This is a genomic window from Actinoplanes subtropicus (assembly GCF_000721705.1).
In the GTDB taxonomy this organism is placed as follows: Bacteria; Actinomycetota; Actinomycetes; order Mycobacteriales; family Micromonosporaceae; genus Actinoplanes; species Actinoplanes subtropicus.
The window spans coordinates 1-42,165 of the sequence record NZ_JOJL01000052.1 but is presented as its reverse complement, the minus strand read 5'-3'; the positions used below and the strand labels follow the sequence as shown (position 1 = coordinate 42,165).

The window sequence follows — 42,165 nt, the reverse complement described above, 5'->3', positions numbered from 1 at the left end:
GTTGGACTGCCGGCGGCTGCCGTCCTCGTTGAACGCCTCGTTGACCACGTCCCAGTAGGCGAGCTTGCCCTTGTAGTGGGCCATCACGCCGTTGATGTGCTCGATCATGGCGGACCGCAGGCCGCTGCCGCTGAGGTTGCGCCAGAAGCCCGGCTGCTGGGCGTGCCAGGCCAGGGTGTGGCCGCGTACCCGCATGCCGTGCTGGGTGGCCCAGTTGTAGATCGCGTCGCCCGCGCCGAAGGTGAACTGGCCCGGGTTCGGCTCGGTCGCGTCCGGCTTCATCTCGTTGACGGCCGTCATCATGGTGAACTCGCGGTTCGCGATGGTGAGGAAGCCGGAGTCGTTGAGGCGGTCCCCGCCCATGGCGGCGCCGAAGTACCGGCCCGATTGGGCGGCCGCCGCGCCCAGCGTCGTGGCCGCCTGGGCCAGGCGAGGCAACGCCGTCACCCCGCCGGCCACCGCCAAGCTCAGCAAACCGGCCAGGACCAACCGGTAGTGGCGGGGTCTGGTCCTCTGTCTCATGACCTCTCCTTCGGCGCACAGCGGTGCGGGGCTGATTTGTGTCAGCAGTGTGACTCTCAGGGCACGTACGTGTCAATTGATTCACTTCGATGTCGGCGGCCGTGTTGACCGATCGGCCGCGCGCCCCGTTCAATGCCTTTGCCAGCGGTCCAGCGCAGCGTCGGAGTGTGCCGTGGAAACCCCGTACGAGATCGAGGAGATCTTTCCCGACGTCGCCGCCGGATCCGCGCGGCCGGCCCGGCGTCCGGCGGGCAACACGGCGCAAGGCCTGGCGACGACGCTGGTGGCCGACTACACCGTGCGGACGCGTGCCTGGCTGCCGGCCGCGTCGCTGGTGGCGCTGCTCGGCGACTGCGGTGTCAGCAACGGCGCGGCCCGTACGGCGGCCAGCAGGCTGACCCGTCGAGGCGTGCTGGAGAGCCGCCGGGACGGACGGAACAGCTACTGCCGGTTGACCGGGGCGGCCGCGGACGAGTTGTCGGCCGGCGGCGCGTGGATCGCCCGGTTCGGCGCTACGGTCCCGGCCTGGGACGGGCGCTGGACGCTGATCGCCTTCTCCTTCCCGGAGGCGGACAACACCTATCGGCGCGCGTTCCGGGGCCGCCTCCGATGGCTCGGCTTCGCGCCGCTGTACGACGGGGTCTGGATCTCGCCGGACACCCTGAACCCCACCGTCCGCGAGGGGCTGGCGGCCGTCACCCTCGGGACGATGAGCGTGTTCCGGTCCGACCACGTCGACCTCGCGACGGCGACCAACCGCAACCCGATCGAGGCCTGGGACGTCGCCGCCATCGCCCGGACCTACGAGACGTTCATCCGGCGCTGGCGGCCGGTGCTGACCCGGGTACGCGGCGGGCGGATCGCCGGGGCGGCCGCGGTCAAGGCCCGTACCGAGATCATGGACACCTACCGGCTCATCCCGTCGCTCGATCCCCAGCTGCCGATCGAACTGATGCCGGCGGACTGGCCCCGGGCCAAGGCGCGGGAGATCTTCGTCGAGATCTACGACGGCCTGGCCGACCGGGCTCAGGAGCACGTCCGGGTCGTGGTGAGCCGGTTCGCCGGCCGGCCCGGCGCCGGCCTCCGGGCGCACACCGTGGCCGAGATGGCCGCGGCCGTCGCCGACGCCCCGCGCGGTCAGCTCAGTTCCACCACGCCCGCCTGAATCGGACCGCTTTCCGCGTAGTAGGGACCGGTCACCACGAAGACCAGGCCGGTGTGGGGCAGCGGGATCGTGAACCGGCTGTAGCCTCCGGGGATCGGCGAGGACAAGCGCGTCCACTTGCCGGGGTCGCCGAGGTGGCGGTTGACGAAGAAGTCCTGGTCGCTGTTCGCGGTGACCACGATCGTCCCCATCGGGCCGCCGGAGTCCGACCACGACACGGTCGGGGCCGCCGACGGGACGTAGCCGTCCCGATCGTGGAGCACGATGTCCGGAGCCGGCCCGAACGACTCCGGATCCGCCGCCAGCTTGTAGTGCACGGCGTAGAAGTTGTCGCCGGAGTTCCCGCCCGCTTCGTGAGTCATGATCCACAAGCGGCGATGCACCCGCGCGACGGTGGTCATGCCAGGGCGCTGGTTGTAGTCGGTGCCCACGGCGTCGTCCACCACCGGTCCCCAGGTACGCAGGTCCCGGCTGGTCTGATGGGCCAGCTTCTGCCCGTGGTCCGGGTCGCGCTGGTCGGAGTAGTAGCAGATGAGCCGGTCGTCGTGCAGCAGCAGGAACGGCTCCCACACCGGCGTGTTGCCGTTCTCCGGGACCGGCGCGCCGCCCTCCGCGACCGTGCTCAGGAAGGCCCAGGTGACCCCGCCGTCGACGCTGGCGTAGAGCTCGATCCTGGTGCTCGAGAAGTCGCCCAGCGCATTGCCGGCGCACAGGACCGCGCCCTTCGGCAGGCCCGCGAAGGCGCGCGGCAGCTCGTACAGGAACGGCTGCAGCCACACCCCGGTGGCTTCACCGGCGGCGGGCACGTTGCCCTGCCGGTACCACGTGCGGCCGTCGTCGTCGCTCCGGAAGATCGGGAAACCCGGCGCCCCGAACTGCTGGAAGGTCGCCAGCCAGGAGCGTGACCGGCCGCGGCGCAGGGCGCGTGCGTACGACGCCCCGCGACCCGGGTCCGCCACCACCACCGGCCCGAACGGTACCTCGCCACGCCGTTCGCCGGGGCCGGCCGGGGCCGCGAACGCCGGTCCGGCCACGCCCAGGGGCAGGCCGGCGAGCGCCGCCGCCCCGGTGCCGAGAAATGCTCGCCGCGTCAGGGATTGATAACGATCTTGCACGAGGGCCTCCCGGCGATCGCGGCGGCGAGCCGGCGCCTCCCAGGACGTCGCCGCGGGGAACGATTCGGTGACGCCCGACAGCATCCTCGCCGAGCGCCGGGGAGCGCAAGCATCGATGTCCGTCTCTTGACGGGAGCCGGGCGCGGTCCTACGTTCGGGAGTCGAATCGGTTCGCGTGGGCCTGTGTCCCGCCGCCGAGAAGACGAGCGGGGAGGTTCCGTTGCGAACGAAGCTTGCTGCCCGAATCCTGGCCGCCGCGCTGGCCCCCGCCCTGGTCCCGGCCGTGCCGGCCGGCGCCTGGCAGCCCGCCGCCGCGATCGCGGCCCCGTCCTCCGCGTCCGCGCTCCCGATCTACCGGGACACGCGCTATTCGTTCGAGGAGCGAGCGGCCGACCTGGTCTCCCGGATGACACTGCGGGAGAAGGTCGCCCAGTTGCACACCAACAGCGCGCCGGCCATCCCGCGGCTGGGCGTGCAGCAGTACACCTATTGGAGCGAAGGACAGCACGGGATCAATCTGCTCGGCGGGAACTCCGAACACGGCGGCGTCACCGGCGGCGTGCACGCGACGAGCTTCCCGACGAACCTGGCCAGCAGCATGTCGTGGGACCCCCGGCTGGTGTACCGGGAGACCCAGGCGATCTCCGACGAGGCCCCGCGGGTTCCTCGACAAGTCGCTGTGGGGCGTCGGGCAGAACAACATCGGCCCGGACCGGAACGCGTACGGCATGCTGACGTACTGGGCCCCGACCGTGAACATGGACCGCGACCCGCGCTGGGGCCGTACCGACGAGGCCTTCGGCGAGGACCCCTATCTCGTCTCCCGGATGGCCGGCGCGTTCGTCGACGGCTACCAGGGACAGACACCGACGGGGCGGGCGACCTCGCGGTACCTGAAGGTCGCCGCGACGGCCAAGCACTACGCCCTCAACGACGTCGAGGACACCCGGCATTCGGGCAGCTCGGACACCACCGACACGAACATCCGGGACTACTACACGGCACAGTTCGCCGGCCTGATCGCGGACGCGAACGTGTCGGGGCTGATGACTTCGTACAACGCCATCAACGGCACGCCGGCGCCGGCCGACACCTACACCGCCAACCTGCTGGCGCAACGCACCTACGGGTTCACCGGCTACACCACCTCCGACTGCGGCGCGGTCGGCGACATCTACCTGCCGAGCAGCCACAACTGGGCACCGCCGGGCTGGACCACCACGTCCACCGGCGGCCAGACCACGTGGGCGAACGCCACGACCGGTCAGCGGGTCTCCGGTCCGGCCGGCGCCCAGGCGTATGCGCTGCGGGCCGGCACCCAGCTCAACTGCACCGGCGGCGAGTACACCCTGGAGAACATCCAGGAGGCCATCGAGGCCGGCGTGCTCAGCGAAGGCGTCCTCGACAACGCCCTGGTGCACGTGTTCACCGTCCGGATGCGGACCGGCGAGTTCGACCCGCCGGCCCAGGTGCCGTACACCCGGATCACCAAGGACGTCATCGAGAGCCCGCAGCACCAACAGCTGGCGACGGAAGTGGCCGACAACTCCCTGGTGCTGCTGAAGAACGACACCGTGCCCGGCAGCGGCCGCAAGCTGCTCCCGGCCGACCCGGCCACCCTGCACAATGTGGTGATCGTCGGTGACCTGGCCGGCACGACCACGCTGGGCGGGTACTCCGGTGAGCCGACCCACCGGGTCACCGCGGTGCAGGGCATCACCGACGCGGTGCACGCGGTCGATCCGGACGCCGGCATCGTCTACGACGCCTGTGGCACTTCCACCACGGCCACGACGCCGGCCGCCTGCGCCGCCCGCACCACCGATGCGATCAAGTCGGCCGGCCTGGTCGTGGTCATGGCCGGCACCGACCAGAACGTGGCGCGCGAGGACAAGGACCGTGCCGGCCTGGCCCTGCCCGGCAACTACCGCTCCCTCATCGACCAGGTCACGGCGATCGGCAACCCGCGCACGGCGCTGGCCCTGCAGGCCGACGGCCCGGTCGCGATCCAGGACCTCCGCTCGGCCTTCCCGGCCATCGTGTTCAGCGGCTACAACGGCCAGAGCCAGGGCACGGCCCTCGCGGACGTGCTGTTCGGCCGGCAGAACCCGAGCGGGCACCTGACCTTCACCTGGTACGCCGACGACAGCCAGCTGCCGGCCATGACGAACTACGGTCTGACGCCGTCGCAGACCGGTGGCCTGGGCCGCACCTACCAGTACTTCACCGGGGTCCCCACGTACCCGTTCGGCTTCGGCCTGAGCTACACCGACTTCGCCTACCGCGGTCTCCGCATCGACCGGCGGCGGGCCACCGGCGACGACACCGTGCGCGTCTCCTTCACCGTCACCAACACCGGCCGGACCGCCGGGGCGACCGTGGCCCAGCTGTACGTCTCCACGCCGGGCGGTACCGGTAGTGGTCAGGAGTCGCCACGCGAGCGGCTGGCCGGCTTCGCCAAGACCCGGCAGCTGGCGCCGCACGAGTCGCAACGCGTCACGCTGGCCGTTCCGCTGCGGCAGCTTTCCGTCTGGAACCCGGGCGGCCGCCGGCAGGAGGTCCTCCGCGGCCGGTACGACTTCGCGGTGGGTCCGGACTCGGCGACCGCGGCGCTGCGGGGCGCCGTGCGGGTGACCGCCGACGCCACCCCGCGCCTGCGGACGGTGAGCGTGCAGCCCACGCGCGTGGTGTTCGCCCCGGGCGACCGGCTCGACCTGACCGGCGACAACCCGTGGATCGCCGACGACACGCCGCAGGCCGGGGAGCATGTGCGGGCCACCCGCATCGTCGAGGCCACGAAGAGCGACCAGACCTTCGCGGATCTGACGCACGCGCGCCTCACCTACCGCAGCAGCAACCCGAAGGTCGCCCGGGTCAGCCGGGACGGCCTCGTCACCGCGGTCGCCACCGGCGTGGCGACGGTCAGCGTGACGGTCGACGGCGTCACCGGCTCGGTGCCCGTCGCGGTGACCGAACCGTTCACCATGAACTCCGCGTCGATCGCCGAGCCGGGCCATGCGTCCACCGTCACGGCCGAACTGCCCCACCCGGCCGGCGCGCCGCCGCTGCACGACGTCACCGTCGCCCTGAACGCACCGGACGGATGGACCGTGCGGCCCACCTCACCGACGACCTTCGCCCGGGTGCCCGGCGGGCAGACGGTCCACGTCGGCTGGCAGGTGAGCGCACCGGCGGACGCCGGGCCCGGGACCTATCCGCTGACCGCACAGGTCACCTTCGGCGATGTGAACGGGCGGGGCAGCTCGCAGGACAGCCGGTCGGTGGCCCTGCCGTACCCGTCGTTCACCGCGGCGTTCAACAACGTGGCGGTCAGCGACGACGGAACGACCGCCGGGGACATCGACGGCAACGGCGCCACGTATTCCGCGCAAGCCCTGGCCGCCGGCACGCCGAGCGTGACCCCGGGTGCCACGGTGACGCACGACGGCCTCAGTTTCACCTGGCCGCGGTCGGCGCCCGGCACGCCGGACAACGTCAAGGCGGTCGGCCAGGTGATTCCCGTGGCCGGCTCCGGCAGCAAGCTCGGCCTGCTCGGCACCGGGGTGTACGGGACCGCCTCCGGCAACGCCACCATCGTCTACACCGACGGCACCACCCAGTCGTTCACGCTCAGCTTCGCCGACTGGTGGGCGAATTCGCCGGCCCCTGGCGGTGACATCGTGACCACGATGCCCTACCTGAACATCGGCGGCGGCCGGCAGAACCAGACGGTGAGCCTGTACTACACCTCGGTGGCGCTGCGGGCCGGGAAGACGGTCCGCTACCTGCAACTGCCCAACGTCAACGACGGCGTGCTCCCCGGCAACGTGATGCACGTCTTCGCCGTCGCCACCGGGTGACGTCGCTACCATGCGCGGGTGAACGAGGGCGGCACCAGCAGCGCGACCCAACGGATCCGGAGCGCGTACGCCACGCGGTCACCGGTTCTGGACCTGTCCCGATGCGGGCTGGGCGAACTGCCGGACGCCGTGCGTCGGCTCACCCACCTCGAATCGCTCGACCTGCGGGACAACGTCATCGAGGACCTGCCCGCCTGGCTTGCCGAACTCGACCGACTGGCCGAGCTCGACGTCACGCACAACCAGATCGACGAGGTCCCCGAGGTGATCGGGGACCTCGCCGGGCTGCGGGCGCTCGACCTCAGCGAGAACAGCCTGGAGTCCGGATCCCTGGATTTTCTCGGCCGGCTGACCCGGCTCACCAGGCTGACCCTCGTCGACACGCGGGCGGAGCGGCTCCCGGAGAGCGTCGGCAACCTGACCCGCCTCGACGAGCTGAACCTGTACCACAGTTGGTTCAGCGACGACCCGCGGAGCCTGCCGGACACCCTCGGGCAGCTCACCGGCCTCACCCGGCTGGAGCTCTCCGGCAACGGGCTGACCGCCGTGCCGGGGTGGATCCGCGGCCTGACCGGCCTGCGGCGGCTCGGCCTGTGGGGCAACGAGATCACCGAAATCCCGGAGTGGCTCGGCGAGCTGACCGCCCTCACCGAGCTCAGTCTTCCCGGCGAACCGGACGAACGGCTGCTGGCCGTCCTCCGCAGGCTGCCCCATCTCGAGAACGTCACCTCGGACTTCGGAGACGTGGATCTGAGTTGAGTACGGCTGGCGGAGAACCGGACGTGACCCTAAGGTGGCTCAGCGATGGAGGCGACCGAGCGAGACGAGGCCGTCCACGGCGGGGTTGCCCTGGTCGTGGCGGCGCAGGGCGGCGACCGCGAGGCCCTCGATGAGCTGGTGGCGGCTCATCTGCCGCTCGTTTACACCATCGTGGGGCGCGCGCTGGGCCGCCACGCGGACGTGGACGACGTGGTGCAGGAGACCATGTTGCGGGCGGTCCGTGATCTGCCGGCGCTGCGCGCTCCGGCGAGTTTCCGTGCCTGGCTGACGTCCATCGCCGTACGGCGGGTGGTCGAGTACCGGCAGCGGCGGCGGATCCGTTCGGAGCGGACCGTCGTGCTGGACGAGGAACTCGAGGTGCCGGACGCCGTGCCCGCCGTCGAGGACATGTCGCTGCTGCGGCTCGACGTGTCCGAGCAACGCCGGGAGGTCGCCGAGGCGACGGAATGGCTGGATCCCGGCGATCGGCTGGTGCTGTCGCTGTGGTGGCAGGAAACGGCCGGGCGGATGCGGCGGGCCGAGGTCGCGACGGCCCTCGGCCTGAGCGTCGCGCACACGGCCGTGCGGATCCAGCGGATGCGTGAACAACTCGAGCTGGCCCGCGCCGTGGTGGCGGCGCTCGCCGACCGGTCGCGGTGCGCGGGGCTGGCGGAGGCGGCCCGGAAGTGGGACGGCAAACCGGGATCCGTCTGGCGTAAGCGGTTCATCCGGCACACCCGGGCCTGCCCGGTGTGCGGCCGCACCGCTCCGGCCCGGATCCCGGCCGACCGGCTGCTCGCCGGGTCCGCCCTGCTCGTCGTTCCGCCGGGGCTCGCCAAGACCGTGGCGGCCGGGACGGCGACCTCGGCCGGGGCGCCGGCTGCGTCGTGGGGCGGCAAGCTGATTCTCGCCAAGCTGCTCGGCGGGCATCCGGTCGCCGCCGTCGTCGCGGTCACCGCGGTCGCGGCGGTGGCCGTGCCCGCCGTCCTCTACCAGCACAATGATCCGGCGCCGATCGCCGCGCCCGCCCCGCCGGCGGCCACCCGCGCACCGGCGGGCACCGGGTCGCCGAGCCGGGCGGCGAACCCGGCACCCTCCCGTACGGCACCGCCGGCCGCGGTGCTGGCGCCGGACCGGCGGCTGTCCCTGGAATCGGTACTCGGCGGCTACCTCACCGCCGCCGCGGGCGCCGGCCGCGGCGCCGGCGACGAGGCCAGGCTGACCGACGTCGGCGCGGCCGGCGATGCCGGGACCCGGCGGCGCGCCACCTTCGTCGCCGTCGCCGGGCTGGCGGACGCCCGCTGCTACTCGTTCCGCACCCTGGACGGCCGCTACCTGAGGCACTGGGAGCTGCACACCTACACCCACCGGCTGGAAGACACCGAGCTTTTCCGGCAGGACGCCACTTTCTGCCCGCAACCGGGCGCGGCGGCCGGGGCGGTGATGCTGGAATCGCACAACTACGCCAACCAGTTCCTGACCTGGACCGGCGGCCACCTCCTGCTGCGTTACAACGTCGGCACCGCGAGCTTCCGTGCCGACAGCTCCTTCCGGATCCGCGGTCCCTGGGCGGACTGAACCGGTTCTCCGATTTTTGTTATCCGGGTCCCGGCGCCCGGGCCTATCTCTGGTGAGCACCGTCCCCACCACATCCCCGAGAGGTAAGGCATGACAACGTCGGTACGTCCGCCCGGACACCGTCCCCCCGCTCGCCGGCGCACCGCGATGATCGCGGCCGGTGTCGCCGGCCTGGTCATCGCCGGTCTGGGCGTCGCCTACACCCAGACCGCCGATGCGGCCTCCACGCTCGGCGCCGCCGCGGCGCAGTCCGGCCGCTACTTCGGCACCGCGGTCGCGGCCGGCCGGCTCGGCGACTCGGCCTACACGAGCATCCTGAACCGCGAATTCTCCGCGGTCACGCCGGAGAACGAGATGAAATGGGACGCCACCGAGCCGTCCCAGGGCCGCTTCACGTTCACCAACGGCGACCGGATCCTCAACCAGGGCATCGCCATGGGTGCCAAGATCCGCGGGCATGCGCTGCTCTGGCACTCCCAGCAGCCCGGCTGGGTCGCCGGCCTGTCCGGCGCCGCCCTGCGCGCCGCGGCGATCAACCACGTCACCCAGGTCGCCACCCACTACAAGGGCAAGATTTACGCCTGGGACGTGGTGAACGAGGCGTTCGCCGACGGCGGCAGCGGCGCCCGCCGCGACTCCAACCTGCAGCGCACCGGCAACGACTGGATCGAGGCGGCGTTCCGGGCCGCCCGGGCCGCGGACCCGGGCGCCAAGCTCTGCTACAACGACTACAACACCGACGGGGTCAACCCGAAGAGCACCGCCGTCTACAACATGGTCAAGGATTTCAAGGCTCGTGGGGTGCCGATCGACTGCGTCGGTTTCCAGTCGCATCTGGGCACCGGTGTTCCCGGCGACTACCAGGCCAACCTGCAGCGCTTCGCGGATCTGGGCGTGGAGGTCCAGATCACCGAGCTGGACGTCGCGCAGGGCGGTAACCAGGCCGGCATCTACGCCACCGTCACCAAGGCGTGCCTGGCGGTGTCCCGTTGCGGCGGTATCACGGTGTGGGGCATCCGCGACAGCGACTCCTGGCGCAGCGGCGAGAACCCGCTGCTGTTCGACGCCGGCGGGAACAAGAAAGCGGCGTACAACTCGGTGCTGTCCGCATTGAGCGCCGGCGGCGCGACCAGGCCGACCACTCCGGCGACGACGCCGGCCACTCCCACCACGACCGCCGCGGGCTGCACCGCGACGCTGACGGCCGGCACGGTCTGGGGCGACCGGTACAACTCCGAGGTCACCGTCGGCGGAGCCGGCACCTGGACCGTCGTGGTCGCCACGACCGCACCCCAGAAGGTCACCACCGTCTGGAACGGCGACGCGACCCGGAGCGGCGACACCCTGACCATGAAGTCCAACGGCCGGGGCAACGTCTTCGGCTTCACCACCATGGACAACGGCAACAGCACGGCCCGGCCCAGGATCATCTCCTGCACCGCCGGTACCGCCCCGGCGCCGGCGACCGCGCCGGCCACCGCGCCGGCCTCGGCGTCGAGCTCGTGCGCGCTGCCGGCGAAATACCGCTGGACGTCGACCGGTCCCCTCGCAACGCCGAAGCCGGGCTGGGTGTCGCTCAAGGACTTCACCGCCGTCCCGTACAACGGCAAGCACCTGGTCTATGCGACCGACCATGACAACGGGTCGGCGTACGGCTCGATGAACTTCGGTCTTTTCACGAACTGGTCGGACATGGCGTCGGCGAGTCAGAACGGGATGTCGTCCGGCACGGTGGCGCCGACGCTGTTCTACTTCGCGCCGAAGAAGGTCTGGGTGCTGACCTACCAGTGGGGTCCCGCCGCGTTCTCCTACCGGACGTCCAGCGACCCGACCAACGCCAACGGCTGGTCGGCGGCGAAGCCGCTGTTCTCGGGCAGCATCTCCGGTTCCGGTACCGGCCCGATCGACCAGACGGTGATCGGGGACGGCACGACCATGTATCTGTTCTTCGCCGGGGACAACGGCAAGATCTACCGGGCGAGCATGCCGATCGGGAACTTCCCCGGCAGTTTCGGCTCCTCGTACACCACCGTCATGAGTGACACGCAGAGCAACCTGTTCGAGGCTCCGCAGGTGTACACGGTCAAGGGCCAGAACCAGTACCTGATGATCGTGGAGGCGATGGGCGCGCGCGGCCGCTACTTCCGGTCGTTCACCGCCAACAGCCTGGGCGGCTCGTGGACCCCGCAGGCGGCCACCGAGAGCAACCCGTTCGCCGGCGCGGCCAACAGCGGCGCCACCTGGACCAACGACATCAGCCACGGCGATCTGGTCCGGGCCACCGCCGACCAGACCATGACGGTCGACCCCTGCAATCTGCAACTGCTCTACCAGGGGCGCGCCACCAACTCCGGCGGCAGCTACGACAAGCTGCCCTACCGGCCCGGCGTGCTGACCCTGCAGCGCTAGGCCGGCCCCCTCCCACCCCGTGCCGGGCGAGTCACGCGCGCCCGGCACGGGGACCTCCCACGCTCGCTTCGGCGCCGTGCACCAGCCGGCCGCCGACGGTGGGTGGGGTCGAGACCGGCAGGGCATCGGCCGCGCACGCGCCAGGCTGGCGCGACGGTAGCGCCGGCCGGCCGTGGCGCGGGGTCAGCGGGCCGGTGCCTCGTCGTCGGGCACGGCCTCCCGCCGGCCGGTCTCGGCCGAGCGGATCACCGCCTCGGCCAGCAGCAGGGCGCGCAACCCGGCGGTGGCCGGGACCGGGGGAGCGCCGCCCTCGCGCAGCGCCGGGAGGAGGTCGTCGAGATGGCGGTCGAAGGTGGCGTGGAAGTCGCGGTCGGTGTCGTTGAAGTAGCCCGCCTGCCACACCTGGGCGGTCTCGTCGCCGGCCCGGTTGAACGTGTACCGCCGCACGGTGTCCTCGACCAGGACCCGGCCCCGGGTGCCGTTGACCTCCAGCAGGTGGGTGCCGGGATAGGTGTACGACGAGTCGTAGCTGCCCAGGAGGGTGCCGACCGCACCCGAGGCGAAGTGCAGCGCGACGGCCAGGGTGGCCCGATCGCCGGTCACCTGGGCGGCCACCGAGTCGATCGGGCCGCAGAGGTGTTCCAGCATGTCGAAGCCGTGGCACTGGGTCTCGATCAGATTCGCGTACGGGTGGGCGCTCGTGCCCGGTTCGCCACCGAACCGCCAGGTCGCGAACACCGGCTCGCCGAGGTCGCCCCGCGCGATCGCGGCCGCCGCCAGCTGGACCGGCCGGGCGTACCGGTGATTGAAATTGATCGCGAGAAACAGGTCGCGGTGGCGCGCCTCGGCGATCAGTTGCCGTCCCTCGCTCACCGCGAAGGTCAGCGGCTTCTCGACCAGCAGCGGGACGCCGGCTCGGATCAGCCGCAGCGTGGGCTCGAAATGTCCCTCGTTGGGCAGGCAGACCGCGACGAGATCGGGCGACTCCGCGGCGAGCATCTCGTCCAGGTCGACGTAGGGTGTCGCGCCCAGCGGGGTGGCCCGGGCGGCGGTGCGGCCGGGGTCGCGGCCCACCACGGCGACGAGCCGGGTGTCCGGCCGGCCGGCGAAGGTCTGCGCGTGCTGAAGTCCCCACCAGGGGCCGGTGCCGACGACGGCGACCCGGGTGACGGTGTCGATCCCCCGCTCGGCGGGCGGTACGACGGCGGGAGCGAAGCGGGCGGCCGGGATCATGAGCCGCACCCTAGCACTCGCTTGACTTGAAATAGATACGACTCTATGTTGGGTATCGAACCGATTCGGTAACCCGGTGAGACTTGCTTACCGGTGGGTTGGCCTGCGGAAACGTCGTCCGCTCCACGACGGTCCCACAGATGAGTCCGACCTCTGCCGACGAGATCAATCACACCGCCGACACCGCTGAGCGGTCGCGGCCCACTCGTCCTCCTCCCCGAGGCGCCTGCCGTCGCCGCACGAGAAGACGAGGAGAGACTGGTGCCCCTATCGACCCACCGACGATGCCGTGCCCGGTTGCCGCGACTGTTGTTGTCGATCACGCTCGTGCTGGCCGGTGCCGGCGCGGTCGCGCTGAGCCGGCCGGCGGCCGCGCAGGCCGCCACCGCCCTGCCCTGCGACGTCTACGCCGCCGGCGGCACGCCGTGCGTCACGGCGCACAGCACGACGCGCGCGCTCTTCGCGTCCTACAACGGTCCGCTCTACCAGGTGCAGCGCGCCTCGGACCACGCTTTCCTGGACGTCGGCCTGCTCGCCCAGGGCGGCGTCGCGAACGCGGCGGCGCAGGACACCTTCTGCGCCGGCGTCGCCTGCACGATCACGAAGATCTACGACCAGACGGCGAACCACAACGACCTGCCGATCTCGTGGGGCGGGTTCTGGAAGGGCCCCGGCCCGAACGGCGCCGACGTGGGCGCGGACGCGAAGGCGCTGCCGCTGACGATCGGCGGACAGAAGGCGTACGGGGTGAAGGTCACCCAGGGCGTGGGGTACCGGGTGGACCATGCCAAGGGCGCGCCGACCGGATCGCAGCCCGAGGGCATCTACATGGTCACCTCCTCCAACTACGTCAACCAGTGGTGCTGCTTCGACTACGGCAGCGGGGAGAACTCGCACACCGACACCGGCAACGCGACGATGAACGCGATCGAGTGGGGCACCGCCTGCTGGTTCAACAACTGCGTCGGCAGCGGCCCGTGGGTGGAGGCCGACCTGGAGAACGGCATGTACCACACCAACACGGGCTCCAACAAGGACCCGAACAACCCGGGCGTGCACTTCCCGTTCGTGTCGGCGTGGGAGAAGAACAACGGGACGACCAACTTCACCCTCAAGTACGGCAACGCCACCAGCGGCGGGCTCACCACGCCGTTCTCCGGGCCGCTGCCCAACGGGTACTCGCCGATGAAGACCGACAGCTCGATCCTGCTCGGCACCGGCGGCGACAACAGCAACTCCGGGGTCGGCGAGTTCTTCGAGGGCGCGGTCACCGCGGGCTACCCGTCGGACGCCACCGAGAACGCGGTCCAGGCCACCATCACGGCGGCCGGCTACTCCCTCACCGGCGGCTCGAGCGGCGGCCAGCAGATCGTCGGCGCTCAGTCGGGCCGATGCGTGGACCTGCCGAACGGGTCGGAGACGAACGGCGCCCAGGTGCAGCTGTACGACTGCAACGGCCAGTCCAACCAGCGCTGGACGTACACCTCGGACAAGCGGCTGGCCGACGCCGGGAACAAGTGCCTGGACGCGTCCGGTCAGGGCCGGACCAACGGCACCCCGGTGATCATCTGGGACTGCAACGGCCAGGCGAACCAGCAGTGGAACGTGAACTCCAACGGCTCGATCACCGGCGTGCAGTCGGGGCTGTGCGTGGACGCGAGCGGCCAGGCGACCGGGAACGGCACCAAGATCCAGCTCTGGGCCTGCAACGGGCAGGCGAACCAGCAGTGGAGCCTGCGCAGCTGAGCACCCCGACACGTACCGGAAAGGTCTTCTCATGTCTTCGTCTCGTCTCACCCGCCGCGGCCTGCTGACCGCGGTGGGGGTCGCCGGCGCCGCCGCCGCGGGCCTGTCCCGCTTCGGCGTCGCCTGGGCCACCGCCGGCCCGAGCAGCTATACGGCGACGTGGTCCTCGGTGGACCAGCATCCGCCGGCGCCGGAATGGTTCCAGGACGCCAAGTTCGGCATCTACTACCACTGGGGCGTGTTCAGCGTTCCGGCGTTCGGCAACGAGTGGTACCCGCGGAACATGTACATCGCCGGCTCCGCCGAGAACAACCACCACAAGCAGGTGTACGGGGATCCGTCGGCCTGGCCGTACCACAATTTCATCAACGGAGCCCGCGACAAGTCCGGGAACTTCGTGCAGTTCGCGCCCAAGCTCGTCAGCGCCGGCGGCAACTGGGATCCGAACGCGTGGGCGCAACTGTTCGCCGACGCCGGGGCCAAATTCGCCGGGCCGGTCGCCGAGCACCACGACGGCTACTCGATGTGGAACAGCACCGCCAACGAGTGGAACTCGGTGCGCACCGGGCCGAAGCTCGACCTGCTGCGGTTGCACGCGGACGCGATCCGCGCCAAGGGCCTGCGGCTGATCACCTCGCTGCACCACGCGTACCACTTCAACGGCTACTACGACCATGTGCCCGGCCAGTCCGACCCCAGCCTGAAGAAGCTCTACGCCCAGCTGGGCGGCCCCGCGGAGAACCAGCTCTGGTACGACAAGCTCCGCGAGGTCATCGACGGGTACCAGCCGGACATCGTGTGGCAGGACTTCGACCTCGGCCTGGTCGACGAGTCCCGGCGGCTGCAGTTCCTGGCCTACTACTACAACCAGGCCGTGGCATGGAACAAAGACGTGGTCGCCACCTACAAGGACGGCCTGGACAACAAGGGCGAGGTGTTCGACTACGAGCGCGGCGGCCCGGCCGGGATCCAGACGCCGTACTGGCTGACCGACGACAGCATCTCCAGCTCCAGCTGGTGCTACACGGTCGGCATCGGCTACTACTCGACCACCGCCATGCTGCACTCGCTGATCGACCGGGTCAGCAAGGGCGGCAACATGCTGCTCAACATCGCCCCGATGGCCGACGGCACCATCCCGGCGGGCCAGCAGAGCATCCTGCGGGGGATGGGGGACTGGCTGGGCCGGTTCGGCGAGGCGATCTACGCCACCCGGATCTGGAGCAGCTTCGGCGAGGGCCCGACGCAGATGGGCGGCGGCACGTTCTCCGGACCGAAGGAAGGCACCAACCGGGACATCCGCTTCACCCGCAGCAAGGACAACACCGTGCTGTACGCGACGGTCCTCGGCTGGCCCGGCAGCACGTTCACGATCACCACGCTGAACGCCAACCAGATCAACCTGAGCAGCCTCACCTCGGCGCGGCTGCTCGGCGCCACCGCCGGCGGCTACGTCGACCTGCCCAACCGCACCCAGGACGGCTCCGGCCTGCACCTCACCATGCCGTCGGGCAATCCGCCGTTCAACGCGCTGGCGTACGTGGTGAAGCTGACCTTCGCCGGCCAGATCCCGCCCCTGGGCGGCGGCACCGTGACCGGCTGGGTCCGGATCGCGAACGCCACCAGCGGCCTCGTCCTGGACAGCGGCGGCACCGTCGCCTCCGGCTCGCCGTTGAAGCAATGGAGCTACGACGGCAGCACCAACCTGCAGTGGCAGCTCGTCGACCTGGGCAACGGCTACTACCGCATCGTCAACCGCACCAACGGCATGGTCGCCGACAGCATGGGCGCCACCGCGAACGGGGCCACCGCGAAGCAGGCCGCCTGGAACGGCGGCAACAACCAGCAGTGGTCGCTCACCAGCGCCGGCAACGGCCGGTACCAGATCGTCAACCGGGGCACGGGCACCGCCCTCGACGGCATGGGCTACCGGAACAACGGCGACAGCGCCTGCCTCTGGGCGCCGAACGGCAATACGAACAACCAGTGGACGATCACCGCAGCCTGACCCTCAGTCAGCAATGATGGGATGACGGAAAGTCAAACGACCGGGGTTGGCGGGGCGCATAGACGTGATCTTATGGTTGGAGTGATAAATACATCCCATGTCCTCGCGACGTCAGACGCACTCGGGATTAGGTGGAGGGGGATGAACGAGGAACCGCCGGTGGCCGAGGCGGTGGGCATCACCAAGAGGTACGGCCCGACCGTCGCGCTGGACCGGGCCGGGCTCACGGTGACCGCGGGCGAGACACACGGGCTGGTGGGCCGCAACGGGGCGGGCAAGTCGACGCTCGTGTCGATCCTGACCGGGCTGCAGGCCCCGGACGCCGGCGTGGTGACCTTCGCCGACCGGCCCGCGCCACGACTGGCCGACCGCGACGCCTGGCGCCGGCGGGTGGCGTGCGTCTACCAGAAGTCGACGATCATCCCGGCGCTCACCGTCGCCGAGAACCTCTTCCTCAACCGGTACGACAAGCGGCGCTCCGGGTTGGTCAACTGGTCCGCGCTCCGCCGCCGCGCCGCCGCGCTGCTGGAGGAGTGGTCGATCGAGGTCGACCCGCGGACCCTCGCCGGCGACCTCTCCGTGGCCCAGCGGCAGTTCGTGGAGATCGCCCGGGCGCTGTCCTTCGGGGCCCGCTTCATCATCCTCGACGAGCCGACCGCCCAGCTCGACGGGGCGGCGATCAACCGGCTCTTCGAGCGCATCCGGGTCCTGCAGCGGCAGGGCGTGACCTTCCTGTTCATCAGCCACCACCTGCAGGAGATCTACCAGATCTGCGACCTGGTGACGGTCTTCCGGGACGCCCGGCACATCATCACCGCGCCCGTCGCCGACCTGCCCCGCCCCGAACTCGTCGCCGCCATGACGGGGGAGGCGGCGACGACCAGCCCCCGGGAACGCACCGGGGGTGCCGCCGGCGGCGTGCGCCCGGCGTTGGTCGTCGAGGACCTGACCGGTGCCGACGGCACGTACCGCGAGGTGGCGTTCCGGATCGCGGCCGGCGAGATCGTCGGCCTGGCCGGCGCGGCGAGCAGCGGGCGCACCGAGGTCGCGGAGACGATCGCCGGGCTCCGGGCGGCCGCCGCCGGCCGGATCGAGATCGCCGGGCGCCGCCCGCGCCCGGGCAGCGTGCCCGGCGCGCTGTCGGCCGGCGTCGGCTTCGTCCCCCAGGACCGGCACAGCCAGGGTTTCGTCCCGGACATGTCGATCGCCGACAACGGCACGCTGTCGGTGCCCGGACGGATCGGCCGGCGGGGATTCATCCGGCCGCACCGCCGGGACGCCCTCGCCGCCGCCATGATCGAGAACCTGGCGATCAAGACGCCGAGCCCGCGGCTGCCGGTGTCCGGGCTGTCCGGTGGCAACCAGCAGAAGGTCGTCATGGCGCGAGCCCTGGCCGACGACCCCCGGCTGCTGGTGCTGATCAACCCGACGTCCGGTATCGACGTGCGCTCCAAGGAATTCCTCCTCGGCAAGGTGGAGGAGACCGCGCGGTCCGGGGCCGGCGTGCTGATCGCCTCGGACGAGCTGGACGACCTGCGGGTCTGCGACCGGGTCCTGGTGATGTTCCAGGGCCGGGTGACCACCGAGATGGCCGCCGGCTGGCACGACCACGAGCTCGTGGTCGCGATGGAAGGGATGGATCTCGATGCCTGACACGGCCGTGGCGAACTCCCCCGCACCGGACGCCGCGGCCACCGCGGCATCAGCCTCAACGGCGGCAAGGGCACCATGTTCGGCGCGTTCACCGGCATCCTGCTGCTGTTCATGATCCAGAACGTGCTCACCCTGGCGGGCGTCCCGGCTCAGTGGATCGGGGCGTTGAACAGCCTGATCATCCTGGCCGCCTTGATCGTCTCCCGGATCACCGGCGGCAAGGTCCAGGACTGATGACACGCATCGTCGCCCTGGGCGTTGGCGCCCAGATGCACCCGGACTCCCTCCGGAAATATGCCTACCCCGGCGGGCCCGTGTGGGCCGCTCGTGGCTGAGCCCCCGGGTGTCGCTGCTACCCTGCGGGCGAGGCCGGGTGGGGAGGTGTCCGCATGTCGTTGACCGACAAGGCCATCGCCCGCATCCGTGAGCTGATCCAGTCGGGCGAGCTGCCGCCCGGGGCGAAGCTGCCACCCGAGCCGGAACTCGCCGCGCAGCTCGCCGTCTCCCGCAACCTGCTGCGCGAGGCGGTCAAGGTCCTCGCGGCGGCCCGGGTCCTCGAGATACGCCGCGGCGACGGTACCTACGTGACCAGCCTGCAGCCCGACCTGCTGCTCGGCGGCCTGGGCAGTGCCGTGGAGATGCTGCTGGGCGACGCCGGCACGCTGCTCGACCTCATGGAGGTGCGCCGCCTGTTCGAGCCGGTCGCCACGGCACTCGCCGCCACCCGGATCCGCCAGGCCGGCCTCGCGGAGGTCAAGCGGCACCTCGACGCGATGCGCGAGGCCCGCGACGACGTCAACCTGCTCAACCACCACGATGCCGCGTTCCACCGCGCCGTCATCGCGGCCACCGGCAACGAGACCCTCATGACGCTGCTGGAGGGAATCTCCAGCCAGACCGTGCGCGCCCGGATCTGGCGGGGACTCGTCGACGGTGCCGCCGCCGGCCGCACGCTGGCCGAGCACGAGGCGATCTACCTGGCGCTGGTGGCGCGGGACGGCCCGCTCGCCCAGTCCACGGCCCTGGTGCACGTCAGCAACACCGAGGGCTGGCTGCGCGAACACCTGAACGTTCAGCGGTAGCCGGCGGCGACGATGTTCGCCTGCACCGCGTTCTCGGTGGCGTCCGACGGGTAGCCGGCCACCATGGCGCCCTCGTAGAAGGTGCCCGCGCTGAGATTCGCCCCGCCGCTGGGTTTGCAGCAGTCGCCGCCGCTGCCCAGGACGATGGCGCCCTGCTTCTTCATCGGGCTGTACCCGTTCGGCAGCGCACCGTCCCACATGGTCGCCAAGCTGCCGGACTGCGCGTTGCTGCCCTTGAGCGCGAACCGGGACGTGCCGTTGTTCTTCAGCATCGCGGTGACGAACTTGCCCGGGAGGGCGCGCTGGTTCGGGTTCCACGACTGGCTGCCGCCGGAATAGAGGCCCCACTCCAGGTCGGCCTGCACCCACGGGCCGGAGCCGGAGCAGCCGCCGAACCAGCACTCGGTGCCGAAGTTGATCGCGTCCATCGCGCCCGCGGCGTCGGCGGTGCGCGTCGTCTCGCTGTTGCCGTAGTCGAAGCAGCAGCCGCTGTTGACGTGGGTGCCGCTGGTCACCATATAAAGGCCTTCCGGGGCGGTGCCGGTGGGCACGCCGGTGAGATGCCCGTCCCGCCAGTAGCTGTTGCCGGGATTGAGGTAGAGCGAGTACGCCTTGCCGCCACCGATCGTCAGCGACTCGGAGGTGGCCCGCGCCGGGCTGCTCTGCGGTGAGCCGGGCACCGCCGCCGAACCCTGGTACCACATGTCGTTGCCCCGGCCGGACTGGTCGTAGACGACGGTGACGACACAGGTGGTGCCGGCGCAGAACGAGTCCTGCGTCGCGGCGTTCGCGGTCCCGCCGGGGGCGAGCAGGCCGATGTCCCTGGTGGTGTTGTCGGACGAGCGCCGGACCTGGTAGAGATTCCCGGCGTACGCGTGGTAGAGAGCTCGCACGGTGCTGTGTGCGGCGACGCACGGCGTGCCGCCGGCCGCATAGAGGTCGCACGGCAGGCTGCCGGCCGGCGGCACGGTGGTCGGGGGCGGGCTGCTCGGCGGGGTGGCCGTGGTCCACTGCTGGTTGGCCCCGCCGTTGCAGGACCACAAGATGATCTTTGTGCCGTTGGCCGTGGCGGCGCCGGTGGCGTCGAGGCACAGCCCGGACTGTGTGCCGGTGATGGTGCCGTTGGCGTTGACGTTCCACTGCTGGTTGGTCTGGCCGTTGCAGTCCCAGATGATCACCATGGTGCCGTTGGTGGTGCCCCGCCCGCTGGCGTCCAGGCACTTGGTGCCGAACACCGTCAGCTGGCCGCCGTTGGTGGTCCAGCGCTGGCCGTCGCCGCCGGTGCAGTCGGACAGCTGGGTCTGGGTGCCGTTGGCCGAGCCGGGTGCGTCCAGGCAACGACCGGACTGGCCGCCGACGATCTGTCCGTCCTGCGCGGCCGCCGCGGCCGGTGGGCCCGCCGCGGCCGCCGCGCCGGCCCCGGCAACGACGGCGGCGGCGACGGCGACCCAGAACCGGCGGGCCGGGGAATCGGCCGTTGCCCAGGCGCTACGGGCATGTCGAAGCATGGTGAGACCTCCCTATCGGGTCCATTTCTGGTTGGTGCCGCCGTTGCAGGTCCACAGCTGGACCCGGGTGCCGTTCGCGGTGGCCTGTCCGTTGACGTCGAGGCACAGCCGGGACTGGACGCCGACGATCGTGCCGTCGTTGGACAGCATCCATTTCTGCTGGTTGCCGCCGTTGCAGTCCCAGATCTCGACCGCGGTGCCGGCCGTCGTTCCCTGGTCGCGGGCCTGCAGGCACTTGCCGAGGACCCGCAGCTCGCCGGCCGCGGTGGGGGAGTAGCTCTGCCCGGCGCCGCCGGTGCAGTCCCAGATCTGGGTGGTGGAGCCGTTCGCCGAGGCGCCGCCGGCGATGTCCAGGCAGCGGCCGGACTGGTTGCCGGTCAGCCGCGGATAGGTGGGCAGGGCGATCGCGCCGGTCGCCGTGTCCACTCCCCAGGAGGGGTACCAGCTCAGGGCCGCGGTGCCGCTGGCGGTCAGCGTGATGGGCAGCCAGACGGGCAACGAGGAGTACAGGTCTCCGGCGTTCCAGCGGTCGCCGACGTACACGTAGTTCGTTCCGGCGGCGCCGCTGACCGGCAGCAGGAACGAGGTCTGCGAATCGTACGTACGGGTGCCGGCCGGCGCCACGTTCGTGAACGCGCTCCACGGCCCGGCCGGCGAGGTGGCCGTGGCGTACACGTTGTCGTTGGTCCCCCACCCGGTCAGGTGCGAGGTGAGCAGGAAGTAGCGGCCGCCCACCTTCGCCATCGCCGGCGCCTCGAGCGACGGGAAGGTGGCGACGGTGCTCTGCGCGGAGGTGTAGTCGGCAGTCAGGCGCTCGATGCGCATGCCGGCGGCGGGGTCCTCGTGGATCAGGTACGCGGTGCCGTCGTCGTCCTTGAACAGGCCCAGATCGCGGCTCGGGTGGCCGAGCGGCCGGCTCGCGCCCAGGTACGTGTACGGCCCGCAGGGCGTGTCGCTGACCGCGACCCCGGCACGCTGGTCGTTGTACGAGGTGTTGTCGATGTGCATCCACATCACGTACTTGCCGGTGGTGCTGTTGTGGATCACCTTGGGCCGTTCCACGATCCGCCCGGCCGCGAGGTCGCCGCTGCCCTGCCGGGACAGGGCGTCGACCTGCCGGGTCCAGTGCACCAGGTCGGGGGAGGAGTAGCAGGCCACCGCGGTGAACGTGGACCCGGCGACCTTGTCCTCGCCCACCAGGTAGTAGGTGCTCCCGACGGTGAAGAGGCCGGCGCCGTGGGCCTGCAGCCGGTTGCCGGCGGTGTCGGTCCACATCGTGCCGGGAACCACGGTCGCGGTGGCTGCCTCCGCCGGGGACGGGCCGCCGGCCAGCACCGATGCGGCGACGGCCGACGCGGCGAGAACGGCCGTCAGACGACGAGGTTTGTCCATGACTCCTCCCGCAATGATCGAATCGGTTCGATGAACACTAGGGGGATCGGTACGACACTGTCAAGCGAGGTTGATCGATGAATTCCTACCGGTCAAGGCGCGGCCGCGCTGCCGTCACGGGCAGCTTGGACGTCGTACTGGCGTCGTCAATACATTGACTACCGTCACTTGACTGCCTTCATGAGTGCGACTTACCGTGCAGCACATGGCGCCACGCGCCAGAATCGGTTCGACTCATGGGGAGGTGGAGCTGATGTCCAGACAGAGACCGTTGATCGGGCTGGCCGCGGCGTCGGCGGCCGTCCTCGCCGCCACCGGAGTGCTGGCGTTCGGCAACGGAGCGACCGCGTCGGCCGGCGGTGCCCGCCCGCTCGCGGCGACCGCGGGCTGCGGCAAGGCGCCGACGCTGGCCAGCGGTGCGCACACGATTCAGAGCGGTGGCCAGAACCGCACCTACATCCTCCGGGTCCCGGCCAACTACGACAGCAACCGCCCCTATCGGCTGATCTTCGGCTTCCACTGGAACGGCGGAACCGCCAACGACGTCGACTCCGGCGGAACCGACGGCTACAACTGGTCCTACTACGGACTCCGCCGCCTGGCCGACAGCGCGAACAACGGCACGATCTTCGTCGCGCCCCAGGGCAACGGCAACGGCTGGGCCAATCCCGGCGGCCAGGACGTCACGTTCGTCGACGACATGATCAGGCAGATCGAGGCGGGCCTGTGCGTCGACCCGGCGCAGCTGTACTCGGCCGGCTTCAGCTACGGCGGAGCCATGTCGTACGCCCTCGCCTGTGCCCGGGCGACCGTCTTCCGCGCGGTGGCCGTCTATTCCGGTGCCACGCTCAGCGGGTGCAACGGTGGCAACCAGCCGATCGCCTACATCGGATTGCACGGCGTCCGGGACAACGTGCTGCCGATCTCGAACGGGCGAGGACTGCGCGACACCTTCGTACGGGCCAACGGCTGCTCCCCGCAGAACCCGCCCGAGCCCGCGCAGGGCAGCCTCACCCATGTCGTCACCATGTACTCCGGATGCCGGGCCGGCTATCCGGTGGCCTGGGCACCGTTCGACGGCGGCCACGACCCCGGCCCGATCGACGGGTGCACCTGTGGCGGCTGGCGCAGCTGGACCCCCGGCGTGGTCTGGAACTTCTTCTCCCAGTTCGACACCGGCCAGCCGCCCACCACACCCCCGACCACTCCGCCGCCGGCCGGCAAGCAGCTCGTCGGCAGCCAGTCCGGTCGGTGCGTGACCGTGCCCGCCTCGAGCGCCGGCACCCAGGTCGAGCTGCGGGACTGCGCCGCGCAGTCCAACCAGGCCTGGACCTACACCGACGGCCGGCAACTGCAGGCCGCCGGCGGCATGTGCCTGGACGCGAGCGGCGGAGGCACCGCCAACGGCACGGCGGTGATCATCTGGGCCTGCAACGGCCAGGCCAACCAGCAGTGGACCGTCAACGCCAACGGCACCGTCACCGGCGCGCAATCCGGGCTCTGCCTGGACGCGACCGGCGCCGGCACGGCGAACGGCACGAAGATCATTTTGTGGTCCTGCAACGGTCAGCCCAACCAGCAATGGACCCTGCGCTGACGCGTTCCGACCCGGCGACCGCGGTGCGGTGGGCTCCGGTCCGCCGCACCGCACCGTCCATGGCATGCTTGTCCTCCGCCACCGGCGATCATCGAAGGAAAGCGTGGACGACATGCGGCAGGACCGATGCAGGCTGCGGGTGGGGTCGTGACGGAGTTCGCCGAGCGGTACGGGCCCTGGGCGGTGGTCGCCGGGGCATCACAGGGCATCGGCGAGGCGTTCGCTCGCGCGCTGGCCGGCCGCGGGACAAACCTGGTTCTCGTGGCACGGCGGCCGGAGCCGCTGACGGCGCTGGCGGAAGCCTTGCCGGTGCGTACCGTCACCGTGGCGGCGGACCTGGCCACCGCGGCGGGCCTTGCCGCGGTCTTCGCGGCGACCGCGGAGCTGGAGGTCGGGCTGGTCGTGGCCAACGCCGCCTACTGGCCGTCCGGGTTGTTCGTCGACGCCGCGGAGGGTGACCTGCAGCGCATCATCGACCTCAACTGCGGCGCGCCGGTCCGCCTCGCGCGCCACTATCTTCCGCCGATGGCGGCCCGGCGCCGCGGTGGCCTGATCGTCATGTCGTCCGCCTCCGGGCTGCAGGGCAATCCTCTGTTGACCGCGTACGCCGCGAGCAAGGCGTTCGGTGCCGTCCTCGCCGAGGGGTTGTGGTGGGAGATGCGGGGCAGCGGGGTCGACGTGACCGCCTGCGTCGCCGGAGCCGTGTCGACTCCGGGCCTCACCGCGGGCGGCCGGCGCCCGCCACCCGGCACGGTCGCTCCCGACGAGGTCGCCGCGGCCGCGCTGGCCGGGCTCGGGCGTGGTCCGCGCGTGGTGCCGGGAGCGCTGATGCGCGTCTCGACGGCGCTGATGAGCCGGCTCATGCCGAGAAAATCGGCGATCGACCTGATGGCCCGCGCCACCAAGGCGGCGCTCCCGTCGGGCGACGACAAGGACGGAGCGGCCTGACCTGGCCGACCGCGCCGGCCTGGCCGCCGACGGCGACTTCGCCCGCTTCCGCGGCGAGGTGCGCGACCTGCTGGTCGGCCAGAGCAACCGCATCCTGCTGCCCTGCCGCCCGCCCGAAAACTAAGCATGTCGCCAAAGGTTCAGTCCGTAACTAACAGCCCGGTGGCCGGCTAACGCGGTGGAGGGCCGCCGGAGTTACGGGAAACACTTCTGAGCAGGGGCTTAGCGGTCCGAGAGCTCGGAAGCTCAACGCCGTTCCGGTGCCGCACAGTTGGAGGAGCGACAGGGGGCGACACGTGACGGAGGACGAAGGCTGGCCCCGCGGCACCACGGGCGAGCTCGCCTCGGTGCGGGCGGCAGCGGTCAGCGGTGCGGCGCTCGTGCTCATCCTGCTGAGCGCCGCGGCCGTTTGCGTCGCGCTGCTGCTGGTCTTGCGGGCCTTCGCGTGAGCGAGCCGGGACTGGTCGTTCTCCGCGCCGCCGAGATCCTCGACGGGTGGTGGATGGGCGTGCAGGGTGTCACGCCGGCACGGGCCGAGCGGGCGATCCGCCGCGTGCTGCTGGCGCGGGGGCTCCCGTCGGGAGATGGGACGGTCTACCCGCCGGCCGCCGTGTTGTACCTGCCGCCGGCCTGCTATCGGCGGAGCGGACCGCTGGTCGAGGCCGAGCTCCCGGCGATGGAGCGCCGGGTCGCCGCGCGGCTCGATCGGGACGATCCTGCCCCGCTGCGGCTGTCCGTGCGTCCCGACGCCCGCGTCCGGCGCCCGCAGGTCGCGGCGCCCGCGGTCGGCGACGTCGCGGCGGTGCGCCGACGCCGTCGCCGGGACATCGACCGGACGCTGCTCAACGCGACCCTGCTCGATCCGGCCCGGTATACGCCCGGAGCGGCCGGCCTGGCGCTGCGGCCGCGCGACGGCGCCGCCCCGCCGATCCCGGTGCCGGCGGGCGGCCTCGTGGTCGGCCGCGACGATCGGCGTTTCGGGCGGATCCTCGACAGCAGCGCCTCGCGCCGGCACCTCGAGCTCACCCCGGCCGGGGCCGGCCTCCTGCGCTGCCGTGACCTCGGCTCGCGGAACGGCACCTGGGTCGACGGTGTCCGGATCACCGAGGCCGTGGACCTGCGACCCGGGCAACGCCTGCGCGTCGGCGACACCGAGTTCCACCTCGTCTTGCACGACTGCAGCCACCGGTCGGCCGTCGCCCAAAAGTAGAATTCCGCAGTGCCGCGCTTGATCGACCATCATTGTCACGGGCCCGTGGCCCATGACCTCGACCGCGCCGGGTTCGAGGCGCTGACCACCGAGTCGGATCGGCCGCCGCCGGCCGGGTGTTCCGCGCTCGACTCGCAGCTCGGCTTCGCGCTGCGCCGGTGGTGCGCGCCGGTGCTGGGACTGCGGCCGCACGCCGACGGCGACGCCTATCTCGCCCGGCGACGGGAGCTGGGGGCCGCGGAGGTCAACCGGCGGCTGCTGCGGGCCGCCGAGGTCGACGCCTATCTCGTGGACACCGGCTTCCACGGCTCGGAACTGCTCGGGCCGGCCGCGATCGCGTCGGCCGCGGGGGCGTCCGCGCACGAGGTCGTACGGCTGGAAACCGTGGCCGAGGAGCTCGGCGAGGTGACCGCGGAAGGGTTCGCCGACGCGTACACGGAAAGGCTTGCGCTGGCCACCGCGCACGCGGTGGGGGTGAAGTCGATCATCGCCTACCGTCATGGGCTGGACTTCGATCCGCAGCGCCCGGCGCGGCGGGAGGTGATCGAGGCGGCCGGGCGCTGGCTGCGGCACGGGCGGCCGCGGATCGCCGACCCGGTGCTGCTGCGGCACCTGCTCTGGGCCGGCGTCGACCGCGGGCTCCCGGTGCAGCTGCACACCGGGTTCGGCGACCCCGACCTCGATCTCGCCCGCTGCGACCCGGCGCTGCTGACCGGGTTCCTGCGGGCGACCCGGGACCGTGGCGTCCCGGTCATGCTGCTGCACTGCTACCCGTACCACCGGCAGGCCGGCTTTCTCGCGCAGGCGTTTCCGCACGTGTACGCGGACGTCGGGCTGGCGCTCAACCATGTGGGCGCGCGGGCCGAGGCGGTGCTCGCCGAGTCGCTCGAGCTGGCGCCGTTCCACAAGGTGCTCTATTCGTCGGACGCGTACGGCCTCGCCGAGCTGCACCACCTCGGCGCCGTGCTGTTCCGGCGGGCGTTCGCCGCGGTCACCGGGGCCTGGGTGCGCGACGGCCACTGGTCGGCCGGGGACGCCGAGCGGGCCGGTGAACTGATCGGTTCGGGCAACGCGCGACGGGTTTACGGATTGACGGATTGACGGATTGAATGGTGTCGCTATTTGCTTGACCCGAGGGGGCGATCGCCATGTCCGAGCTCCGCCGCGGTCTGAACGTCTGGGAAGCGATCGGCATCTCGATCGCGCTGATGGCGCCGTCGATGGCCGCGAACATCAATCCGCAAGCCACGGCGGGTTCGGTCGGCCGGGCCGTGCCGCTCGCCTTCGGGCTGGCCACCGTCGGCGTGCTGCTGGTCGCGTACGCGTTCGTCCGGCTCTGTCAGCACTTCCACCATGCCGGATCGGTCTACGGTTTCGTCGGCGCCACCCTGGGTGCCCGGGCCGGACTGGTCGCCGGCTGGGCGCTGCTGGGCACGTACGTGCTCTACGGCGTGGTCACCTCGACCGCGGCCGGCATCTTCGGCGCCTCCTTCCTCGACGAGGTGGGCGCCTGGAAGCATCAGCCGTCCTGGGCGCCGTTCCTGATCGGCACGCTCGCCCTGCTCGGCGTCCTGGCGCTGACCGTCTCGCCGGTGCGCTCGGCCACCCGGGTGCTGCTCACCGCCGAGGGCGCCACGGTCCTGCTGATCCTGGTGATCAGCCTGGTGGTGCTGATCCGCCTGCTGAACGGCTCGGCGCCGCACGGCCGCACGTTCACCTGGAGCGTCTTCTCGGTCGCGCCCGGCACGGACGTGTCGACCCTGTTCCTCGGCGCGGTCTTCGGTTTCCTCTCGTTCGCCGGTTTCGAGGCGGCGGCGACCCTCGGCGAGGAGTCCCGGCGGCCGCGGCGGGACATTCCCCGGGCGATCCTGGGCACCGCGATCTTCGGCGGCGTCTACTTCATCGTCGTCACGGCCATCGAGGTGATGGGCTTCGGCACCGACGACGCCGGGGTGAAGGCGTTCACCAACTCCGGCTCGCTGCTCGGCGACCTCGGCACCGGCTACGTCGGCGCCTGGGCCGGCAACCTGGTCACCCTCGGCGCGGCGGTCAGCGCCTTCGGCTGCGCGCTGGCCTGCGGGGTGGGCGCGGCCCGGCTGGCGTTCGCGTTCGGCCGGGACGGGGTTGCGCCGGCCCGGTTGGGTGCCGTCTCGCCGCGTCTCGGGACACCGCACGTCGCGGCGCTTACCGTGGTGGTCATGATGGGGGCGGTGGTGCTGCTCGACGCGCTGGCGTTCGGTGCCTCCGCGTTCGAGGTCTTCCTCTGGTCGGGCACGATCGGCACGCTCATCCTGCTGGTGGCGTACGTACTGGCCACGCTGGGCGCGATCCGGCTGCTGTTCTTCTCCGGCCGGCGGCTGGTCCCGGCGTGGCAGATCGTGATCCCGCTGCTCGCGCTCGTGGTGGTCGGCTACACCCTGTATCGCAACGTCATCCCGTACCCGACCGGCGCGGCCCGCTGGTTCCCGGTCGTCTGCCTGATCTGGCTGGCGATCGCGGTCGTCTATGTCATCGCCCGGCCGGGCGTGGCCCGTCGAGCCGGGCGGCAGCTCGCCGTCTCGACGGCGCCGGAACTGGAGGAAGACCATGTCTGACGTCGGCCGGCTGCACGACCTCGGGGTCCGTGCCGTCATTCTGTCGTACGTGGACACGGCCGGGATCAACCGCATCAAGACCGTCCCGCTGTCCCGGCTGGACGATGCGGTGCGCTGGGGCGTCGGCATGTCCCCGGTCTTCGACACCTTCCTCGCCGACGATTCGATCACCAGCACCGGCCTGCTCGGCGGCCCGGACGGCGACCTGCGGCTGCGGCCCGACCTCGACCGGCTCGTCGCGCTGGCCGCGCAGCCGGGCTGGGCCTGGGCGCCGGCCGACCGGTTCACCCAGGAGGGCGAGCCGTGGATCGCCGACCAGCGCGGCTTCGCCCGGCGGATGACCGAGCTGGCGGCGGCCGGCGACGTCACGTTCCGGATGGCGATCGAGATCGAGTGGGCGGTCGGGCGCGACGACGACGACTTCCTCCCGGCCTGCCGCGGCCCGGCCTACGGGATGACCCGGCTGGTCGAGCTCAGCGACTACTGCCGCGACGTGCTGGTCGCGCTGGAGGACCAGGGGATCGCCGTCGACCAGTTCCACCCGGAGTACGCGGCCGGCCAGTTCGAGGTCTCGGTCGCGCCGGCCGGCCCGGTCCGCGCCGCCGACGAGAGCGTGCTGGTGCGCCAGACGATCCGGGCCGTCTCGCAGCGGCACGGCCTGCGGGTCTCGTTCGCGCCCGCGGTGGTCGCCGGCACCGTCGGCAACGGCGGCCACGTGCACCTCTCCGCGTGGCGGAACGGCCGCAACCTCTTCGACGGCTTTCCCGACTCCGAGGGCGGGCCGGCCGCGGCCGGCATCCTCGCGCACCTGCCGGCGCTGCTCGCGGTCGGCGCGCCCACCCCGGCCAGCTACCTGCGGCTGGTGCCGTCCCACTGGGCCGGTGCCTTCGCCTGCTGGGGCGTGGAGACCCGGGAGGCGGCGCTGCGGTTCGTGCCGGGCACGGCCGGGCGGCCGGGCGCGGCCAACCTCGAGGTGAAGTGCTTCGACCTGGCGGCCAATCCCTATCTGCTGCTCGGCGCGCTGGTCGCGGCGGCGCTCGACGGCCTCGCCGCCGGCAAGTCGCTGCCCGAGCCGATCACCGGGGACCCGGCGAACCTTCCCGGCGTCCCCCGGCTGCCCACCAGCCTGGACGCCGCGACGGACGCCTTCGCCGGCACGCCGATGCTGCGCGAGGCGATGGGCGACGCGCTCTTCGGCGCCGTGGTCGCCGTCCGCCGGGCCGAGGCGGACCGCCTGCGCGACCAGGACCCGGCGGGGGTCGTGGCCGCGCTGCGCTGGGTCTACTGATCCGCCCGGATCAGCCGCAGGCCACGCCCGACAGGTTGAGGTGGCCGTTGTAGTCGGGCGGCGTCGAGTTCGCGACCTCGTCGGCGTGCAGCGCGCGGACGCTCACGCACAGGCCCTTGCCGTAGACCTTGACCGGGCCGGCGTAGTACTTGAAGGCGCCCTGATCCTCGTCGTAGTTGTTCTTGTAGTTGTCCTCGGCCCACCGCGAGTTGTACATCTCGAGGACCATCGGCGTCTTGTCGCCGTAGCGGGGCAGGCCGGACCGCTTCACGAGCGCCGCGCAGTTCCAGCCCGTGCCGGCGTCATAGTAGAGCTTGACGTCACTGCGGTAGTAGGTCTTGCCGTCGAGCCGGTCCGTCATCGGCACGGCCCACGAACGCACCAGCGTTCCGTCGCATCCGTACGAGGCGGCCGAGGCCGGCGACGCCGGCGCCGCGGTCGCGGCCAGGGCCGCCGCGGCGACGCAGAGCATGACCCGCTTGAACATGGTTCCTCCAGGAGCCGGATGTCGTGTCGGCACCGACTCTCGGCCCGCAACGGTGGCGTTCGGTAGCGCCTGACACGTTCTGACAACACCCGGCACCCCCTCACCCCGTGCGCACGTACGGAATCGTCTGCGGACCTTCCGGCAGCACACAGACCTTCGCTTGCGGGCCGCGCCGGGCGAGTTCGGCGTGCACCGCCGCGGCGATGTCCGGTACCGCGAACAGGTGTGCGGTGCGCAATTGCGCGTCGGTCAGGCCCGAGGTGTGTACGCCCACCCGCGCCCGGGTGAGCACCCGGGCCAGGATCTGCACCTGCCACTGGTCGGGCACGGTCGTGGTCCGCGTCTCGATCGCGGCCAGCAGCGCCGCCGGCGTCGGTGCCGACGCCAGCACCTCCCGGAAGGAGCCGTGGTCGGGGAACCCGTCGGAGCACTCGGCGGCGCAGATGATCAGCCCGCCCGGCCGTACCACGGTGGCCGCGGCGGACATGCCCTTGACCGCCTGGTAGAGGTTCTGGTCCAGCGGGAAGCCGGAATTGGTCGTCACCACGACGTCGTACAGTCCGGGCACCGGGCGCATCGACGTCCGGCGTACGGTCTCCCGTGCGGCCTCGTGCATCGGCAGGAGGTCGCCACCGAAGGCCGCGACGATTTCCTGTTCCCGGTTCAGCACCACGTCGAGGGCGTAGTCGACCCCGGTCGCCGCCGCGATCGCCCGGACGTCGTCGTGCACGGGGTTGCCCTCGCAGACGCCCCAGACGGCCCGCTCGTCGCCGATGTGCCGGGCGTCGTGCAGGACCAGGACCGTCTCCAGGGCGGCCAGGCCGGGCGCGACGAGCTTCGGGCCGCCGCTGAAGCCGGCGAAGAAGTGCGGCTCGACGAAACCGGTGGTGATCCGTACGTCGGCGTCCAGCCACAGCCGGTTCAGCCGCACCGGCACGCCGTTCACGACGCCGCAGTCGCGCAGCATCGCGGGATCGCGGCTGTCGTGGTTCACGATCCGCATGGTGTCGACGAAATCGTCGCCCAGCATGCTCCGGAGCTCGGCGTCGGTGTTGGCGCGGTGGGTGCCGGTCGCGACCAGGAGGGTCAGGTCGGTCCGGTCGACGATGCCGGCGAGCTCGGCGAGCAGGGCCGCCACCATGGCCTGGCGGGGCTGGGGCCGGGTGGCATCGCACAGCGACACCGCGACCGACTGGCCGGGGCGTACCCGGTCGCGCAGCGGTGCTCCGGCGACCGGGTGGCGGAGGGCGTCGCGCAGCACGCCGGCCGGGTCGGCGGCCGCCGCCTGCGCGACGGGTGTGATGACGGTCGTCCGGTCGGCGGGCAGCCGGAGCCGTAAGCCGTCGTGTCCATAGGCGAGAAGTATCTCGCGGTAGTCAGTCATAAGCCCCGGGCGGCCAGATTAATCCTACGAATCCCACTGACCCTAGAAGCCTCCGTCGAGCTAAGTCAAGGGTCCTCGGCCGTATCAAGCAGGCGAAATAGTGTTCAAAACGGACGATGCCGCGTTACGGCACTGTTACGGAAGGTGTCGATACTGTCACTAGACATGGGATGAATCCGTCGATAGATTGCGGCTACCCCGACCCGGGCCTGGTGGAGGTACTCATGGCTTCCGATGCCGCCGAGCGCGACGCCCCGTCGGGCGCGCCCGCCGTGTCACGAGGGCCGGGTTCGCCATCTCGCCGCCGCGACCGTGCCCTGCCCCGGGTGGGCCTCCGCGCGCTGCGGGTCGGGCCGGGCCTGATGTTACTGATCGTCGTGCTGGCCGCGGCCGCGCTGTCCCCGGTGTTCCTCACCACCCGGAACCTGGGCAACGTGCTGAGCCAGACGGCCGTGATCGCGATCCTGGCGCTGGCCCAACTGCTGGTGATCGTGACCCGCGGCATCGACCTGTCCGTCGGATCCACTCTGGCGCTCGCGGCCGTGGTCGGCGCGCTGGTGTTCGAGTCGGTGCCGTCGGGGGCCGGGGCCATTCTGGCGATGCTCGCCACCGGAACGGCGGTCGGCCTGGTGAACGGGGCGGTGCTGGTCTGGGGCCGGCTGCCGCACCCGTTCATCATGACGCTGGCCATGCTCAGCATCGCCCGCGGGCTGGCGCTGTGGCTCTCCGGCGGTCAGCCGATCAGCGGCATGCCGGAAGTGGTCCAGACCGTCGGCGGCGGCACGATCGGCTGGCTGCCGTACTCGGCGTTCCTGGTGGCCGGGCTGGCGCTGGTGACGCTGCTGCTCACCAGGTCGATGGTCTGGGGTCGCTGGATCTTCGCGGTGGGCGGGAACCCGGACGCCGCGCGGCGGGCCGCGATCCCGGTCAACGCGGTGCTGATCTCCGTGTACGTCCTGAGCGGACTGGCCGCCGGTATCGCGGCGATCGTCAACGCCGGCCGCCTCAACGGCGGGTCACCGACCTTCGGCGAACTGGCCGAACTGGACGCGATCGCGGCCGTGGTGATCGGCGGCGCGAGCTTTCACGGCGGCCGCGGGCACGTCGGCAACGCCCTGGTGGGAGCACTCATGATCGGCGTCATCCGGAACGCGATGAACCTGCTCGACGTCAACGCCTTCCTGCAGCCGATCGTGATCGGGATCGTCATCGTGATCGCGGTCGAGCTCGACGTCGTCCGCGAGCGCCTCGAGGAACGGCTGCGAGTCCTCCAGGCGGCCCGCTCATGACCGCGCCGATCAGGACCGCGCCGAGCGTGTTCGCGCTGAGCGTGCGCGGCGCCACCAAGCGGTTCGGTGCGGTGGTCGCGCTGGACGGCGTCGACCTGCACGCCCGGCGCGGCGAGGTGGTCGCCCTGCTCGGCGACAACGGCGCCGGCAAGTCGACGCTGATCAAATGCATCACCGGCGTGCTCCGGCTGGACGCGGGCACCGTCGAGATGGACGGCCGGCCGGTGGACGCGGGGTCGCCCGCGGCCGCCCGGGCGCTGGGCATCGAAACCGTGTATCAGGACCTGGCGCTGTTCGACAACCTCGACCCGGCGGCGAACTTCTACGCCGGACGCGAGATGACCGTGCCACGGTGGCTGCCCCGCGGGCTCCGGCTGGTTCGCCGGCGCGCCATGGCGCAGGCCACCGAGAACGTGCTGCGCCGGCTGGCGGTCGGCGTGCCGGACCTCGGCGCCGCCGTGGGCCTGATGTCCGGCGGGCAGCGCCAAGCGATCGCCGTCGCCCGCGCGGCGGCGTTCGCCACCAACGTGGTGATCCTCGACGAGCCGACGGCGGCGCTGGGCGTACGGGAGTCGAGGCACGTCCTCGACCTCATCCTGCGCCTGCGTACCGAGGGCGTCGCCGTCATCGTCGTGTCCCACGCGATGGATCACGTCATGGAGATCGCGGACCGGGCCGTGGTGATGCGCCGCGGCCGTACGGTCGGGGAGCTCGTGCCCCGGCCGGAGAACAGGGAACAGATCGTGTCACTCATCGTGGGCGGTGCGGGCTGACCACCCGAACGGGCCACCCGAAAGGGCCGCCCGAAAGGGCCACCCGAGACGGCCGCCCGAAAGGGAACGGACAACGATGCAGCGCGGATCCCGAATCATCACCATGGTGGCGGCCCTGACCCTGCCGCTGGCGCCGGCGGCCTGCTCCTCCGGCGACAAGGGCGGCAGCGGCTCGGCGGCGACCGGAACCCTCAAGGTCGGTTTCATCACCAAGTTCCCGGTCGACTTCTACGACACCATGGTCGACGCGGTGAAGAAGTACGACGGCGAGCACGCCGACGTCGAAGTCCTCTTCGGACAGGGCAAGAGCGGCACCGACGACGAAGGTGAGATCAACACCATCGAGGACATGATCGCGAAGAACGTCAAGGCCATCGCGATCACTCCCACCAGCCCGGCGGTTCAGCCCGCGCTGGACAAGGCGGTCCACGCCGGTATCAAGGTGGTGCTGGTCGACAACGACATCCCCGGCTGGTCCGGCAAGAGCTCGGTGGTGGCCACCGACAACCTGGCCGGCGGCAAGCTCGCCGGCACCTGGCTGGCCGGCCACCTGCCGGCCGGCGCCAGCATCGGCATCCTGCAGGGCCGGGTCGGCAACCCGTCGCTCGACGACCGGGTCAAGGGCCTGAAGGAGACCCTCGGCGACAAGGCCACCGTGGTCGGCGAGCCGGCCACCGACTGCGATCAGACCAAGGGCCTGAACGCCGCACAGGACCTGCTCACCGCGCACCCGAACCTGACCGCCATCTACGGCGCCTGCGGGCCGCCCATCGTCGGCGCCCTGCAGGCGATCAAGGGCGCGGGGAAGGCGCCCGGCAGCATCATCGTCGTCGGCTTCGACGCCTCACCCGGCGAGCTGAAGGCGATCAAGGCGGGCGACCAGGCCGGCTCGGTCGCGCAGTTCCCGGCCAAGATGGGGTCGCTCGGCGTCGAGACGGCCGTCGCCGCCGCTCGTGGCCAGTCCGTGCAGGCCACCTTCGACACCGGAACCGAGATGGTGACGAAGGACAACGTCGCGCGGTTCGGCTGACCGCCCATCGACGGGCGTCACTTGACTAACATGATACGTATGACCTATCTTGCAGGGGTGTAGCGGCGAGGATTCGCCGCCGGGCCAGCCGTCCGGGCTCCCCACCGACGACTCCACCGCTCTCGAGGAGTCCCGATGCCCCTGCTCTCACGTCTCCGGTACCGACCGCTGATCGCCGGTGCCGGCCTGTCGGCGGTGGCCGCGGCCACCGCCGTCGTGGCCTCCGCGTCGCCCGCGGCCGCGGCCACCACCACGTTCTACGCCGCCCCGGCCGGCAGCGGCACGGCCTGTTCGAGCGCTCAGCCGTGCTCCCTCGCCGGGGCGCAGGCGGCGGTGCGGTCGGCGGTCGCCGGCATGACCGGTGACATCGCCGTCCAACTCGCCGACGGGGCGTACCGGTTGTCCGCGCCGCTGCGGTTCACCGCGGCCGACTCGGGTACCAACGGCCACACCGTGATCTGGCAGGCCGCGCCCTCCGCCCACCCGGTCGTCACCGGCGCGCGGCAGGTCACCGGCTGGCGCCAGACCGACGCCGGGCGCAACATCTGGCAGGCGAGCGTCGGATCCGGGCTCGACACCCGGCAGCTGTACGTCAACGGCAGCCCGGCAATCCGCGCCCGCACCCAGGTGAACCGCTCCGATTTCACGGCGAACGGGACCGGCCTGCGGTTCACCAACTCGGCGCTGAACTACCTCAACTCGATCGCGAACCCGAGCCGGGTCGAGGTGGAAGCGATCAACTCCTTCACCGACCGCTACTCGCCGGTGCAGAGCATCGGCAACAACCTGCTGACCATGCGGCAGCCGGCGTGGAACAACAACAACCTCGGGTACGACACGCTCACCAGCCCCTTCCGGGCCGGCCCGATGTACCTGGAGAACGCGTACGAGTTCCTCGACTCGCCGGGGGAGTGGTATCTCGACCCGGGCACCGGCACGCTGTCCTACATCCCCCGCTCCGGGGAGTCGATGAGCAGTGCCGACGTGGAACTGCCGACCCTCGGCTCCCTCGTGGACGTGGGCGGCACGTATGACGCGCCGGCGCACGACATCACCTTCGCCGGCGTCGAGTTCACCGGCACCAGCTGGCTCGGTCCCAGCAGCGACCAGGGATACGCCGATCAACAGACCGGCGCCTACCTCGCCGGCAACTGGTCCTGGCCCAGCTTCGGCTCCTGCAGCTCCGGTTGCACCCAGTTCGAGGCCACCCGTCCGGGCTGGAGCCAGATGCCCGCCGCGGTGCAGGTGTCGGCGGCCAGCGCGATCACCTTCAGCGGCGACCGGTTCGTCAACCTCGGGCAGACCGCCGTCGGCATCGGCAACGACGCGAATGCGCACGCGAGCGGCGTCGGCCTGGGCGCCGGCTCGGTCACCGTCACCGGCTCGGTGTTCACCGGCGTCGCGGCGGGCGGAATCGTCGCCGGCGGCGTACGGGCCGACGCGCACCATCCCGGCGACAGCCGCATGATCAACCGGAACCTGACGATCAGCAACAACCTCGTGCACGACATCGGCACGGACTACCGCGGCATCGTCTCGTTTCTCACCACGTACGTCACGAACGCCGTCATCACCCACAACGAGGTCTACAACCTGCCGTACTCCGCCATCGCGGCCGGCTACGGCTGGGGCGCGAACGACGCCGGCGGCAGCAACGACTACGCCAACCGCGGCCTGTACAACTACCAGCCCCGGTACTCCACCGCGACGACCGCGAGCGGCAACCAGATCACCGCCAACTACGTGCACGACGTCATGCAGCAGATGAACGACGGCGGCTGCATCTACACGCTCTCGGCCAATCCGAACGGGCTGGTGAACGGCAACTATTGCCTGCACACCCACGGCTACTTCGGCCTGTACTTCGACGAGGGCTCCCGGTACTGGACCGCCTCCGGCAACGTCTTCTCCGACGTCGGGGTCTGGTCGACGGCCAACGCCAACGCCAACAACAACAGCGGCAACCTCACCGCGACGGGCAACTGGACGACCAACGGCACCACGTACATCGGCAACGACCGGGGCAACAACGTCTCCGGCAACACGACGGTCACCGGTGGCAACTGGCCGTCCGGCGCCCAGGCGGTGATGTCCTCGGCGGGCATCGCCTCGGGCAACCCGCCGTCCCTGCAGAACGTGGAGCTCGTCGGCGGGCAGTCCGGGCGGTGCGTCGACGTGCCGAACTCGACCACCACCAACGGCACCCAGGTCCAGCTGTACGACTGCTCCGGCAACGCCGGCCAGCGCTGGACGTACACCTCCGGAAGACAGCTTCAGGTGTACGGGACCAAGTGCCTGGACGCGTCGAACCAGGGCACCGCGAACGGCACCAGCGTGATCATCTGGGACTGCAACGGCCAGGCCAACCAGCAGTGGACCGTCAACGCCAACGGCACGATCACCGGGGTGCAATCCGGGCTGTGCCTGGACGCGAACGGCGCCGCCACCGCCAACGGCACGAAGCTCATCCTGTGGTCCTGCAACGGCGGATCCAACCAGCAATGGAGCACGCGCAACTGATCGCCGAACCACCGCCACACGCGAGACGCGCGCTGCGGCCTTGGGCCGCGGCGCGGGTCGCGTTGTCCCGGCGGGGCGATCCGGACCGGCGGGAACGGCGCCCACGCGTACGCCCGAATGGTTTGGTGTTGTCTTAGGCCTCGAAGCGGCGTTGGCGCCAGGAGCCGATGATGTGGTCGCGCATGGCCGCTTCCGCGGCGGGTGCGTCCTGGCGGGCGATCGCGTCGACCACCCGGGCGTGCTGGTCGAGGGTGGAGCCGAACGCGCCCTCGTACCGCATCCCGCGGTACCTCTTGCTCTCCAGGGCGCGGCGGTACAGGCGTTTGGTGATGTTCTCGGCCAGGCGGTTGCCGGAGAGCTCCATCACCGTGAGGTGAAAGACCACGTCCGCCTCGTTGAAGGAGTCGCTCTCGTGCTGCGTCTGCCGCATCACCTCGAGGGCCTGCTCGAGGCGGGCGAGCTCCTCCGCGGTGCGGTCGGCGGCCACCGCACCGGCCATGGCGGCCTCGAGACTGCCCCGCACGACGGTCAGCTCGTCCAGCACGCCGAGCGACTCGTCGTTGTCGATGAGCGCGGAGAGCACGACCGGGTCGAGCATGTTCCACGACCCGGAGCGCGTCACCTGGGTGCCCCGGCCCTGGCTGACGATCAGCAGGCCCTTCTCCTCGAGCCGCTTGGCGGACTCACGGATCACGGTGCGGCTCACGCCGAAGTGCTCGCTGAGCGGCCCCTCGGGCGGCAGCACCGCGCCCTCGGCGAGCTGCCCGGTGACGATGAGCTCGACCAGCTCGCTCACCACGGCGACGCCCAGCCGCTCGGCGCGCTGGCGAACAGGGAGTTTGAACCCGTCGGATGCGGCCGTCATGGCTCGTACCATACCGACCGATCGACCGTCACCCCTTGACCGCGCCGGTGAGACCGCCGACGATGCGGCGCTCGAAGAGGCTGAAGAACACCAGCGCCGGGATCATCGACAGCGAGGTGAACGCCAGCACCTTCGCGGTGTCGACCGAGTACTGCGACGCGAAGGCCTGCACGCCGAGCGGCAGCGTGAAGGTGTCCTGGTCGCTCAGGATGAACAGCGGCAGCAGGTAGCTGTTCCAGCTGCCGACGAACGCGAGGATCCCGGTGGTGATCAGGCCGGGCACGGAGAGCGGGAGCACCATCCGCCAGAAGAAGCCGATCCGGCCGCAGCGGTCGATGGCCGCGGCCTCCTCGAGCTCCTTGGGAATCGCCCGGAGGAAGGGCACCAGGATGATGACCGTCGTGGGCAGCCCGAACGCGATCTGGGGCAGGATGACGCCGGGCAGGGTGCCGACCAGTCCCAGGTTCTTCACCAGGATGTACAGCGGCGTGATCGCGACCGTCACCGGGAACATCAAGCCGGAGGCGAACAGGGCGTACATCGCGCCGCGGCCCCGGAACCGGTAGCGGGCCAGGACGTAGCTCGCCATGACGCCCAGCGTGACGACGCCGAGGGTGGTGGCGACGGCGACGATCGTCGAGTTGGCGATCTGCCGCCAGAAGACCCCGCTCGTCAGGACGCTGGTGTAGTTGCCGAACTCCCACGGGTCCGGCAGGCCCGCCGGGTTGACGGTGATCTGCGAGTTGGTGCGGAACCCGCCGGTGATGATGTAGAGGACCGGGCCGATCATGAGACCGACCAGGACCAGCGCAACGAAGTAGACGATCGGCCTGCGCGCGGACATCTCTAGGTTCCCTCGGTGAGCGCGCCCTCGGTGTCCCGGCGCAGAACGAAGCGCTGATAGAGCAGCGCGATGATCAACGAGATGACGAACAGAACCACCGCCACCGCGTTGCCGTAGCCGTAGTTGCCCGCGTTGCGGCCCTCGGTGACCATGTACGTCGCCATCGTCGAGGTGCCGGCGGTCGACGCGACGTACTGGCCCCAGATGATGTAGACGAGGTCGAACAGCTGCAGCGCGCCGATGATGGACAGGAAGGCCCAGATCCGGATGGTCGGCGCGAGCAGCGGCAGGGTGATCCGCCGCTGGGTCTGCCAGTAGGAGGCACCGTCCACGGCGGCCGCCTCGGACAGCTCCGGCGGGATGTTCTGCATTCCGGCCAGGAACAGGATCACGGCGAACCCGACGTACTTCCAGGTCAGGATGAACATCAGGGTCCAGATGGCGAGTTTCGGGTTCGACAGCCAGTCCTGTTTCAGCGAGCCGAGACCGATCCCCTGGAGTACGCCGTTGACCGCCCCGCTGGTCTGCAGCATCAGGCTCCAGGCGGTCCCGACGATGACTTCGGAGATGACGTACGGGACGAAGATGAGCACCCGGATGACCGACTGGCCGCGCATCTTCTGGTTGAGCAGCAGGGCGAGGCCGAGCGCGATCGGGCCCTGAATGACGATCGAGGCCACGACGATCACGCCGTTGTGCACCAGCGCCGCGAGGAAGGCGCTGTCCTGGAGAATCGTCTTGTAGTTGTCGAGCCCGACGAAGTTGGTCGGTACCCCGTAGCCCTTCCATTTGTAGAAGCCGTAGTACCCGGCCAGCAGGACCGGGAAGATGACAAACCCGAGGAACATCAGGATCGCCGGGCCGGACAGCGCCGCGATCTCCAGACGTTGCGCCCAGCCGATTCCGCGCCGGCGGGGACGGAACGGAGCCGGCGCGCCACCCCCGTTCCGTACCTGAATGCCGGCCGATTCCGCGGTGACCGTGGAACCCTTGCCGCCGCCCTCGCCGCTCATCGCTTGGCTTCCCTCAGCCCTTCTTGGCGGCTTCGTTCACGGCCTTGATGATTCCGGCGACGTCGCCCTTGCCGGCGAGCAGGTTCACGACGCTGACGTTCAGCGCGTTGCCCACGTTCTGGCCGTACAGCGTGTCGAGCCACTCCGAGACGTACGGCGCCTTGTTGTAGGCATCGAGGACCGCCTTGAGGTAGTCCTCGGTGATCACGCCCTGCGCCTCCTTGTTGACCGGCAGCGAGTTGAAGTCCTTGTAGAAGGCCTCCTGCACGTCCTTGGTCACCAGGTAGTTGAGGAAGTCGGCGCACTCCTTCGGCGCCTGCTTCGAGCACGAGTAGCCGTCCGCGCCGCCCATGATCGCGGCTGGGTCGCCCTGTCCGCCGGGAACCGCCGGGAACGGGAAGAAGCCGAGGTCGGGCAGCGGCTTGGTGTCCTTGGTCAGGGAGGCGATCACGCCCGGGTCCCAGGCCCCCATCAGTTCCATGCTCGCCTTGTGGTTGGCCAGCAGGCCCGCCGAGCTTCCGGCGCCCTGCTGGGCCGAGGTGGTCAGGAACCCGTCGTTGAACGGCTTGGTGTCGGCGAAGGCCTTGAGGTCGTTGCCGGCCTTCGTCCAGCAGGGATCGTCGAAGGTCTTGCTCTTGGCCGTGGCGTCGAGAGTGGCCTTGCTGCAGGCGCGCAGAGCGAAGAAGTAGTACCAGTGCGCGGCCGGCCAGGCGTCCTTGGCGCCGAGCGCGATCGGCGTTCCGTGGGCCTTGAGCTTGCTCACCGCCGCGGTGAACTCGTCGAAGGTCGTCGGCGGGGTCGTGACTCCGGCCTTGGTGAACAGGTCCTTGCTGTACCAGATACCGCCGGGCAGGACCGAGGCCGGAATCTCGTACGCCTTGCCGTCGACCTGCCCGTTCTTCAGCGCGGCGTCGCCCACCGCCTGCTTGGTCGCGTCCGTGATGTCGTCGGTGATGTCCTTGAGCTGACCGGCCTCCACCATCGCGGCCATCTTCCCGCCGCCGCGCTGAAGGAAGATGTCGGGCGCGGAGCCGGAGTTCAACGCGGTCTGGAGCTTGCCGTCGAGATCCTCGTTCTGGATCGCCTGGAGCTTGATCGTGACGTTCGGGTGGGCGGCGTGGTAGTCGGCGACCGTCTTTTCCCAGAACGCCTTGCCGGGACCGGTCGTGGCGTTCTCCCACAGTTGCATCGTGACGTTGCCGCCCGAGCTGCCTTTGTCGTCGTCACCGCTGCAGGCGGCCAAGCCCACGGTGGTCAACGCCAGCACGGCGGCCAAGGCGAGGGTCCTGTCAGGCGTCATGAAGATCACCTCTCGGGGCCGAAAGTTTCGGAGTGCTTCCGGAATATGACGCCCAAGTTAGGAAGTGATGCCGGTGGATGTCAAGATTTTCGGACCAGCGTCTTGAACTATCCGTGTAACGATTCCGAACCGAGGGTGAACCTGCGGGCGCCAGCACGCCGCGCGTCTCCTCGACGCGCGGCGGGCGTCCGGCGCGAATTACCGCAACCTGGCGGAAGTTGCGCGCGGTGAAGTCAGTTCAGGCTGAAGCGCTGGTTGGCCTGTCCGCTGCAGTCGTAGATCTGGACCTGCTGGCCGTTGCCGGTGCCCCAGACGTCCAGGCAGCGACCGGACTGCACGCCGGTGATGGTGCCGTTGGCGTTGACGTTCCACTGCTGGTTGGCCTGCCCGTTGCAGCTGTAGATCTGCACGGCCGAGGCGTTGCCGGAGCCGGCGGCGTCCAGGCACATGCTGCCGTACACGGTCAGCTGCTTGCTCGAGGTGAGCGTCCATTGCTGGTTGGCCTGGCCGTTGCAGTCGTAGAGCTGGACCCGGGTGCCGTTGCTGTGCGAGGAGTTCGGCACGTCGATGCACCGGCCGGACTGGGCGCCGACGATCCGGCCCCCTCCGCCGGGCGGCGGCGAGGTCGGGCCGCTGGTCGGCGGAGTGGTCGGCGGCGTCGTCTGGACCGGGCCGGCGCTGTTGAGGACGTTGAGGACCGAGGTGTACGCGGCCTTCTTGTTGCCGCCCCCGTCGAACAGCAGCGGGCTCTCGCTGGAGCGCCAGGAGTCGCTGTCGCGGACGCCCCACACGGTGATGCCGACGCAGCGGGGCACGTTGACGCAGGCCTGGGTGAGCCCGGCGTACTGCGTGGTCGAGGCGTTGGTGACGTCGACCTCGGTCAGGGCCACGTCCACGCCGAGGGCGGCGAAGCTCGACAGGGTGGTCTGGAAGTTGCCGGGCAGTGAGCTGCCGCCGGTGAAGTGGGTCTGCAGGCCGACGCAGTCGATCGGG

General features: G+C 70.8%; 33 protein-coding genes. 21 read left to right on the top strand and 12 right to left on the bottom strand.

The features are described from left to right. Window positions 1-522: endo-1,4-beta-xylanase (locus IH26_RS0147825; protein ID WP_034217720.1), on the bottom strand; the 522-nt coding region annotated here is incomplete at its 3' end. A 172-nt stretch (window positions 523-694) separates the two neighbouring features. Between IH26_RS0147825 and IH26_RS0147820 the strand changes: the two genes are divergently transcribed. Next, window positions 695-1,687, top strand: coding sequence for a PaaX family transcriptional regulator (locus tag IH26_RS0147820; RefSeq protein ID WP_030442975.1), 993 nt, complete (start codon window positions 695-697; stop codon window positions 1,685-1,687). On the opposite strand, the gene IH26_RS0147815 is transcribed toward IH26_RS0147820, so the two are convergent. After that, entirely contained in the window at window positions 1,660-2,802 is a 1,143-nt protein-coding gene (locus IH26_RS0147815; RefSeq protein WP_245666021.1) for a sialidase family protein, read from the bottom strand. The two genes, IH26_RS0147820 and IH26_RS0147815, sit on opposite strands and share 28 nt — an antisense overlap. Before the next feature lie 728 nt (window positions 2,803-3,530). On the opposite strand from IH26_RS0147815, the gene IH26_RS54935 reads away from it, so the two are divergent. From IH26_RS54935 to IH26_RS0147795, 4 genes are all read left to right on the top strand, one after another. Next, a complete protein-coding gene (locus IH26_RS54935) occupies window positions 3,531-6,662 on the top strand; it encodes a glycoside hydrolase family 3 C-terminal domain-containing protein (RefSeq protein WP_211268897.1) in 3,132 nt (1,043 codons plus the stop codon). Between the two features lie 18 nt (window positions 6,663-6,680). Beyond that, the gene (locus IH26_RS0147805; protein WP_051809844.1) at window positions 6,681-7,421 is read left to right on the top strand and encodes a leucine-rich repeat domain-containing protein; all 741 of its coding nucleotides are present in this window, start codon (window positions 6,681-6,683) and stop codon (window positions 7,419-7,421) included. A gap of 45 nt (window positions 7,422-7,466) precedes the next feature. Continuing rightward, entirely contained in the window at window positions 7,467-8,999 is a 1,533-nt protein-coding gene (locus IH26_RS0147800; RefSeq protein WP_051809842.1) for a sigma-70 family RNA polymerase sigma factor, read from the top strand. 147 nt (window positions 9,000-9,146) lie between these two features. Beyond that, complete coding sequence (locus tag IH26_RS0147795; RefSeq protein WP_030442971.1) at window positions 9,147-11,408, top strand: non-reducing end alpha-L-arabinofuranosidase family hydrolase; 2,262 nt, start codon at window positions 9,147-9,149, stop codon at window positions 11,406-11,408. A 183-nt stretch (window positions 11,409-11,591) separates the two neighbouring features. Here the strand turns inward: IH26_RS0147795 and IH26_RS0147790 are convergent, their stop codons facing one another. After that, window positions 11,592-12,641 (bottom strand): Gfo/Idh/MocA family protein, encoded by a 1,050-nt coding sequence (locus IH26_RS0147790; RefSeq protein WP_084599782.1) that lies wholly within the window; start codon window positions 12,639-12,641, stop codon window positions 11,592-11,594. Window positions 12,642-12,938: 297 nt separating this feature from the next. On the opposite strand from IH26_RS0147790, the gene IH26_RS0147785 reads away from it, so the two are divergent. From IH26_RS0147785 to IH26_RS0147765, 5 genes are all read left to right on the top strand, one after another. Further along, window positions 12,939-14,387, top strand: a complete 1,449-nt coding sequence (locus tag IH26_RS0147785) for an arabinofuranosidase catalytic domain-containing protein (protein WP_030442969.1) — start codon at window positions 12,939-12,941, stop codon at window positions 14,385-14,387. A 31-nt stretch (window positions 14,388-14,418) separates the two neighbouring features. After that, window positions 14,419-16,395 (top strand): alpha-L-fucosidase, encoded by a 1,977-nt coding sequence (locus tag IH26_RS0147780; RefSeq protein ID WP_030442968.1) that lies wholly within the window; start codon window positions 14,419-14,421, stop codon window positions 16,393-16,395. Window positions 16,396-16,536: 141 nt separating this feature from the next. After that, window positions 16,537-18,048 carry a sugar ABC transporter ATP-binding protein gene (locus IH26_RS0147775; protein ID WP_030442967.1) on the top strand — a complete coding sequence of 504 codons (1,512 nt, stop codon included), beginning with the start codon at window positions 16,537-16,539 and terminating at the stop codon, window positions 18,046-18,048. Window positions 18,049-18,123: 75 nt separating this feature from the next. After that, window positions 18,124-18,282, top strand: a complete 159-nt coding sequence (locus IH26_RS59040; protein ID WP_245666020.1) for a hypothetical protein — start codon at window positions 18,124-18,126, stop codon at window positions 18,280-18,282. Window positions 18,283-18,437: 155 nt separating this feature from the next. Continuing rightward, entirely contained in the window at window positions 18,438-19,130 is a 693-nt protein-coding gene (locus tag IH26_RS0147765) for a FadR/GntR family transcriptional regulator (RefSeq protein WP_030442966.1), read from the top strand. On the opposite strand, the gene IH26_RS0147760 is transcribed toward IH26_RS0147765, so the two are convergent. Both IH26_RS0147760 and IH26_RS63620 read right to left on the bottom strand, forming a co-directional pair. Then, complete coding sequence (locus tag IH26_RS0147760) at window positions 19,121-20,638, bottom strand: arabinofuranosidase catalytic domain-containing protein (RefSeq protein ID WP_051809839.1); 1,518 nt, start codon at window positions 20,636-20,638, stop codon at window positions 19,121-19,123. The genes IH26_RS0147765 and IH26_RS0147760 overlap by 10 nt on opposite strands. A 12-nt stretch (window positions 20,639-20,650) precedes the next feature. Next, on the bottom strand, window positions 20,651-22,030 hold the full coding sequence (locus IH26_RS63620) for a ricin-type beta-trefoil lectin domain protein (protein ID WP_030442964.1): 1,380 nt from the start codon (window positions 22,028-22,030) through the stop codon (window positions 20,651-20,653). Between the two features lie 253 nt (window positions 22,031-22,283). Between IH26_RS63620 and IH26_RS0147750 the strand changes: the two genes are divergently transcribed. The 7 genes from IH26_RS0147750 (at window position 22,284) to IH26_RS0147720 (ending at window position 29,667) form a co-directional block, all read left to right on the top strand. After that, entirely contained in the window at window positions 22,284-23,627 is a 1,344-nt protein-coding gene (locus IH26_RS0147750) for an RICIN domain-containing protein (RefSeq protein WP_030442963.1), read from the top strand. Window positions 23,628-23,774: 147 nt separating this feature from the next. After that, a complete protein-coding gene (locus tag IH26_RS0147745; protein ID WP_211268895.1) occupies window positions 23,775-24,575 on the top strand; it encodes an SDR family NAD(P)-dependent oxidoreductase in 801 nt (266 codons plus the stop codon). A 296-nt stretch (window positions 24,576-24,871) separates the two neighbouring features. Continuing rightward, the gene (locus IH26_RS60690; RefSeq protein WP_157437776.1) at window positions 24,872-25,024 is read left to right on the top strand and encodes a hypothetical protein; all 153 of its coding nucleotides are present in this window, start codon (window positions 24,872-24,874) and stop codon (window positions 25,022-25,024) included. After that, the gene (locus IH26_RS56785; protein WP_051809837.1) at window positions 25,021-25,785 is read left to right on the top strand and encodes an FHA domain-containing protein; all 765 of its coding nucleotides are present in this window, start codon (window positions 25,021-25,023) and stop codon (window positions 25,783-25,785) included. Before IH26_RS60690 ends, IH26_RS56785 begins: the two co-directional genes overlap by 4 nt. 9 nt (window positions 25,786-25,794) lie before the next feature. Continuing rightward, a complete protein-coding gene (locus IH26_RS0147730; protein ID WP_030442960.1) occupies window positions 25,795-26,886 on the top strand; it encodes an amidohydrolase family protein in 1,092 nt (363 codons plus the stop codon). A gap of 47 nt (window positions 26,887-26,933) precedes the next feature. Then, on the top strand, window positions 26,934-28,379 hold the full coding sequence (locus IH26_RS0147725) for an APC family permease (RefSeq protein ID WP_051809835.1): 1,446 nt from the start codon (window positions 26,934-26,936) through the stop codon (window positions 28,377-28,379). Then, window positions 28,372-29,667 (top strand): type I glutamate--ammonia ligase, encoded by a 1,296-nt coding sequence (locus tag IH26_RS0147720; protein WP_030442958.1) that lies wholly within the window; start codon window positions 28,372-28,374, stop codon window positions 29,665-29,667. Before IH26_RS0147725 ends, IH26_RS0147720 begins: the two co-directional genes overlap by 8 nt. A 10-nt stretch (window positions 29,668-29,677) precedes the next feature. Here the strand turns inward: IH26_RS0147720 and IH26_RS0147715 are convergent, their stop codons facing one another. Together IH26_RS0147715 and larA are read right to left on the bottom strand one after the other, a co-directional pair. Continuing rightward, window positions 29,678-30,154, bottom strand: coding sequence for a hypothetical protein (locus tag IH26_RS0147715; protein WP_030442957.1), 477 nt, complete (start codon window positions 30,152-30,154; stop codon window positions 29,678-29,680). A 100-nt stretch (window positions 30,155-30,254) separates the two neighbouring features. Then, window positions 30,255-31,538, bottom strand: a complete 1,284-nt coding sequence (gene larA / locus IH26_RS0147710) for a nickel-dependent lactate racemase (RefSeq protein WP_030442956.1) — start codon at window positions 31,536-31,538, stop codon at window positions 30,255-30,257. A 224-nt stretch (window positions 31,539-31,762) separates the two neighbouring features. Here larA and IH26_RS0147705 point away from each other — a divergent pair, with 224 nt between their 5' ends. The 4 genes from IH26_RS0147705 to IH26_RS0147690 all read left to right on the top strand — a co-directional run bounded on the left by IH26_RS0147705 (window position 31,763) and on the right by IH26_RS0147690 (window position 37,150). Continuing rightward, window positions 31,763-32,827, top strand: coding sequence for an ABC transporter permease (locus IH26_RS0147705; protein ID WP_211268894.1), 1,065 nt, complete (start codon window positions 31,763-31,765; stop codon window positions 32,825-32,827). Beyond that, window positions 32,824-33,600 (top strand): ATP-binding cassette domain-containing protein, encoded by a 777-nt coding sequence (locus IH26_RS0147700; protein WP_051809833.1) that lies wholly within the window; start codon window positions 32,824-32,826, stop codon window positions 33,598-33,600. The genes IH26_RS0147705 and IH26_RS0147700 overlap by 4 nt, the downstream gene beginning before the upstream one ends. A gap of 76 nt (window positions 33,601-33,676) precedes the next feature. Further along, window positions 33,677-34,630 (top strand): sugar ABC transporter substrate-binding protein, encoded by a 954-nt coding sequence (locus IH26_RS0147695; protein ID WP_051809832.1) that lies wholly within the window; start codon window positions 33,677-33,679, stop codon window positions 34,628-34,630. A 135-nt stretch (window positions 34,631-34,765) separates the two neighbouring features. Further along, window positions 34,766-37,150, top strand: coding sequence for an RICIN domain-containing protein (locus tag IH26_RS0147690; protein WP_030442952.1), 2,385 nt, complete (start codon window positions 34,766-34,768; stop codon window positions 37,148-37,150). A gap of 133 nt (window positions 37,151-37,283) precedes the next feature. On the opposite strand, the gene IH26_RS0147685 is transcribed toward IH26_RS0147690, so the two are convergent. The 5 genes from IH26_RS0147685 to IH26_RS0147665 all read right to left on the bottom strand — a co-directional run. Then, a complete protein-coding gene (locus tag IH26_RS0147685) occupies window positions 37,284-38,015 on the bottom strand; it encodes a FadR/GntR family transcriptional regulator (protein WP_030442951.1) in 732 nt (243 codons plus the stop codon). Between the two features lie 28 nt (window positions 38,016-38,043). Next, window positions 38,044-38,859 carry a carbohydrate ABC transporter permease gene (locus tag IH26_RS0147680; RefSeq protein ID WP_030442950.1) on the bottom strand — a complete coding sequence of 272 codons (816 nt, stop codon included), beginning with the start codon at window positions 38,857-38,859 and terminating at the stop codon, window positions 38,044-38,046. 2 nt (window positions 38,860-38,861) lie between these two features. After that, window positions 38,862-39,872 (bottom strand): carbohydrate ABC transporter permease, encoded by a 1,011-nt coding sequence (locus IH26_RS0147675; protein ID WP_084599780.1) that lies wholly within the window; start codon window positions 39,870-39,872, stop codon window positions 38,862-38,864. 13 nt (window positions 39,873-39,885) lie between these two features. Next, window positions 39,886-41,172: an ABC transporter substrate-binding protein gene (locus tag IH26_RS0147670; protein ID WP_030442948.1), complete on the bottom strand. Its 1,287-nt coding sequence runs from the start codon at window positions 41,170-41,172 to the stop codon at window positions 39,886-39,888. Window positions 41,173-41,405: 233 nt separating this feature from the next. Further along, window positions 41,406-42,165, bottom strand: a 760-nt coding sequence (locus tag IH26_RS0147665) for a ricin-type beta-trefoil lectin domain protein (RefSeq protein WP_030442947.1), incomplete at its 5' end; no start/stop codon positions are given.

Coding starts and splice junctions, on each gene's coding strand:
- IH26_RS0147695 (WP_051809832.1), top strand. CDS start 33,677: ATGCAGCGCGGATCCCGAATCATCACCATGGTGGCGGCCCTGACCCTG.
- IH26_RS0147765 (WP_030442966.1), top strand. CDS start 18,438: ATGTCGTTGACCGACAAGGCCATCGCCCGCATCCGTGAGCTGATCCAG.
- IH26_RS0147715 (WP_030442957.1), bottom strand. CDS start 30,154: ATGTTCAAGCGGGTCATGCTCTGCGTCGCCGCGGCGGCCCTGGCCGCG.
- IH26_RS63620 (WP_030442964.1), bottom strand. CDS start 22,030: ATGGACAAACCTCGTCGTCTGACGGCCGTTCTCGCCGCGTCGGCCGTC.
- IH26_RS54935 (WP_211268897.1), top strand. CDS start 3,531: ATGCTGACGTACTGGGCCCCGACCGTGAACATGGACCGCGACCCGCGC.
- larA (WP_030442956.1), bottom strand. CDS start 31,538: ATGACTGACTACCGCGAGATACTTCTCGCCTATGGACACGACGGCTTA.
- IH26_RS0147780 (WP_030442968.1), top strand. CDS start 14,419: ATGTCTTCGTCTCGTCTCACCCGCCGCGGCCTGCTGACCGCGGTGGGG.
- IH26_RS0147700 (WP_051809833.1), top strand. CDS start 32,824: ATGACCGCGCCGATCAGGACCGCGCCGAGCGTGTTCGCGCTGAGCGTG.
- IH26_RS0147685 (WP_030442951.1), bottom strand. CDS start 38,015: ATGACGGCCGCATCCGACGGGTTCAAACTCCCTGTTCGCCAGCGCGCC.
- IH26_RS0147800 (WP_051809842.1), top strand. CDS start 7,467: ATGGAGGCGACCGAGCGAGACGAGGCCGTCCACGGCGGGGTTGCCCTG.
- IH26_RS0147775 (WP_030442967.1), top strand. CDS start 16,537: ATGAACGAGGAACCGCCGGTGGCCGAGGCGGTGGGCATCACCAAGAGG.
- IH26_RS0147705 (WP_211268894.1), top strand. CDS start 31,763: ATGGCTTCCGATGCCGCCGAGCGCGACGCCCCGTCGGGCGCGCCCGCC.
- IH26_RS0147725 (WP_051809835.1), top strand. CDS start 26,934: ATGTCCGAGCTCCGCCGCGGTCTGAACGTCTGGGAAGCGATCGGCATC.
- IH26_RS0147670 (WP_030442948.1), bottom strand. CDS start 41,172: ATGACGCCTGACAGGACCCTCGCCTTGGCCGCCGTGCTGGCGTTGACC.
- IH26_RS0147680 (WP_030442950.1), bottom strand. CDS start 38,859: ATGTCCGCGCGCAGGCCGATCGTCTACTTCGTTGCGCTGGTCCTGGTC.
- IH26_RS0147795 (WP_030442971.1), top strand. CDS start 9,147: ATGATCGCGGCCGGTGTCGCCGGCCTGGTCATCGCCGGTCTGGGCGTC.
- IH26_RS0147675 (WP_084599780.1), bottom strand. CDS start 39,872: ATGAGCGGCGAGGGCGGCGGCAAGGGTTCCACGGTCACCGCGGAATCG.
- IH26_RS59040 (WP_245666020.1), top strand. CDS start 18,124: ATGTTCGGCGCGTTCACCGGCATCCTGCTGCTGTTCATGATCCAGAAC.
- IH26_RS0147760 (WP_051809839.1), bottom strand. CDS start 20,638: ATGCTTCGACATGCCCGTAGCGCCTGGGCAACGGCCGATTCCCCGGCC.
- IH26_RS0147720 (WP_030442958.1), top strand. CDS start 28,372: ATGTCTGACGTCGGCCGGCTGCACGACCTCGGGGTCCGTGCCGTCATT.
- IH26_RS0147690 (WP_030442952.1), top strand. CDS start 34,766: ATGCCCCTGCTCTCACGTCTCCGGTACCGACCGCTGATCGCCGGTGCC.
- IH26_RS0147750 (WP_030442963.1), top strand. CDS start 22,284: ATGTCCAGACAGAGACCGTTGATCGGGCTGGCCGCGGCGTCGGCGGCC.
- IH26_RS0147790 (WP_084599782.1), bottom strand. CDS start 12,641: ATGATCCCGGCCGCCCGCTTCGCTCCCGCCGTCGTACCGCCCGCCGAG.